This is a genomic window from Pseudomonas sp. UBA7500, assembly GCF_002478435.1.
Classification (GTDB): Bacteria; Pseudomonadota; Gammaproteobacteria; order Pseudomonadales; family Pseudomonadaceae; genus Aquipseudomonas; species Aquipseudomonas palmensis.
Genome location: NZ_DLNW01000027.1, coordinates 111,684 through 167,430 on the forward strand (window position 1 = coordinate 111,684; position 55,747 = coordinate 167,430).

The window sequence follows — 55,747 nt, forward strand, 5'->3', positions numbered from 1 at the left end:
CACATAGGCACCGAAACTCACGGTGGCGAACTGCTCGGGGTTGGGGCCAGGCTGGTACTCGTAGTGAAACGGCTTGCCCTCGCCCACCCACAGCACATCGTCCAGGGTCAGCTCCTTGCCCGACTCCACCGCCAGGTTGAGCGGCGCATCGGTGGGCAGCATCGGCGTGCCGTCGCAGCTGTAGTCCTGCACGATGCTGACACTGAGCAGCGCATTGCTCATGAACCGCGGCGTCACCGTCTGCCGGTAGTACCCGCCAGGGCGCCCCAGCAGCATGCACTGGTGGTAGGCCACCACATCACTGGACAGGCGCGCGCGCAGCAACTGGTTGAGGCGTGTGAGCTGCTGCGCAGGGTAACCGTCCTCGATCACGAACAGGCTTATCCCCGAGGACGGCTCGCTCAGCCAGCGCAGCGGGTAGCCTTGAAAGTGTTCAAGCTCGCCCGGCTTCAACGGCAGTTGCATCAGCCTCAGGTATTCATAGGGTGAGTCGGTGTACTGGCGGGCCAGGAACGGATCGGCACCCGACGGTACCTGCGGCAGTCGTGCCGGCAGCAGCGTGATCGGCAGGCGTTTGCCCTGGGCGCTTTGCCACTCACCTTGCAGGCCGCCTTGGGCAGCCGGCCACAGCGCGAGTGTTGGCAGCGAGTCGATGCCTGCCTCCGGAGCCGGCTCATGCCCCTCCACCAGTTGAATCCGCGTGCCCTGGATGCTGCCGGTGAGCTGCAGGTCGTGGTGATGCTTTACGTAGAAGTAACGCCCACTGACATCCTCGGGCACGGCGCGGTCGAGCTCCAGCACGATCGACTGGGTACCCAGGGTACCGGTGAACACGTCGCTGTCCAAGCCCGCCTGGGCGGGCATGGCTGCGGTCAAGGCCTGCGCGGCCAGCAGTGCGACGCAACATCCATGTTTCATGGGAAAAACGTCCGCTATTCAAGAGGGGTGAATTATGCCGACAAAGCCTGCGGCACTAGGCAACTAATTGAACGGCGGCGGATCTTTACTCAGAGCCCACCACGGAAGCCTCCCCCATGAACGAGCAGAAAAGCGGCAAGACCCCGGGCCTGTCAGCGGACGAAGAGCAGGAGGTCAGCCACAACCAGCCGCCACGTGCCGCTGTGCTCCACGAGATCATCCGCGCCCAGGGCGACAAGGAACTGCAGCGCACCATCGCGGCGCTGTGGTGGTCGGCACTGGCGGCCGGCTTGAGCATGGGCCTGTCGCTGATGGCGATGGGGCTGTTCTATTCCCGCCTGCCCGAGGGCGACAGCAGCCAGGTGATCGCCAGCCTGGGCTATTCGGCGGGCTTTCTGGCGGTGATTCTCGCGCGCCAGCAACTGTTTACCGAAAATACCCTGACCGCCGTGCTGCCGGTGATGACCAAACCCACGTTCAACAATGTGGGGCGCCTGTTGCGCCTGTGGGGCGTGGTGCTGTTCGGCAACCTAGTGGGCACCGTGCTGGTGTCATACGTGATGCTGCACCTGCCGATCTTCGACACCAAGACCGATCTCGCCTTTCTCGAAGTGGGGCGCAAGGTCATGGAAAACGAGGTGGGCCAGATGTTTGCCAAAGGCATCATCTCGGGCTGGATGATCGCCACCATGGTGTGGATGATCCCGTCGATGGAGAACGCCAAGATCTGGATCATCCTGCTGATCACCTATCTAATGGCGCTGGGTGACTTCACCCATATCGTGGTTGGCTCGGTCGAGGTGTCGTACCTGGTGTGGGCCGGGGAAGTGAGCTGGCAGCAGTTCTGGCTGCACTTTGCCGCGCCGACCCTGGCGGGCAACATCGTGGGTGGCAGCTTCATCTTCGCGCTGATCAGCCATGCGCAGATTCGAAGCGACGCCGGCCTGCCCGATGAAACCCTGAGCAAGGGCCGCGAGCGCCCCTTGCCCGGCCGGCGCGACCCTAGCGACGCACCTTAGCGCTGCCCGGTGGCCAACACGCCCGCCTGAGCCTGCTGTTGCTCCAGTGGAAGCCACCACGCGGTACCCCGCTGCGGTTGCACCAGGCTGACCCGCTCCCCCATCTGCGGGGTGCTCAGCGGTACCCGTGCGTTGGCCGCCAGGGCCATGATGCGGTCGAAGGGTTCATGCCAGGCGTGGGTGGAAAGGTCGAAGGTGCCGTTGTGGATCGGCAGCAACCAGCGCCCGCGCAGGTCCAGGTGCGCCTGCAGGCTCTGCTCGGGCTGCATGTGCACATTGGGCCAGTTGACGTTGTAGGCGCCGGTTTCCATCAGGGTCACGTCGAATGGCCCATAACGTTCGCCGATCTGCCTGAAGCCCTCGAAATAGCCCGTATCGCCGCTGAAGAACAGGCGCAGGTCCTCATCGAGCACCACCCATGACGCCCACAGGGTGCGGTTGCTGTCGAACAGCCCGCGCCCGGAGAAGTGCTGCGCCGGGGTGGCGACGAACTGGATGCCCGCAACCTCCGTGGCCTGCCACCAGTCGAGCTGGCGCACCTTGGCCGCAGGCACGCCCCACCCGACCAGGGTGTCGCCCACCCCAAGCGGGGCAAGAAACACCTCGGTGCGCTCGGCCAGGGCCAGCACCGCCCGTTCATCCAGATGGTCGTAATGGTCGTGGGACAGTATCACCGCCGTGATCGGCGGCAGTTGCTCCAGCGCCAGCGGCGGCTGGTGAAAGCGCTGCGGGCCGGCCCACTGCACCGGCGAGGCGCGCTCGGCGAACACCGGGTCGGTGATGAAGAAACGATCGCGCAGCTTGAGCAGCACCGTGGAATGGCCCAGGCGCCACAGGCTGCGGTCCGGCGCGGCCAGCACCTGGGCCTGGCTCAGGGGGTGCACCGGTATCGGCAGGGTTGGCCGGGTGTCGGCCGGCTTGCTCAGAAACAGGAACTTGAAACCGATGCGCAGTTTTTTCAGCACCCCGTCGCGGGGCAACTGGGCCTGGTTGCGGTACCGCCCGTCCTGCTGCAGCGACGGCTGCGCGGGGGTTTCGGTGGCTTGTGCTGCAAGGGAAGCCATGAATGCAAATACTCCGACTAACCGTTTCAGGTGCATGCCCATTGCCCGTACCAACTGTGAAATGGCCTGCAAGGCCATTCTTGAACAGCCCGGCTTGTTCAACAATATTCACGCAAATTATGCGATGAACGGCGTCAGGCAGATCGGCAAATCATGACTCAAATCAGCAACGGCAAGGGACTATCATTTGTCAGAAGAATTTACCTGCCGCGTATCATCGGCTCAGGTATCGGCCTGTTCAGCGTGCTCTCCGGCGTGCTGCCCCTGCAGCTGCCGTACTGGGTCGTAGCGCTGCTGGTGTTCAACGGGCTGGGCTGGCCGCACCTGGCCTACCAGCTCGGCCTGCGCTCGCAAGCCCCCTATCGCGCCGAACAGCGCAACCTGATGGTCGACTCGCTGATGGGTGGCTTCTGGGCCGGCACCGTGCAGTTCAACCCGCTGATCAGCGTCACCATCCTGGCCATGATGGGCATGAACAACGTCGCCGCCGGTGGTCAGCGCCTGTTTGTGCAAGGTCTTTTGGCCATGGGGCTGGGCATGGTGGCGGCGGTGGTGCTGTTCGGGCCGAGCCTGCAACTGGAGGTCAGCACCCTGCAGGTGTACGCCTGCCTGCCGATGCTGACCCTCTATCCGCTGGCGCTGGGCTGGGTGTGCTACCGCCTGGCGATCAAGCTGGCCGAGCACAAGCGCAGCCTCAGTGCGCTGAGCCGCACCGACAGCCTCACCGGCCTGTTCAACCACGGCTCATGGAAAGACCTGCTGCAACTGCGTTTTCAGCTGTGCCAGCAGGCCCCGGCCCAGGCCGTGATCGCGATCATCGACATCGACCACTTCAAGACCATCAACGATGTGTATGGCCATGTGGTGGGTGACTGCGTGCTGCGCCAGCTGAGCGTCGAGCTCAAGCGCAACCTGCGCGAGGACGACGTGCCGGGGCGCTACGGCGGGGATGAATTCGGCGTGATCCTGCCCGGGTGCAGCCTGGAGCATGCCAGCCAGGTCATGGAGCGCCTGCGCCAGCGGGTCAACGAGTACCGCAACGAGCAGCTCCCGCAATTGCGCATCAGCCTGAGCATCGGCCTGGCCAGCTTCCAGCCAGGCTTCGCAGACTCCATGGTGTGGCTGAACGAGGCGGACAAGGCGCTGTATGCGGCCAAGCAGAGTGGCCGCAACAAGGTCAATGTGGCCCGCGGCGAGGTGGTGCCGCTGCGCCTGGCCTACCCGGACTGAAATGCAGGCACCACGTTCCGGCGCCTTCGCCGGCATGGCCGGCTCCTGCAGCTAGGGCTTGCGGCCCTGTGTCACGCCCGCAAGCGGCGCTGGGCCGCGATCTCCGGCAGGTCGTTGCGACGCAGGTACACCCGCAACGGCTCGGTGATGTTCAACCGCTCGTCGACATTCTGCGCCAGCAGCACCTCGATCAGTTCGCGGCGCAAGGTCATCACCTCGCCGCCACTCGCCTGCCACACGAATTCATGGCTGGGGATGATGCTGTCGTCGGCCACGTCCATGCCGAACGAGTCTTCGCTGAAGCGCACGATATGCCGGCCCAGCTTGTGGTTGAAGCCTACGAAGCCCTTGAGCTGGTCGGCCGCGGCGCAGATATCCTGGGAAGTGATGTGCATGTCAAACCTCACTGAAGCATCGTCGAAGATGCGGGGTGAATGGAATTGGCACGCGGGGCGGGTCGTCTGCGGCCCTCTCTGACGGAGAAGCTCGACAGGCAGAGGTTACTAAAAACCCGCCTGCGCCTGACACCCTTTTTTTCGCTAAACTGCCAGACATCCTCACCTTGCCGCCAGCCACGTGGACGTTCCATGAGTACTGCCATCACCGCCGACCTTGCCACGATTGCGCGGATCAACGCCGTGCCGGCCATCCTCCAGGTGATCTGCGAAACCACTGGCATGCGCTTTGCGGCCGTGGCCCGTGTCACCGAGAACAACTGGACCGCCTGCGCCGTGCTCGACAACCTGGGCTTTGGCCTGGGAGTGGGCGGCGAGCTGGACGTGGCCACCACGCTATGCCACGAGATTCGCGGCAGCCACCAGACCATCGTGATCGACAAGGCCAGCGAGGACGCCCGCTACTGCCACCACCCCACCCCGCGCCTGTACCGCTTCGAAAGCTATATCTCGGTGCCGGTGTTCCGTACCAACGGCAGCTTTTTCGGCACCATCTGCGCGCTCGATCCGGCCCCGGCCGCCCTCACCGGCAGTGCCATCCAGCCGATGATGGAGTCCTTCGCGCGGCTGTTGACGATCCAGATCGAGAGCGAGGAAGCCGCCCAGCAGACCGAGGCGGCGCTGAAGAAGGAGCTGGCCATCGCCGAGCTGCGCGAACAGTTCATCGCGGTGCTCGGCCACGACCTGCGCAACCCGCTGTTCGCCATCACCGCCGGCGCCGAGCTGCTGGTCAAGCGCCTGGGCGATGCACGCTCGCGAACCATCGCCGAGCACATCCTCGCCTCCGGGCGCCGTGCCACCGAACTGGTGCGCGATGTGCTGGATTTCGCCCGCGGGCGCCTGGGCAACGGCATCATGGTGAACATCCAGCCCTGCCCCGACCTGGACACCGCCCTGCGTCAGGTGGCCTCCGAGCTGCAACGGGTCTACCCGCAGCGGGTGATACGCCTGCATATCGATGACCTCAGCGGCATGTGCTGCGACCGCGAGCGGATCACCCAGCTGCTCTCCAACCTGCTGGCCAACGCCCTGAACCATGGCGACGCCAACAGCCCGGTAGATGTATCGGCGCGTATCGAGCAGCAGGTGTTCACCCTGGGCGTGCACAACCAGGGCGCGCCGATTGCCCCGGCGGTGATGGCGCAACTGTTCCAGCCGTTTTCGCGCCCGCTCGACGGCACCCCGCAAAGCGGCCTGGGGCTGGGCCTGTACATCGCCAACCAGATTGCCCTGGCCCATGGCGGGCGCATGGAAGTGGTGTCCAGCCGCGAGGCCGGCACGCTGTTCAGCCTGCGTCTGCCACTGGATCGAGTTGCCCCGCCAGAACCTGCTCCAGCCACCCCATGAACGCCGCCACCCGCAATGGCAGGTGCACCTGCCGAGCGAACAGCAATGACACCGGCATCGGCTCGGGCACCTGCTGGTCCAGCACGCTGACCAGTTGCCCGCTCTCCAGGTACTCGCGCACACCGGCAAAGGGCGCCTGGATGATGCCCAACCCGGCCAGGCAGGCGCTTTCGTAGGCATCGGTATTGTTCACCGTGACTGCACCGCCCATGGGCTGATACCGCGTCGTGGCGCCCTGTCGGTACTCGAACCCCGGGCAGCGCGCCCCCAGGTTCTGTACGTAGTGGATCAACTGGTGGTCGCGCAGGGCCTCCAGCCGTGTCGGCACCCCCATGCGCTGCAGGTAGGCAGGGCTGGCGCAGTTGACCATGCGCAGGCTGCCCAGGGGCCGGGCGACCAGCGCAAGGTCACTGAGCGCACCAATGCGCAGCACGCAGTCGAAGCCCTCGCGCACCAGATCGACCTGGCGATCGGTGCAACTGATCTCCAGCGCCAGCCCCGGGTGCTGCTGCATGAACGCCGGCAAGGCCGGCAGAATGATGCGCCGTGCCATCAGCGTCGGCAGGTCGATGCGCAGGCGACCGTGCAACTGGGCCGGGTCGGGCCGAAACAGCCCTTCGAGCTCGTCCATTCGCGACAGCAGGTCTTTGCTACGCTCGTACAGTTGCAGGCCATCCTGGGTGGCCTGTACACGCCGCGTGGTGCGGTTGAGCAGGCGCGTGCCCAGGTGCCTCTCAAGCAGGCGCACCTGTTCCGAGACGGTAGAACGCGGCAGCCCCAGGCTCTCACCGGCCAGGGTGAAGCTCGACAGTTCGGCAACCCGCACAAAGGTGCGCAACAGCTCCAGCGTGTTCATCCAGCCCCTCCATTGTTCGACCCTGCCGAACAGTATTTCCGAATCCAGCGGATTTATCAGTACCGGAGCGACCAATAGACTGTGCTCGACTTCAGCCACCCCGAGGAACCGACCATGACCCGCAAGATCGCACTGATTACCGGCGCCAGCCGTGGCCTGGGCAGGAACACCGCGTTGCACCTGGCAGCCCAGGGCATCGACATCATCGGCACCTACCACAGCAAGGCCGACGAGGCCCACGCGCTGGTGGCCGAGCTTGAGCAAAAAGGCGTGCGCGCCACCATGCTGCAACTGGACGTGAGCAACAGCGCCAGCTTCGAAGCGTTCGCCGCCACCCTCGATGACACCTTGCTGCGTACCTTCGGCCGTCGGCAGTTCGACTTTCTGGTGAACAACGCCGGCATCGGCATCAACGCAAGCTTCAGCGAAACCACCGAAGCGCAGTTCGATACCCTGCTCAACATCCAGCTCAAGGGCCCGTTCTTTCTCACCCAGCGGCTGCTGCCGCTGCTTGCCGACCAGGGCCGCATCGTCAACATCTCCACCGGGCTGACCCGCTTTGCCCTGCCCGGCTTTGCCGCCTACGCGGCGATGAAGGGGGCGATGGAGGTGCTGACCCGCTACCAGGCCAAGGAGCTCGGTGCGCGTGGCATTCGCGTGAACATCCTGGCCCCCGGTGCCATCGAGACCGACTTTGGTGGCGGTGTGGTGCGCGACAATGACCAGGTGAACGGCTTTATCGCCAGCAACACCGCCCTGGGCCGCGTGGGCCTGCCGGATGATATCGGCGCGGCGGTGGCTGTGCTGCTCGGCGACGGTGGCAGCTGGATCAACGGCCAGCGGGTGGAGGTGTCGGGCGGGATGTTCCTCTGAAACCTCAGAGGTGCCTGTACAGCTCGGTGAGGCGGTCCAGTGCGGCCTGCACGAAGTCCTCGGGCAGGTCCTGGATCAATCGCGACGGGGCCTCGAACAGGTCCTCGCCGTGCGCTGCCTCAAGCGCCTCGAGCACCTCCATGCGCGCGTCACGACGCTCGGGGTAGTGCGGGCCGAACAGCGCCAGGGCATCACCGAACGCCTTGGCAGTGACCGGCATATGCAGGGCATGCAGGCCGCGCAAGGCGATCAGGGCCTGGTCGCCGGCACTGTTCCAGAAATACTGGTCCAGCCGCCCGTTCATGGTTTCGGCCTCCAGCCACCACAGCGCGATGGCTTCCTGCTCCTGCGCCAGCAAGGTGTCGAAACCGTGACCCCAGCGTGCTTCGAGTTGCGCCCAGGTGGGGCTGTTGGTGATGCTCATGTACTTCCCTCGCCCACGTGCCGAATCGATGGGCGCGATTATAGGCGCCGCCTCAGTCCTCGCGCACCTGCACGCTGGCGGTCATGCCTGCACTGAGGTTGACCCCCGCCGGCACCTCGTCGAGCCGGATGCGCACCGGAATGCGCTGGGCCAGGCGCACCCAGTTGAAGGTCGGCTCCACTTCGGCCAGCAACTGGCTGTCGGGGGTGGCGTTGCGATCGGTGATGCCGCGGCTGATGCTCTGCACATGGCCCTGCATCGGCTCGCCGGCGCTCATCAGCCACACCTTGACCGGCGCACCGACCTTGATGCGCGGCAGCTTGGTTTCTTCGAAATAAGCCTGCACATAGAAGGTCGAGTCGTCCACCAGCGCCATCACCGGCTGCCCGGCATTCACATAATTGCCCTCGGCCAGGCGCAGGTTGGTGATGTGCCCGTCCCGCGGTGCCTTGACCTGGCTGCGCGCCAGGTTGAGCGCGGCCACCTTGACCTCGGCCAATGCCTGGCGCAGCTCGCCACGGGCCACGGCGGCGTTGATCTGGGCATTTTCGCGCAGCTCGGCGCTGATCGCCTGCGGGCCCAGTGCAGCGCGGCGCGAGGCCTCGTGTTCGCGCAGGCGCAGTTGCTGCTGGCGGGTCTCGGCCACGGCATTGGCTTTATCCAGCGCGGCCTCGAAGCGGTCCTTGTCGATGGACATCAGCAAGTCCCCCGCCTTGACCTCCTGGTTGTCGTGCACCTTGAGCTCGCGCACCCAGCCCGACACATCCGGGGCGACGATCACCACGTCGGCGCGGATCTTCGCGTCGCGGGTCCAGGGGGTGAGCATGTAGTAGCGCCACAGTTCGAGGCCGGCGAACACCGCCACCACCACCAGGCACAGGGTTACGGCAACACGCACATAGGTACGCATGGTCAAACTCCTTACAGGGGCCCCAGTACGCGGGTGACCAGGGCCAGAATACAAACGAACAGTGCAGTGTCGAACAGGGCTTCATGCCACACCCAGCGCCCCAGCGGGGTCAGACGCAGCAGCAGCCGCACCGCGAAAGTCAGCAGCAGCGCCAGCACCGCATAGATCAGAAACGGGCTGAGCAGTACCCCGCCCATTGCCCACTCACGCAACCCCATGGAGTTCCTCCTGTCGCCGGCACCATTTGGCCCAGCTGTGTCGAAGTTGCAGTACCGCGCCCACGGCAAGACGCAGCGGGTCGCTGTCGGGGCGTTGCTGCAACGCCGCGATGAAGGCTTCACTGGCAGCATCCAGGCGCTGCCCGCGCCCGGCACCCGGGCCCTGTGCCAGCACGTTTTCCAGCTGCTGGAAATACGCACGCTGCGCCGCGTCCGGTGGCACCTGGGCGACCGCCAGGCACATGCGCAGGTGCAGCAGTTCGTCGCCGATGTCCAGCCCGTGCAGGCCATCGTCCCAGTGGCCGCGCTCCTGCTCGGGCAGCGCGGTGTAATGGCGCGCCAGCTGCAGCAGGCGGTCGGCCATGCGCCCGCCAAACCAGGTTTCGGCGCCGCGCAGGTCGCGCCGGGTCAGGCGTACCAGGTCGTTCTGGGTGGCGGCGCGCAGGCGCCGGCCGTGCCATGCGGGGTTGCGCAACACCAGCAGCTTGAACGCCAGCACCGCTGCGCCCACCCCCAGCAGCATGGCCTGGGCACTGTTGAGAAAGTTGGCCACATCGAACGTCATGGTATTGAGCGGTGCCACCAGCACGATGAAGTGCAGGCAGTACGAAGTGGCTGTGGCGCCGATTTTCGGGTTGGCCATGCCCAGCGCGCCCAGGAACAGCGGCACCCCCATGCCCATGCACAGCAAGGCGAAACCGCTCCACTGCGGCAGCAGGATCTGCCCGACGAAGAACGCCACGGGCACCGCCAGCAGGATGCCGCGCAAAAAACTCATGCCGATCTGCGCGCCGTTCTCGCGACTGGCGAACAGGCTGCACACCACGCAGGTGAGCACCAGGCCGCCGGGCGCCGCCGACCAGGCGGTGGCCAGCCAGAAGCTGGCCATGGCCAGGAACGCCAGCGCACTGCGCGAGCCGAACAGCAGTGCCAGCGGCACGTCGCGGTGCACCGCCAGGCTGTCGGGCAGGTCGGCCGGTGCCTTGCCCTCCTCCACCGCACGCAGGGCCAGGGTCGCCGCCATGGCGTTGTCCAGCAGCAGGGTCAGACGCGCCAGGCAGTAATGCTGCGCGGGGCTGTTGTGCTCGTCATGGGCGGCATCCCACACGCGCTGGCGCAGCACCAGCAGTGCGGCCTGATCGGGCTCGGCCAGGGCGGCCTGCACCTCGCTCAGCCACGGGGCCATGTGCTGCGCCTGTTCGTCGTCGAGCTGGCGCCACTGACGGCGTACAGAACGGGCGATGCGCAACAGGATCAGCAGCTTCTGGCTGAGCCCGCGAATCGCCCGGGCACGCTGGCGACCCAGGCTGCCTTCGAACCAGGCGTGTTCGCGCTGGGCATCCACCGCAACGATGCGCCCCAGAATCTCCAGAAGGCCCTTGCGCCCCTGCTCCTCGCCGGTCAGGGTCGCACTGGCCGCCTGCAGGCCGCTTTGCCAGGCCTGGCGAGCCTGCCCGCTGAGCTGCTGCTCGACCCGCATCGGCCAGAGCAAGGCGCTGACCAAGGTGGCGCAGATGATGCCCAGGCTGATCTCGGTGCAGCGTGCCACCGCCTGGTCGAACACCAGCAGCGGGTGATTGATGGCCGGCAAGGCGATGATCGCCACGGTATAGCCGGCCAGCACGAAGGAATACGCCCAGGCGCTGCGCAGCAGGGTCGAGCAGGCCGTGCACAGCGCCAGCCACAGGGCCAGCGCCAGCAGAAACAGCCACGGCGTCTGGGCGAACAGGCCCATGAATACCACTGACATGATCGTCCCGACCAGCGTGCCGAACAGGCGTGCCAGGCCCTTCTGCAGCACCATGCCCGACAGCGGCTGGGCCACGATGAAGGCCGTCATCAACGCCCAGGCCGGTTGCTCCAGCCCCCAGCGCAACGCCAGCCACAGCGCCAACCCGCCGCCAAGCAGGGTTTTCACGGCAAATTGCACAGCGAGTCGGTTGGGCGCCAGCAGGGCCTGCAGAGTGATGGGCACGGATCGAACCTTGGGAAGCGATGAAGTAAAGATAGACACAGATACGCGGGAAAGGTCAGATGCGAATTATTAGCTAGCTAACTACTTATAGTCCAGAATTTTTCTGCCTTCCCGCGCCGGCAAGGCCGTGCCTACAGGGCCCATCCCGGCAGGCCCCGTTACTGCCACCCCAAATTTCAGGCAAAAAAAATGGGCAACCGAAGTTGCCCTAAATGCCTTGCGTGCTCGTGTATCGGAAAGGATCAGCCCTGCTTGCGCTTGTTCGAGTCCTTCCAGATGAAAATACCCAGGCCTGCGAAAAACAGCAGCATCAGGCCGACTGTCACAACGCCAGCGATAACCACATTATCGAAGAACATATCGGCCTCCATTCGCCTGCACCTGTCTGATGGGGTAACAGTAGCGAATGGGGCGGGAGAGGAAATTGACCGAGGTCAATGGCGCCCATCAACGGACGCGCGAGGCGGGTGCAGGGTTGACCTGCATCAAGAATCAGCGCTTCTTCGGCTTGCCCTTGGGCTTTTTCTTGCCCTTGCCCAGGGGCATTGCCTGCTCGAACGCCTGACGCACTTCGTTCAGGCGCTTTTCCTTGAGGTCGTGCACGCGACGGGCGCGCTCGGCGCCGAAATCGATCAGGTTGTCGTCTTGGCTCATGTTCAGGCTCGTGGAACGGACTGCGGAAGTCGCCATGATGAGGGCTCGCGCCCGCACTGAACAGCCCCGCTCAGACTTCGATGTCCACCAGCAGGCCCTGGCGCGGCTGTTCGCCCATCAACGGCGCCACCGGCACGGTGTTGTCGGCGTTGACCTCGTCGCCCGGCAGGGCCTGGTACAGCTCTTCGTCCGGGGCCTTGCGGCGTTTGCCCTGGCGGCGGCGCTGCTCGTCACGCAGCAGTACCCCCGACTCCTGCGGGTCGCGCTTCTTGAAATCGATATTGCTGTCGGTGGCGCTGGGCTGGGCCGGCACCACGGGGGCGATGGTCGGCGGCTGCTTGACCGGGTCGTGTTGCGTGGTGACCGGGGCGGCACTGAGGGGAATGATGGGCGGCAGCATGGTTGTTGTTCTCCTGTCGCCAATGTGTCGGCTGCCAAACGGCAGCCTTGAGCGCCGATGGCAAAAGTGTGGCACCCGTCACAGCCAGGGGTGTGCCTGAGTATAGTACGCTGCGCTTCCCGTTTTTCGCCCTATAAGGCAGGAGCCTACGATGCGTATCCCCTATCGCCTCCTGGCGAGTATCGGCCTGGCCACGGCCGGCCTTGCGGCCATGGCCGACCCGGCCCCGGTGCTGTTCGGTGGCTGGCGCAACCTCGCCACGGCGGCCGATGCCGGGTATATCGAAGAGAACATGGCATTTGCCATGCTGCCGGCAGTGGTTGCCCGCGGCACGCGCATGGCCGTGCTGGACGAGCAGCGCAAGCAGACCGTGTGTTGCCTGGAGGTGGTCAGCGTGCCGCTTGAAGACAGCCTGCTGCGCCACCGTTTCGACCTGCCGGGCGTCTGGGTGAGCGACCTGCGCAATGACTGGAACATCGACCACCGGCCCTACCTGCCCGAGGTGTTCGCCCTGCAACGACGCGACGCCCTGGTCGACTATCACTTCGATGAAAATGGCTACGGCCACCTGGGGGGCCTGCTCGTCCCGGCCGATGCGCGAATCACACCCCAGGGCACGCTGCACACCGGTGGCCAGACGTTCACCGTCGACATCGATACCCAGCCGATGGCCAACGACAACGGCTCGATGAGCCGGTACACCCTGACTGACACACGCAACCCGCAGCACCGCTATACGGTGGAAGTCCCCGTCGCCACCTACTGACGTGCCCTACTGATCGGGGTCGTCATCGTCCGGTTCGGGCGCCGCTTCGCTCCACGGGCGCTTGAGCACGCTGTTCCAGACCTTCTCCAGGTGTTCGCGCAGCACCGGCGGTGCGTCCTTGAGGGTGGGGCCGTCTTCGCGTTCACCACCAAAGGCATCCTCGCCTTCCGGGGCGATCAACGACTGGCCGTTGATCACGTAGCTGGCGGCCCCTTCGCGCAGTTCCACATGCAGGTCCTGCGGGTCGACACCGCCGCCGCAAAAGGAATGGCTGGCAACGGTCAGTTCGGCCACACCATCGTTGTTCAGGTCGCTGGCGCCGCTGACGTCGGTATAGAAGCCCACGTCCAGGTCCAGCCCCGGGCAGGTGGTTTCATTCTCGATGGTCCAGCGCGCCTTGTAGGTTTGGGCGTCGTGGCTGCGGCCATACAGGGTGGCGGTGAGCACCACCCGGTCGACCTCCTGCTGGGTTTCCTCGTCGCTGACCTGGTCGTCCAGACGGCTGAGCACCAGCACCGCCTCGCCGTCGCGGTCGCGAAAGTGCACGTTCTGCACCGGCACCTGCACGCCCAGCGCCGCCAGCGCCGGGGGCTCCAGTGGTGGCAGCAGTTCGAAACCCTGCTGGTCGCAGGCGCCGAGCGAGGCCAGGCTGGCCAGTACGATGCAGTGGCGTAACGGGAGGGACAGCAGAGGGTGTCGGAGCATGGGTCGAGGCCTGTGGTGGCAAAGACGGCTTTCGTCGATGAAATCGCCAGACGCTTTGGTCTGTGCAGCCCTATCCGTTAAGATAGTCGCCTTTTGAATGGCGGGAGTCAGGCAGTATGGCGCAGCAGTATCAACCGGGGCAACGCTGGATCAGCGACAGCGAAGCCGAGCTGGGTCTAGGGACCGTTCTGGCACAGGACGGCCGCTTGTTGACCGTGCTCTACCCGGCCACTGGCGACACCCGCCAGTACTCCCTGCGCAATGCGCCCCTGACCCGCGTGCGTTTCTCGCCGGGCGACCAGATCACCCACTTCGAAGGCTGGAAGCTGACCGTGCGCGAAGTCGAGGTCATCGACGGCCTGATGGTCTACCACGGCCTCGATGCCCAGAACCAGGCCTGCACCCTGCCTGAAACCCAGCTGTCGAACTTCATCCAGTTCCGCCTGGCCAGCGACCGCCTGTTCGCCGGGCAGATCGACCCGCTGGCGTGGTTCTCGCTGCGCTACAACACCCTGGAACACACCAGCCGCCAGTTGCAGTCGTCGCTGTGGGGCCTGGGCGGCACCCGTGCCCAGCCTATCGCCCACCAGTTGCACATTGCCCGCGAAGTGGCCGACCGTATCGCCCCGCGCGTACTGCTGGCCGACGAAGTGGGCCTGGGCAAGACCATCGAAGCCGGCCTGGTGATCCATCGCCAGCTGCTCACGGGTCGCGCCAGCCGCGTGCTGATCCTGGTGCCGGAGAACCTGCAGCACCAGTGGCTGGTGGAAATGCGCCGCCGTTTCAACCTGCAGGTGGCTCTGTTCGACGCCGAGCGCTTCATCGAAAGCGATGCCAGCAACCCGTTCGAGGATGCGCAACTGGCGCTGGTGGCGCTGGAGTGGCTGACCGAGGATGAAAAGGCCCAGGACGCGCTGTTCGCCGCCGGCTGGGACCTGCTGGTGGTCGACGAGGCGCACCACCTGGTGTGGCACGAAGACCAGGTCAGCCCGGAGTACGCGCTGGTCGAGCAACTGGCCGAGGTCATCCCCGGCGTACTGCTGCTGACCGCCACCCCCGAGCAACTGGGCCAGGACAGCCACTTCGCACGCCTGCGCCTGCTCGACCCCAACCGTTTCCACGACCTGGCCGCGTTCCGCGCCGAGAGCGACAACTATCGCCCGGTGGCCGAGGCGGTGCAGGAGCTGCTCGATGAAGGCCGCCTGTCGCCCAAGGCCCACGCCACCATCCAGGGCTTCCTGGGTGCCGAAGGCGAGGCGCTGCTGGCCGCAGTCAACGATGGCGACACCCAGGCCAGCGCACGCCTGATCCGCGAGCTGCTGGACCGCCACGGCACCGGCCGCGTGCTGTTTCGCAACACCCGCGCTGCGGTGCAGGGCTTCCCGCAGCGCCAGCTGCACGCCTACCCGCTGCCGTGCCCCGACGAGTACATGGAACTGCCGGTGGGCGAGCATGCCGACCTGTACCCGGAAGTCAGCTTCCAGGCCCAGGGCGACAGCGACGAAGAGAGCCGCTGGTGGCGCTTCGACCCACGGGTCGAATGGCTGATCGACACCCTCAAGATGCTCAAGCGGGTCAAGGTGCTGGTGATCTGCGCCCACGCCGAAACCGCGATGGACCTGGAAGACGCCCTGCGCGTGCGCTCGGGCATTCCGGCCACGGTGTTCCATGAGGGCATGAGCATCCTGGAGCGCGACCGCGCCGCCGCCTACTTTGCCGACGAAGAGTTCGGCGCGCAGGTGCTGATCTGCTCGGAAATCGGCAGCGAAGGCCGCAACTTCCAGTTCGCCCACCACCTGGTGCTGTTCGACCTGCCGGCCCACCCCGACCTGCTGGAACAGCGCATCGGCCGCCTGGACCGTATCGGGCAGAAACACACCATCGAGCTGCATGTGCCGCACCTGCAGAACAGCCCGCAGGAGCGCCTGTTCCAGTGGTATCACCAGGCACTCAATGCCTTCCTCAATACCTGCCCTACCGGCAACGCCCTGCAGCACCAGTTCGGCCCGCGCCTGCTGCCGCTGCTGGAAAGCGGCGACGACGGCGAATGGGAAGCGCTGGTCAACGAAGCCTGCGCCGAGCGCCAGCGCCTGGAGTCGGAGCTGCACAGCGGCCGCGACCGCCTGCTGGAGCTCAACTCCGGTGGTGCCGGCGAAGGCCAGGCGCTGGTGGAGGCGATCCTCGAGCAGGACGACCAGTTCGCCCTGCCGATCTACATGGAAACCCTGTTCGACGCCTTCGGTATCGACAGCGAGGACCACTCGGAAAACGCCCTGATCCTCAAGCCGAGCGAGAAGATGCTCGACGCCAGCTTCCCGCTGGGCGACGACGAAGGCGTGACCATCACCTACGACCGCAACCAGGCGCTGTCGCGCGAGGACATGCAGTTCATCACCTGGGAACACCCCATGGTGCAGGGCGGCATGGACCTGGTGCTCAGCGGCTCGATGGGCAATACCGCGGTGGCGCTGATCAAGAACAAGGCGCTCAAGCCGGGCACCGTGCTGCTCGAACTGCTGTACGTCAGCGAAGTGGTAGCCCCGCGCGCCCTGCAACTGGGCCGCTACCTGCCGCCGGCAGCGCTGCGCTGCCTGCTCGACACCAACGGCAACGACCTGGCGGCGCGGGTGTCGTTCGAGACCCTCAACGACCAGCTCGAAAGCGTGCCCAAGGCCAGCGCCAACAAGTTCATCCAGGCCCAGCGCGATGTCCTGACCCCGCGCATCAATGCCGGCGAGGCCAAGATCATGCCGCGCCACGCCGAGCGTGTGGCCGAGGCGCAGCGCCGCCTGGCAGCCGAAACCGATGAAGAACTGGCGCGCCTGACCGCGTTGCAGGCGGTCAACCCGACCGTGCGCGACACCGAAATCCAGGCCTTGCGTGCGCAACGCGAGCAGGGCCTGGCGATGCTGGAGAAGGCCGCACTGCGCCTTGAGGCAATTCGGGTACTGGTCGCCGGCTGACCCACTGCCCGGCTCCTGCATGATCGATGCAGGAGCCGGCCTTGCCGGCCAAGGGCGCGACTCGGTTTTAGAACCAAACGCTATCGCCCCAATCTCCAATCCATACAAGTCAATCTGCCATTAATCCCGATGGGTTAATGCTCTCTTCCTATACTCAGCCAAAACCGTCTCCACTCCGCTGGAGGCCGCGTGCACACCGGACCAAGAGGCATGCTATGGAGTGGCAGGGGCTGCATGTACTCGCCGAACTTCCCGCAACCGGACAATTGCTTCTCGATTGCCGGCACAACCCTTACCTGGTGGCACTTGCCTACCTGGTCGCCTGCGCGGGCAGTTTCGCCACCCTCGACATCATCGAACGCGTGGGCAATGCCGAGCACAGCGCCGCCCAACGTCAATGGCGCCTGCTCGGCACCTTCTGCCTGGCCTGCAGCGTGTGGGGCATGCACTTCATCGGCATGCTCGCCTTCCAGGCCCCCCTCGAGGTGCACTACGACCTGGCCCTGACGGCCGTATCGCTGCTGCTGATGCTGCTCGCCGCCTGGAGTGCGATGAACCTGCTCGGCACACCCCAGCCGCGCCTGCACCAGCATGTGCTGGCGGCCATCGCCATCGGCCTGGGCATTGGCGCCATGCATTACACCGGCATGGCAGCCATGCGCTCCAACGCCTCGCAGTTCTACCGCGCCGACCTGCTGGCAAGTTCGGTGGTGGTCGCCTTCGGCGTCAGCCTGCTGGCGTTGCTGCTGACCCGCTACCGCCCGGCCCAGAGCAACTGGCCCAAGTACGTCGCCAGCCTGGTGATGGCCACCGGCATCATTGCTACCCATTTCACCGGCATGTGGGCCTTGACCCTGGTGCTGCCCGTGGACGCGCCGCTGCAGTTGCCGATCACCGACAACAGCCTGCACCTGAGCCTGGCCATCGCCTTCGTCGCCCTGCTGATCAGCGCCAGTTGCATCAGCGCCGCCCTGTCGGACAAGAAGCTGCAGAGCAAGGAGCACGACCTGCGCCGGGTCAACATGCTGCTCAGCCAGCTGGACCAGGCACGGGTCTCGCTGCAACAGGCGGCGCACTACGATGCACTGACCAACCTGGTCAACCGTCGCGGTTTCAACCAGCTGTTCGCCGAGCGCCTGGCCGAACAGGCGGCCAGCGGCGGCATGCTGGCGGTGATGTTCCTGGACATCGACCACTTCAAGCGCATCAACGACAGCCTGGGCCATGACGCGGGGGATCAGCTGCTGCAGGTGATCGCCGCGCAGATCAAGAGCGCCACCCGCAGCCACGACGTGGTGGCCCGCTTCGGCGGCGACGAGTTCTGCATTCTGATCGGCCTGCACAACCGCGACGAGGCCCGCCACCTGGCGCAGCGCATCATGCACAAGGTCAAGGAACCGATCGACCTGAGCGGCCGGCGCATGGTGATGACCACCAGCATCGGCATCAGCGTGTTCCCCGACGATGGCGAAAGCTGCGACGAGCTGCTCAAGCACGCGGACCTGGCGCTGTATCAGTCCAAGGGCTGCGGGCGCAACAACCTGAACTTCTTCAGCAGCAACCTGAAAACCCGCGCCACCCTGGAGCTGCAACTGGAGGAGGAGCTGCGCGTGGCCCTGCTCGAAGAACGCGGGCTGCGCATCCACTACCAGCCGATCTTCGACCTGGCCAGCGGCCAGGTGGCCAAGCTCGAAGCGCTGATCCGCTGGCAGCACCCGCAGCACGGCCTGCTCAGCCCCGACCGCTTCATCGGCATTGCCGAAGCCAACGGCCTGATCGGCGAGCTCGACCTGTGGGTGTTGCGCCGCGCCTGCCAGGACCTGGCGCAGTTGAGCCGCCATGGCTTCGACCAACTCAAGGTCACCGTCAACTGCTCGGCGCTGACCCTGGGCCGCGAAGAACTCGTCAGCGAAGTGGAAGATGCGCTGTTCAGCGCGGGGCTGCCGGCCTGGCGCCTGGAAATGGAGGTGACCGAAAACGCGCTGATGGGCAACATCCACAACACCATCGCCCTGCTCAAGCGTATCCGGGCCAAGGGCGTTTCACTCTCGATCGACGACTTCGGCACCGGCTACTCATCGCTGGCCTACCTCAAGCGCCTGCCGCTGGACACGCTGAAGATCGACCGCTCGTTCATCCAGGACATCCCCCACTCCGAGCAGGACATGGACATCGTGCAGGCCATCATCATCATGGCCCACACTCTGCACCTGAAGGTGGTGACCGAGGGAGTGGAAACCGTCGAGCAGTACCAGTTCCTGCGCCAGCAGGGCTGCGACTTTCTGCAGGGCTACCTGTTCAGCCGCCCGGTACCGATGGGCGAGCTGCACGCGGTGCTCGGCAGCCTCAACCAGTGCAGCGACCTGCCTATGGCTTGCGGCGAAACAGCTCGACCAGGGTTGCGGGATCCTTTTCCAGGTAACCCTGGCTGCCGTGCAAGCGCATCAGCTGCGCCGCCAGGCCGCTGATCGGGGTGGCCGAGCCCTGCTCGCGGGAAAACTTGACCGCCGTATCCAGGTCCTTGAGCAAGGTGCGCACGTGCCACTTCACCGGCTCGTAACGCTGCTCGGCCATTTGCGGGGCCAGGATCTGCAGCGGCCTGGAATCGGCGAAACCGCCCGCCAGGGCTTCGGCGATCAGGCTGGCATCCACCCCTGACTGTTCGGCCAGGGCCACCACCTCGGCAATCACCAGTGCGTTGCAGGCCACGATCATCTGGTTGCAGGCCTTGGTCACCTGCCCTGCCCCCACCGCCCCCATGTGCGTGACCCGCTGCCCCAGCACCTGGAGCACCGGGCGCACCCGCTCAAGATCGGCCGCCTCGCCGCCGACCATGATCGCCAGGCTACCGGCCTCGGCGCCCGGGGTGCCGCCCGACACCGGTGCATCCAGCCAGTGCATGCCGCAGGCCTGCCTCAGCTGTGCGGCCATTTGCCGCGTGGCGCCGGGCTCCAGGCTGGAAAAATCCACCAGCAGCTGCCCGGCCGCGCCGCCTGCGGCGATACCGTCGTCACCGAACACCACCTCGTGCACCACCTGGGTGTCGGCCAGGCACAGCATCACCACGTCCGCCGCCGCGCAGAGCTCTGCCGGGCTGTTCGCCTGGCTTGCCCCGGCGGCCACCAGTGGCGCGCACTTGTCCGATGAACGGTTCCACACGGTCAACGGAAAACCGGCCGCCAGCAGCCGCCGACACATGGGCAACCCCATCAGACCGATACCGGCGAACCCCAGCGAAGGTAGTGCAATGCTCATGACAGCTCCTGGCAAATTAAAGAAGTTGGCGATGCGGACGATTCAGTTCTCAGACGTGACAGGAAAACCCTTAGAGGGTTATAGGGCAGGACCCTATCGCTCACGCCAAAGGCGCACTGATACAGTCGCGAAACTTATCCCGTGATGGCTCGATGATATCGACTTTTACCAGCCGTCCACCCAGGCAAATGGCGCAAAATGACCTCAAAGAATACTTCTGCCACCGCGGTTTCCGAGCTGATGTCATCCTCCACCGCGCTCACCGCCCCGGCGCCTCGAGAATACTACAGCCCGCGCGCGGCTACGCCGCAGCAGTACCTGTATTACACCGAGACCGATATCCAGCGCATCCTGGACAACCTCGACGGCCTGCGCGACCTGGTGTTCCCGCCCAGTGTGCATGTCGAAGATGATACCCAGTTGCGCCTGGACCAGCAGTTCCCTTCGGTGTGCCTGATCGGCCTGGGTCGTTGCGGTTCGAACATTGCCCTGGATGTGGCGGAGCTGGTGTACAACGCCCGCACCTTCTACCTCAACGAATTCAACAACGAAGACCGCCACGCCGGCGAGCAGCCCTACAGCCCGGGCCGCTGGATCCGCAACAACCTGCGCCTGGTGCAGAATAAGGGCGCCAAGCCGGTGTTCCTGGTGGAACCGCTGGTGATGCTGGGCGACCTGGACAAGGACATCGCCGGGCGCATCCGTTTTTCGCGCAAGGGCGAGAAGAGCGGCTTTCTGCGCGACTACAGCAAGATGAAGATCATGGACCTGTCCGAGGTGCATGCGGGCGGCGCCGGCAACGCGCCGATCCTGGGCCAGTACCTGGCCAAGATCATCCTCAACAAGGAAACCCAGCGCTTCTCCAGTGCCGACTGGAAGCTGATCCACTCGTACCTGATCGACTCGTGCGGCATCAAGGCCAACCAGTCGCGCCTGTACTTCTACATCTTCAGCGCCGGTGGCGGTACCGGCTCGGGCATGGCTTCGGAGTTCGGCCTGGCCCAGCAGTTCTCGTACATGAACAAGACGTTCGACACCAAGCCGGCCGACGAGAACGACACCAAGAGCGGGCACTCCTTCGTCTTCGAGCCGATCTTCACCAGCGGCATCTGCGTGCTGCCGAACATCTCCGACCACCGCAGCGAGATGTCCGAGGCACTGCACATCAACGCCGGCCGCCTGCTGTGCAAGTACCTGTCGGAGGAATGGGACTTCTCGTACAACTTCGACAACGAGGACAGCAGCGAAGCCAGCGTGATGGGGCGTATCCGTCCGTGGAACGCGATGATGCTGATCTCCAACGACATCATGCGCTATGCCGAGGAGAACGATGACGGCAACATCCAGGACATTGACGTCAATGCCATGGAGAAGCACGCCAACCAGTACATCTCGCAGCAGATCTTCAACATCCTCACCGCCCAGGCGGTGACCACCGACTACGACCAGAACTACTTCCGGCGCGCCGGCATCGACATCGGCGAGACCATCCGCCTGGATGCCAACGACCTGTTCATGAGCCTGGCCGGCCCGGTGGCCATCGCCTACGCCGAATCGGTAGTGCCCGAGCAGCCGACGCCAGGCAACGACAAGTTCAAGGTGTTCGAGAAAGAGAAGCCGCAGCTCAACATCGACGACCTGTTCTTCCGCTCCATCGACCTGCCGCACTTCAACAAGGTGACCCAGGCGATCGAGGGCATCAGCCTGCTGCCGATCGAGTCCAAGCGCTATCGCGCGGCCCTGGAGCAGTACAAGACCTCCGGCTACGACGCCGCGGCGCTGCATGACCTGCACTTCTTCAAGAACTGCTCGTCGGTGGTGTCGATCGTGTCCCTGCCCAAGGACTACAAGCTCTCGTACATGGACCTGAACCGGCTCAAGACCCACCTCAACAGCCTGTTCCCCAACACCACGCTCAAGCGCTACGCGCTGGTGATCGGCGCCTCGGCCAACCTTTCGCTGACCACCCTGATCGCCAAGAGCCCGTGCCTGTCGGACGACTTCCTGACCCTGATCGTGGCGTTCATCAAGCGCTGTTTCGCGCGCACCCCGTACCGTTTCGACGACACGCTGGACAACGCCATCCTCGACTTCATCACCCGTGAGGAATTCGACGAGGACCGTATCGACGACCTGCTCAACGAGTTCGAGAACCCGGCCAAGATCCTCGATACCAACTGGTACGCGATCAAGCCGATGTACGAGAAGAAGTACCGCGAGCTGATCAACGACAAGAGCAAGTTCGTGTCGATCAACGATATCCGCCTGTCACGCGAGTGCGTGAAGAAGGCGGTGAAGTACCTGCGCGAGATCTACCGTCACCGCATCGGCAAGACGCGGGTGATTTCGCTCAACAGCCATACGGGCAAGACAGACTACGAGTAATCTGCGCGGCGGCTTTGCGGCCATCGCGGGTCAAGCCCGCTCCCACAAGGTCTCCACCAACCTGTGGGAGCGGGCTTGACCCGCGATGAGGCAAGAACTGTTACCGCGTTTTTTGAACCCCTGCCCCACTGTTACCAACAACCACCCCGCCTGAACGCCCTCGCGCACCAAAATCTTCCGGCTGTTCGTTTTTGCGCACCAGATCAGGGCGCGGGCTTTTTCTGAATCACGATAAACGGCGAAACCACCACTGCCCAGATCGGCGCAATCGTGTGCGAAAGGTCTAGCGCCTGCTCGGCAGTCACCGGCACGACCGTGCCATCATTTCGCCATTTTTCCACGGTTTCACTGCGGTTTTCGGCCATTGCCGACGCCACCTCGATCAGGTCCAGCGACGGTTCGACCCAAATCAGGTCACCCTTGGCCCAAAAACGCTCCAGCGCTTTCCACTCGATGATTGCAGTCTCGCCGAGCAATTTGGCATAGAGGGTGCTTGGTTGATCTGTCATGGGTTCCTACCAGAAATAATTCGACCACTGAAAGGTCGCTATTTTTGCAGAAAAACCCAGTTTCAAATAAGTAATTGATCGACAAGGCCATGAAGATCACGCCCCGCCGCAGCATGCTGGCAAATTGGCGGCGCCTTTATGTAACTTTCTGTCGATTAGGCGACACCCCCGGATTTTGCCCCGAAAAGCCCGCTTTTCAATCGATCAAGCGGCGCTCTACACTGTACCGGTACAGTTGCCAGGGCATTTTGCGGGGGAACACGGGAAAGGCGGGACGGCGTGGCCGTCACGGTATCCCGGTCCGTAGCCCTGGGCACCAGGACTATAAAAATTACAACAGAATGAGTGGAGCACTATGAGTAAGCAGATTTCCAAGCTGTTCGCCGCAATGGTTCTGGCCGGGGTTGCCAGCCATGCAGTTGCCGCCGATACCATCAAGATCGGCATCGCCGGCCCGAAGACCGGTCCGGTTACTCAATACGGTGACATGCAGTTCATCGGTGCAAAACAGGCCATCAAGGACATCAACGCCAAGGGCGGCGTTGACGGCAAGATGCTCGAAGCCAAGGAATACGACGACGCCTGCGACCCTAAACAGGCCGTGGCAGTCGCCAACAAAGTGGTCAACGATGGCGTCAAGTTCGTGGTCGGCCACCTGTGCTCCAGCTCCACTCAACCAGCGTCCGACATCTATGAAGATGAAGGCGTGATCATGATCACCCCGGCTGCCACCAGCCCGGAAATCACCTCCCGCGGCTACAAGCTGATCTTCCGCACCATCGGCCTGGACAGCGCCCAGGGCCCGGCCGCCGGCAACTACATCGCCGACCACGTCAAGCCCAAGGTGGTTGCGGTACTGCACGACAAGCAGCAGTACGGTGAAGGCATCGCCACCGCGGTCAAGCAGACCCTGGAAGGCAAAGGCACCAAGGTTGCCGTGTTCGAAGGCCTGAACGCCGGCGACAAGGACTTCTCCTCGATCATCCAGAAGCTCAAGCAAGCCAACGTCGACTTCGTGTACTACGGCGGCTACCACCCAGAGCTGGGCCTGATCCTGCGCCAGGCTCAGGAAAAAGGCCTGAAGGCCAAGTTCATGGGCCCAGAGGGCGTTGGCAACGACTCGATCTCGCAGATCGCCCAGGGCGCTTCCGAAGGCCTGCTGGTAACCCTGCCCAAGTCGTTCGACGCCGACCCTGCGAACAAGGCCATCGTCGACGCCATCAAGGCTGACGGCAAGGACCCGAGCGGTCCGTTCGTGTTCCCGGCCTACTCGGCGGTGGAACTGATCGCCGAAGGCATCAAGGCGGCCAAGAGCGAAGACACCGACAAGGTCGCACAGGCCCTGCACACCGGCACCTTCAAGACCCCTACCGGCGACTTGTCCTATGACAAGAACGGCGACCTGAAGGACTTCAAGTTCGTCGTCTACGAATGGCATTTCGGCAAACCTAAAACCGAAGTTTCCCCTCAGTAATCCCGTCACTCCATGACTACAAGCCCACTGTGCGAGCAGTGGGCTTTGTTTTACGAGGTTCATGGGCCTGATTCCCGCGATCCGGGAGCAGGTTCACCTGAAAATCTTAAAACCGTCACCAGCGGTTCGCTGGCAGTGCCCGTGCGAAGTGGCCTCAGACCACAAGCCGGGACGGGCGCAAGCCCACCAGTGAAATGCGTATCGGGTTTTTAGGAGCGCTGTAATGCCTGAGATCTATCACTTCTTCCAACAGCTGGTTAATGGCCTGACCATTGGCAGCACCTATGCCTTGATAGCCATTGGCTACACAATGGTTTACGGCATCATTGGAATGATCAACTTCGCCCACGGCGAGGTGTACATGATCGGTTCCTACGTGGCCTTCATCGCCCTTGCCGGGCTGGCCATGATGGGCATCGACTCACTGCCGATACTGATGACCGCCGCGTTCATCGCGACCATCGTGGTCACCAGCGCCTATGGCTACAGCATCGAACGGGTCGCCTACCGCCCCTTGCGCAACAGCAACCGGCTGATCCCGCTGATCTCTGCCATCGGCATGTCGATTTTCCTGCAGAACACTGTCTTGCTTGCCCAGGATTCCAAGGACAAGTCGATCCCCAACCTGATTCCGGGGAGCATCTCCTTCGGGCCGGGCGGCGCCGAGGAAGTCCTGATTTCCTACATGCAGATCCTGGTCTTCGTCGTCACCCTGGTGGCCATGACCGGGCTGACCCTGTTCATCTCGCGTTCACGCCTGGGCCGCGCCTGTCGCGCCTGTGCCGAAGACATCAAGATGGCCAACCTGCTGGGTATCAACACCAACAACATCATCGCCCTGACCTTCGTGATCGGTGCGGCCCTGGCGGCCGTGGCAGCGGTACTGCTGAGCATGCAGTACGGCGTGATCAACCCCAACGCCGGCTTCCTGGTAGGCCTGAAGGCCTTTACCGCGGCGGTACTGGGCGGCATCGGCAGCATTCCGGGCGCCATGCTCGGCGGGCTGGTGCTGGGCGTGGCCGAGGCCTTTGGCGCCGATATCTTCGGTGACCAGTACAAGGACGTGGTGGCATTCGGTCTTCTGGTTCTGGTGTTGTTGTTCCGTCCGACCGGCATCCTGGGCCGTCCGGAGGTCGAGAAAGTATGAGCAGAAATCTCAAATCGGCGTTTTTCAGCGCCTTGCTGGTCTGGGCCGTGGCATTCCCGGTACTGGGCCTGAAACTCAGCATCGTCGGTATCAGCCTGCAGGTGCATGGCCAGGGGCCCCTGGCCCTGAGCGTGATTGTGGTGTGCTCGGTGCTGATGTTCCTGCGCGTGCTGTTCGACAAGCAATGGAGCGCGATGATGCGGTCCGCCCCCCGGGGTGCACTGATATCGCCCAAGGTCAGCAACTTCCTGACCCTGCCGCGCACCCAGCGCTACATCATCCTGGGCCTGATCGCGGTTGCCCTGGTGTGGCCGTTCTTCGGTTCGCGCGGTGCGGTCGACATCGCCACGCTCATCCTGATCTACGTGATGCTGGGCCTTGGCCTGAACATCGTGGTCGGCCTGGCGGGCCTGCTCGACCTGGGCTACGTGGGCTTCTACGCCGTGGGCGCCTACAGCTATGCGCTGCTGTCGCACTACTTCGGCCTGAGCTTCTGGGTGTGCCTGCCGATCGCGGGGATGATGGCGGCCACGTTCGGCTTCCTGCTGGGCTTCCCGGTGCTGCGCCTGCGCGGTGACTACCTGGCCATCGTGACCCTGGGTTTCGGCGAGATCATCCGGCTGTTCCTGCGTAACCTGACCGACCTCACCGGCGGCCCGAACGGCATCAGCAACATTCCCAAGCCGTCGTTCTTCGGCCTGAGCTTCGAGCGCAGGGCGGCTGAAGGCATGCAGACCTTCCACGAGTTCTTCGGGGTGGAATACAACTCGATCAACAAGGTGATCTTCCTGTACCTGGTGGCACTGCTGCTGGCCCTGCTCGCGCTGTTCGTGATCAACCGCCTGCTGCGCATGCCGATCGGGCGTGCCTGGGAAGCGCTGCGCGAAGACGAGATCGCCTGCCGTGCGCTGGGCCTGAACCCGACCATCATCAAGCTCTCGGCCTTCACCCTCGGTGCCTGCTTCGCCGGTTTTGCCGGCAGCTTCTTCGCCGCGCGCCAGGGCCTGGTGACGCCGGAGTCGTTCACCTTCATCGAGTCGGCGATCATCCTCGCCATTGTCGTGCTCGGCGGCATGGGCTCTCAGCTGGGCGTGATCCTCGCGGCCATCGTGATGATCCTGCTGCCCGAACTGATGCGCGACTTCAGTGAATACCGGATGCTGATGTTCGGTGCCCTGATGGTATTGATGATGATCTGGCGTCCGCAGGGCCTGCTGCCTATGCAACGTCCACACATGGAGCTGCGTCGATGAGCCGCGAAATTCTGCAAGTGAGCGGCCTGAGCATGCGCTTCGGCGGCCTGTTGGCGGTCAACGGCGTGGCCCTGTCCGTCAAGGAAAAACAAGTGGTGGCACTGATCGGCCCCAACGGCGCCGGCAAGACCACCGTGTTCAACTGCCTGACCGGCTTCTACAAGCCCAGTGGCGGCAGCATCCTGCTCGACGGCCAGCCCATCCAGGGCCTGGCCGGCCACGAGATCGCCCGCAAGGGCGTGGTGCGTACCTTCCAGAACGTGCGCCTGTTCAAGGAAATGACCGCGCTGGAAAACCTGCTGATCGCCCAGCACCGTCACCTGAACACCAACTTCTTCGCCGGCCTGTTCAAGACCCCGGGCTTTCGTCGCAGCGAGCACGAGGCGATGGAGTACGCGCAGTACTGGCTGGAAAAGGTCGACCTGGTCGAGTTCGCCAACCGTAACGCCGGCACCCTGGCCTATGGTCAGCAACGCCGGCTGGAAATCGCCCGCTGCATGATGACCCGCCCGCGGATCCTCATGCTCGACGAGCCGGCGGCAGGCCTGAACCCGAAAGAGACCGAAGACCTCAAGGCGCTGATCGGCACCTTGCGTGAGGAACACGGGGTGACCGTGCTGCTGATCGAGCACGACATGAAGCTGGTCATGAGCATTTCCGACCATATCGTGGTGATCAACCAGGGCACGCCGCTGGCCGATGGCACCCCGCAACAGATCCGGGACAACCCTGAAGTGATCAAAGCCTACCTGGGGGAAGCGTAAATGCTGCAGTTCGAAAACGTTTCCACCTTCTACGGCAAGATCCAGGCGCTTCACAGCGTCAACGTGGAGATTCGCCAGGGCGAGATCGTCACCCTGATCGGCGCCAACGGCGCAGGCAAGTCGACCCTGCTGATGACCCTGTGCGGGTCGCCGCAGGCCCACAGCGGCAGCATCCGCTACATGGGCGAGGAGCTGGTGGGGCAAAGTTCGGCGCAGATCATGCGCAAGAGCATTGCCGTGGTGCCCGAGGGTCGGCGCGTGTTCGCACGCCTGACCGTGGAGGAGAACCTGGCCATGGGCGGGTTCTTCACCGACAAGGGCGACTACCAAGAGCAGATGGACAAGGTGCTGCACCTGTTCCCGCGGCTCAAGGAGCGCTTCAGCCAGCGTGGCGGCACCATGTCCGGGGGCGAGCAGCAGATGCTCGCCATCGGCCGTGCGCTGATGAGCAAGCCCAAGCTGTTGCTGCTCGACGAACCGTCACTGGGGCTGGCGCCGATCATCATCCAGCAGATCTTCGACATCATCGAACAGCTGCGCAAGGATGGTGTAACGGTGTTCCTGGTGGAGCAGAACGCCAACCAGGCCCTGAAGATCGCCGACCGTGCCTATGTGCTGGAGAACGGCCGGGTGGTGATGCAGGGCACCGGTGAAGCGCTGCTGACCGACCCGAAAGTACGCGACGCGTACCTGGGGGGCTGAACCAGACGGCCCCTTCGCCGGCAACGCCGGCTCCTACAGTGCAGGAGCCGGCGTTGTCGGTGAAGGGGCCGGTACCGGCAACGCACCCAGCGCCTGGCTGCCACGCTTGAACCAGCGCACCAGGTAATCGGCCACCACCTGCACGCGTTTGGGCATCCCGCCCTGATACGGGTGCACCAGGAACAACGGCGTACTGCGTGTCTGGTAATCGCGCAGCAACCAGCACAAGCGCCCGTCCGCCAGCTCGGCATGCAACATGTAGGACGGCAGCCGCGCCACCCCCGCCCCCACCAGCACCGCCTTCTTCAACAGGCTGTAGTGATTGCTGGCAAAATTCCCCGCCACCTGCACCCGCAGCAATTCATGCTGCTGGTGGTACAGCCATTCCTCGCGTCCGCTGTAATGACTGTTGAGCAGGCAGCGATGCTCGGCCAGCGCCTGCGGCGTGGTCGGCGTGCCGTGGCGCTCCAGGTACGCCGGGCTGGCGCAGGTCAGCTCCTGCATGGCCAGCAGCGGCCGCGCCACCAGGCGCTCGTCATTGCCCGGGATCTGTCGGATGGCCAGGTCGAAGCCGTCGCGCAGCAGGTCGCGGTAGGCATTGTCCAGTTCCAGTTCGATCTGCAACTGCGGGTACTGGTTGCCCAGCTCCAGCAGCAGGCCTTCGAAGAAGGTTTCACCCAGCGACACCGGCACCGTCACCCGCACCGGGCCCGACAGGTCATCCTTGAGCCGCGACAGCGCCTGGCGCGCCTGGGTCACCTGGCGCACCAGCGCCTGGGCCTGGGGCAGCAGCGCTGCGCCCGCGGCGGTCAGGCTCAGGCGCCGCGTGGTGCGGTGCAGCAGCTTGACCGAATGGCTGCTCTCCAGCTGGCTGATGCGCTTGGACAACTGCCCCTTGCTCCAGCCCAGCTGCTCCGCGGCCAGGGTAAAACTGCCCGCATCCATCAACACCGCAAAGGCCGCCAGATCGTCCAGCTCGCTCATGGATTGTTTCCGCATGAAAACCAAAGGTTGCCTATTAGCAGGCTTATTCACGCAAAAATCCACCCTAGACTGAAACCTCACCCCACACGCGAGGAACAGCCCCATGAAAATCATTCTGATCGGCGCCGGCGGTACCATCGGTTCGGCCGTGGCCCGTGAACTGGAACAGCGCCACGAGGTGATCCGGGTCGGTCGCAACAGCGGCGACCTGCAGGCCGATATCAGCGACAGTGCCTCGATTCGCCGCCTGTTCGAGCAGACCGGGCGCTTCGATGCCCTGGTGTGCGCCGCCGGCAACGTGGTGTTCGCGCCCCTGGACGAACTGGACGAACAGGGGTTTGCCCTGGGCCTGAACGACAAGCTGATGGGCCAGGTCAACCTGCTGCTGATCGGTCGCGAGTTCATCAATGACGGCGGCTCGTTCACCTTCACCACCGGCGTCACCAGCCACGACCCGATCCGTACCGGCACTTCGGCCAGCCTGGTCAACGGTGCCATCGACGCCTTCGTGCGCGCCGCCGCCATCGAGCTGCCACGCGGGCTGCGGGTCAACGCCATCAGTCCGACCGTGCTGCTCGAGGCCATGCCCGACTATGCCCCCTACTTTCGCGGCTTCAAGCCGGTACCGGCGGCCGACGTGGCGCTGGCCTACGCCAAGAGCGTGGAGGGGCTGCAGACCGGGCAGACCTATCACGTGGGCTAGGGCCTTGTGATTGCGCCCCAGGCTGCGTAACGTGACGGCACTTTTCTGGACCCGATGCTGGAGCCCCCCGATGCGTGCCGCCCCTTCGCTGCTGTTAGCCGCCCTGCTGCCCCTGTTCGCCGGTTGCCAGATGCTGGCAGACAAACCCGAGACGGTGTCCACCGTCGGCATGACTCGCCTGCAGGGCGAGCTGTCCGCCGCTGGCGGCCAGTTGCTGTTCAAGCCGTGCGAGGAGAGCCGCCGCTTCGTGGTCCGCGACACCGGCAACACCGGCCTGCTGCAGGAAGCTTCGGCACTGGCGGCAACCCCCGGCACCCTGTTCGCCGACGTGCGCGGCAAGCTGGCCGGCAGCCAGCAGGCCGGCAACGATGGCCAGCTCGACGTGCAACAGCTGTACCGCGTCGAGCACTCCTCCAGCGCCTGCAGCGACCCGAACTTCAAGCGCCTGATCCTGCGCGCCAGCGGCCATGAGCCAGACTGGAACATCAAGGCCAGCGGCCAGGGCATGGTGCTCGACCGCCCTGGCAAGCCCTCGTTGGCGGTGCCGTACCTGGAAGAACAGATGCCCGACGGGCGCCTGTCACTGAGCACCGAAGCCAATGGCCAGCGCATCGACCTGTGGGTCGCCCCGCAGCGCTGCGTGGACATCGCCACCGGCGCGGTCAGCCACCTGAGCGCCGAACTGCGCATCGACGGCCAGACCCTGCGTGGCTGCGGCTACTACGGCGGCTCGCGCAACGACTGACCGGCCGCACGCGTTTAAGCTGCCTTAAGCGCCTGCGAACAGCTTATACTTGGCGGTTTGTGCAAAGCCGCCGGCCCTTTGATGGCCGGGATACTGGACCCTGTCATGCTACGAATCACTGAACTGAAGTTGCCGCTGGATCACCCGGACGAAGCCCTGCGCGAAGCCATCGTGCAGCGCCTGGGGATCAGCGACGACCAGCTGCTGGACTTCACGCTGTTCAAGCGCAGCTACGATGCGCGCAAGAAGAACACCGAACTGCTGTTCATCTACACCATCGACCTGACAGCCAGCAACGAAGCTGAGCTGCTGCAGAAGTTCGCCGACGATCACAACATCACCCCGGCCCCGGACGTCAGCTACAAGCCGGTCGGCCAGGCGCCGGCCGAGCTTGCCGAACGCCCGATCGTGGTCGGCTTCGGCCCGTGCGGGATCTTCGCCGGCCTGCTGCTGGCACAGATGGGCTTCAAGCCGATCATCCTCGAACGCGGCAAGGAGGTGCGCCAACGCACCAAGGACACCTGGGGCCTGTGGCGCAAGAGCTTGCTCAACCCCGAGTCCAACGTGCAGTTTGGCGAAGGCGGTGCCGGCACCTTCTCCGACGGCAAGCTGTACAGCCAGATCAAGGACCCGAAGCATCACGGCCGCAAGGTGCTGCACGAGTTCGTCAAGGCCGGTGCGCCGGACGAGATCCTGTACGTCAACAAGCCGCACATCGGTACCTTCCGCCTGACCGGCATGGTCGAGAACATGCGCCAGCAGATCGAAGCCATGGGCGGCGAGGTGCGTTTCGAGCAGAAGGTCACCGACCTGATCAGCGAGGGCGAGCAACTGACCGGCGTGGTACTCGAAAGTGGCGAACAGCTGCATTCGCGCCACGTGATCCTGGCCCTGGGGCACAGCGCCCGCGACACCTTCCGCATGCTGCATGCGCGGGGCGTGTTCATGGAAGCCAAGCCGTTCTCCATCGGCTTTCGCATCGAGCACCCGCAGACCCTGATCGACAAGGCCCGCCTGGGCAAGTATGCCGGACACCCGAAACTCGGCGCGGCCGACTACAAGCTGGTGTACCACGCCAAGAACGGACGTTCGGTGTACAGCTTCTGCATGTGTCCGGGCGGCACGGTGGTAGCTGCCACCAGCGAACCGGGCCGCGTGGTCACCAACGGCATGAGCCAGTACTCGCGCAACGAGCGCAATGCCAACTCTGGCATCGTGGTCGGCATCACCCCCGAGCAGGACTACCCGGGCGGCCCGCTGGCCGGCATCGAACTGCAGGAACGCCTGGAGAGCCTGGCCTATGAGCTGGGTGGCAGCAACTACCAGGCACCGGCGCAACTGGTGGGCGACTTTGTCGCCGGCAAGCCATCCACCGCCCTGGGCAGCGTGGAACCCTCGTACAAGCCGGGCGTGAGCCTGGGCGACCTGGCGCTGAGCCTGCCGGCCTTCGCCATCGAGGCGATCCGTGAGGCACTGCCGGCGTTCGACCGGCAGATCAAGGGTTACAACCTGCCCGATGCGGTGTTGACCGGCATCGAGACGCGTACCTCCTCGCCGCTGCGCATCACCCGTGATGCCAGCTTGCAGAGCCTGAACCTGAAGGGACTGTTCCCCGCCGGTGAGGGGGCTGGGTATGCAGGCGGGATTCTGTCGGCGGGCGTGGACGGAATTCGTGTGGCCGAGGCGGTGGCGCGCAACATGCTGGGGCTGGACCTGGAAGCGTGAGGTAGGGCTTGCGGGCCGTTTCGCCGGCAAGATCGGCCCCTGCAGGGGTTGGCCTTGCTGGCGGAAAAGCCGCAATAGCATATAACAAAAAAGAATATAGTTTTTGTTCTAAAGCATATCCCCACAGGGTAGGGTGTTCCTCTTCGAATTTCAGGATGGAGGAGCACCCTTGCCTCTACGCAGCACATTCACGCGTTTCTTCCAGCTCGAATCAGCCAGCGGCCTGCTGCTGATTGCCGCGGCTGCCCTTGCGCTGATCATCAACAACTCCCCCCTCTCCTACCTCTACAACGGCCTGCTCGACGTGCCCGTGGTGGCCCAGGTGGGCGCGCTGCAAATCGCCAAGCCCCTGCTGCTGTGGATCAACGACGGCCTGATGGCACTGTTCTTTCTGCTCATCGGCCTGGAGGTCAAGCGCGAGATCATCGACGGCCACCTGTCCAGGCCCTCGCAGATCGTGCTGCCCGGCGCAGCCGCCATCGGCGGCATGGTGGTTCCGGCACTGATCTACTACTTCCTCAACAAGGACAACCCCGCCGCCGTGGCCGGCTGGGCGATCCCCACCGCCACCGATATCGCCTTCGCCCTCGGCGTGCTGGCCCTGCTCGGCAAGCGTGTACCGGTGTCGCTCAAGCTGTTCCTGATGACCCTGGCGATCATCGACGACCTGGGCGCGATCATCGTCATCGCCCTGTTCTACTCCGGCGCCCTGTCCACCCTGTCGCTGATGCTGGCCGCCGCCTGCCTGGTAGCGCTGGTGGCGATGAACCGGATGGGTGTGGTGAAGCTGGGGCCGTACATGGTGATCGGGTTGATCCTGTGGGTGTGCGTACTCAAGAGCGGCGTGCATGCCACGCTGGCCGGTGTCACCCTGGCGCTGACCATCCCGCTGCGCACTCGCAACGCCGAGCCGTCACCCCTGCTGGCGCTGGAGCACGCCCTTCACCCCTGGGTGGCGTTCGGTATCCTGCCTCTGTTCGCCTTCGCCAATGCCGGCGTGTCGCTGGCTGGCGTCACCGCCGAGAGCTTTACCCACCATGTGCCGATGGGCATCGCGGTCGGCCTGCTGCTGGGCAAGACCGTCGGGGTGTTCGGCCTGACCTGGCTGGCGATCAAGCTGGGCCTGGCCGCCCTGCCCAGTGGCGCCAACTGGGGCCAGGTGCTGGGGGTGGCGATCCTGTGCGGCATCGGCTTCACCATGAGCCTGTTCGTCGGCTCGCTGGCCTTCGTGCCGGGCAGCAGCGAGTACGCCGGCATGGACCGCATGGGCATTCTCACCGGTTCCATCCTGGCAGCGGTGATCGGCTACGCGGTAACCGCCATGGCCAGCCGCAAGGCCGTCGGCAGTTGATGCCGAACCGGCAATGAAAAACCCCGACCGGCGGTGCCGAGTCGGGGTTTTGTTTGCACGCCCTCATAGCCAGAGGGCTGCAGGACAAGGTTCAGTGAGAAACCCGGCTGGTGCCATCCACGGTCATGATGCGAACGCGCTCGCCCACCCGGAAGATTTCGTTCTGCTGAACCTGCTGGACATAGGCGCGCATGCTGCCATCGTCTTCACGCACGGTGATTTCCACACCCTGGGTGCGGGTCAGGCCTTCCTCGGCTGCAGAACCTGCCAGGCCGCCGGCTACCGCACCGATGACTGCCGCGACGATACTGCCACGACCGCCGCCTACCGCGCTGCCGGCCACGCCACCCACGATGGCACCGGCGCCGCCGCCGATCGGGGTCTTGGTGCCTTCGATCTTGACCGGACGCAGCGACTCGATGGTACCCATGCGCACTTGTTGCACGCGACGGGCTTCATCGCGGGAATAGGAATCGCCGGTCAGGTTGGAGGTACAGCCGCCAAGCAGCAGCGACATCGTGGTGAACGACGCCACCAACAAAACTGATTTACGCATAGGATCATCTCCAGAAGACAGGTAGTCATTAGACTCCGCGCGTTGACCACTGTCACGACACACGGTGTATAAAATTGCTTCCATTCAGCGTCGGTACAGGCACTTGATCCCCGCCATGACCCCAACACTCAACAGGCAAGGATAGACATGGATTACTTCATCATCGCCGTAACCACCCTGGCGGGTCTGTATTTTCACGGGTGGCTGTATGTACGCATCAAGCGCTGGATGGACCGCGACCTGGCCCTGTCGCTGGCCGGGGACGACGAGCACAAACGCGTCTTCATGCTACAACGTCTGGACAGCGCCAGGGCGCAAAAGGTCAAACGCAAGGAATTGGCGGCCTGGCTGGAACGCGCGGCCGCCGAATACCGCGCCGGTTAAGGGGCCAGGCGCTCGCGCAGCCACAGGCCCTGTTTGAGCCGGTAGTTGAGACGATCATGCAGGCGGCTCGGGCGGCCCTGCCAGAACTCGATGCGTTCCGGCAGCAGGCGGTAGCCACCCCAGTGCTCGGGGCAGTGCGGCTGGGTATCGCTGAAGCGCTGCTCGGTGGCCTTGACCAGATCCTGCAGCTCTTCACGGTTGGCGATCACCCGGCTCTGCGGCGATGCCCAGGCGCCCAGGCGGCTACCCAGCGGGCGTACCTGGTAATACGCATCGGATTCCTGCGCCGTGACCTTCACCACCTTGCCTTCGATGCGCACCTGGCGTTCCAGGGTGGGCCAGAAGAAGGTCATGGCGGCGAACGGGTTGGCGCGCAGGTGATGGCCCTTGGCACTTTCGTAGTTGGTGAAGAAGGTGAAGCCCTGCTCATCCAGCCCCTTGAGCAGCAGGATACGGCAATGCGGACGCCCCTCGCCGTCCACCGTTGCCAACGTCATGGCGTTGGCTTCGACGGGCGGCTGCTCGGTCTTGACGGCATCCTCGAACCATTGGTGAAACAACGCGAACGGCTCTGCCGGCGCCTGGGTTTCGGTCAGGCCGTCGCGAGTGTAGTCGCGGCGCATATCGGCCAGGGTCTGGGTCATGCTGCGTTTCCTTGACGATCAGTTGGTCTTCGCAGGGCTGGTGCTGCTGGCAACGACTTTCTTCGCGGCCGGGGCGGCTTTCTTGGCGGCCGGCTTGGCAGCGGCTGCAGCCGGCTTCTTCTTGGCCACCGGCTTGGCGGCCGGGGCTTTTTTCGCAGTGGCTTTCGCCGCTGGTTTGGTGGCGGGCTTGGCAGCGGCCTTGACCGGTGCCTTGACGTCCTGCACGGCAACCAGTTCGGCCGGGCTAGGGGTCGGCTGTTGGTACTTGGCCACCAGCGCCAGCATGGTGTTCTGTGGCGTCAACAGCAGCTCGACGCGGCGGTTCAGGGCTCGGCCCTGCACACTGTCGTTGGCGGCGCGCGGCGCCACCGACCCCATGCCACGCAGCATCAGGCGATCACGCTGCAGGCCGCTGAGGCGGAAAATCGCCGATACCGACTGGGCGCGCTCCTGGCTCAGCTTCTGGTTGGCAGCAGCTGCGCCGCTGCTGTCGGCATGGCCGAGTACCAGCACGGCGGTCTTGGAGTCGGTCTCGATCACCTTGGCCACGCGCGTGATCGGGCCGAGGGTGGCCGGCAACAGCATGGCGGGGCGGTCAGGGTTATACGAAGAGTCGACCGGTACGGTCACCACCAGCACGTCTTCGCGGCGCTCGAGCTCGAACTTGCTGTCCTTGATCGCTTCGCGCAGCTTGGGCTCGTAGTCGTCGAGCCAGGCCTGGGTGGCCTTGACGTCGATCTTGGGTACCGCCTGGGCCTGGCTCTGGGCCTTGTCGCTGTTTCCGAACGGCCACCACCAGCGGCTGCTGCTTTCAGACTTGGCATCAGCCTGGGCGACCTTCTCGGTGACCACATCCTTCACGTCCTTTTCGGCCACCTTGTCGGAGCCGAAGGGCCACCAACCATGGCCGCCATCGGCCGAGCCGTTCTGAGGGTGCTGTGCGCAACCGGTCACGGCCAGGCACAGGGCGAGAGCTAAGGTTTTATGTGAAGACATCAGCGATACACCATGAAAATGAAAGAAATTTGACCCGACAGCGCAGGCTGTTGGAATCCAGAATAGACAATGGGTTCCGGTTGCAGGGACTTACCCGATCAAAGGCAGCCGGCCAGCACCCGAACCAGTTTCTGTGCCCGCGGGTCCATCAGGACATACGGGCCCAGGGTATTGGTGACAAAGCCAAAGGCCACGTCGTGCTCCGGATCGGCAAAACCGACCGAGCCGCCGGCCCCCGGGTGCCCGAAAGCCTTGGCGCCCAGCCCGAACGTGGCGTTGGGCACCTGTGGCTGATCAAGCATGCAGCCCAGGCCGAAGCGGGTCTGGGTCAGCAGGGTCATGTCCTGGCCCAGGCTGTGTTCGCGGGTCAGTTCGTCGAGCAGTTCCGATTCCAGCAGGCTGCCGTCAAGCAGCCCGGCATAGAACCCGGCCAGGCTGCGTGCGTTGCCGTGGCCGTTGGCCGCCGGTTGCTGCATGCGTCGCCACTCAGGCTTGTTGGTACTGGTCAGGATGGCTGGCGGGTTGGTGAAGGCGCGGGTGGACAACGCCTCGGGCTCACGCATCGTCACCTGCAGCAGCCGCTTGGCTGCCTCGTCACCCGGGTTGCCTTTGCCCCGGGCGATGTGCGCGACACGGTAGAACTCTTCATCGTCCAGTCCCACATGGAAATCCAGCCCCAGGGGCCTGGCGGTGCGCGCCACGATCGACTCGCCCGGGCCGCGGCCGTCGGCGCGGCGAATCAGCTCGCCCAGCAGCCAGCCGTAGGTGATCGCGGCGTAGCCGTGGGCGGTGCCGGGGGTCCACCAGGGGGATTCGGCGGCCAGGGTGTCGACCATGGTCTGCCAGTCGTACAGGGCTTCGGCGGGCAGCAACTGGCGGATCGCCGGCAGGCCGGCCTGGTGGCACAGCAGTTGGCGCAGGGTTACCGAGCTCTTGCCGGCCTGGGCAAATTCTGGCCAGTAGCGAGCGACCGGTGCATCCAGCGCCAGCTTGCCTTCGGCCACCAGTTGCAGGGCGGTGACGGCGGTGAAGGTTTTTGTGCAGGAGAACAGGTTGGCGATGGTATCGCTGTGCCAGACTTGCTGGCCGTCCTTGTCGGCGGTGCCGGCCCACAGGTCGAGGACCGTTTCGCCACCGACCTGGATGCACAGTGCGGCGCCGCGTTCCTGGGGATCATCGAAAAGTGCTGCGAAGGCTTCGCGTACCGCCTCGAACTGGAGTTCGTAATGACCTTGAATCTGCACCCGTAATTACCCCGCCGTACTGCACCACAAAATGGCTGGCATTGTTCCAGCACTGGAGGTTTTTGGGAACACCGCAAAGCCAGGCGGTCCCCTTGCGCTCTCAGGCGCTTACCGTGCCGGCATCACCAGCGGCTTGTTCAGTTGCTCCACCACCTCAAGATTGCTCTTGCGCACACTCTCCACAAACCCCTGAAACGGCACGTCGGTAATCCCCACCAAGCCGAAATGCCCATTCTCGCCATCGAGCAAACGCCCGCTGGCCGGCTGATCCAGGTACTGGAACCAGTGCACCCCCACAATCGAAGGCTCCTTCAAGGCCGCCTTGACGAAGTTCGCATAGGCCGGCCCACGGTCCTCCTCACGCGCCACTTCCATCGGCCCCGGCCCGAACGGCCCACGATCACGCGAGCCAAACTGGAACTCCGACACCAGCACCGGCTTGTCCAGCGCATTGAGCTGGGCAAAGTCGTAGCCATCCTGCGGCGTGGGTGCATACACATTGAAGCTCACCACATCACAGTACTTGGCACACGCCGCCACCGCTTCAGGCGTACTGACCGCAAACCGCCCACCCAGCAGCAGGTGATTGGGCGCATGCCATTTCAGCGAGTCGGAGATGGTCTTGAAGTAGGTCTCGGCAAACACCCGCTGGAAATACTTGAAGTCGGCCTCGATTTCCGGGTGCGCGGGGTCGGGCAGCGGCGGCTCGAAACCCGGGTCCTCCATCAGTTCCCACGCCGTCAGTTCGATGCCCCACGCCTTGGACAGGCCTTCCTGGTTGCGGTACTTGTCGCGCAGCTGCTTGAGAAAGGCACGCTTGGCCGGCGAGTCGGTGGTCAGGCGCAAGGTGCCATAGGCCAGCGCATAACGCTGCTTCGGTTCATTACCCGGCACCGCCCAGGCCAGCTCGTTGTCGGCAAAATAGCCAATCAGCCACGGATCGTCGCGATGGTCGCGCGCGGCAATCGCCACAGCACGTTCGGTGGCCATGGCAAAGCGCGGGTCGAACGGGTCGGGCATCGCACCCCACCAGTCCACCCCCGTGCTGATGCTGGTGTAGTCGCCGCCGATGGACAACGGCAGGGTGTAGGCCAGGCGTTGGCTCTGCAGGCCGTTGTCGCTCCAGTTGCCCAGGGTGTTGAAACCCCAGGCCTGCAGGCGATCCAGGCTCTGGCCCTGCCAGCGCGCCTGGTCGAACGTCGGCGTGGCGTGGCCACGGCCCAGGTTGGCGGCGTAGAAGTCGAACCAGCGCCCCTTGCCGAAACCGCGCCCCTGGGAAGAACCGTTGCCGTCCAGGTTGTCGCCCTGGCCGTAGTACTGCGCCAGCGGGGTCTGCGCCTCGGGCAAGGCGGTGAACATCGACTCGCGCCCTTCCACGTAGGTGCGACCGCCATCGGCCGCCACGGCATTGACCCCCAGCGAGTAGAACGGATGCCCCAGCGGCGTGACCAGAAACCAGCGACCCTCACGCTTTTCGGTGCGAAAGAACCCCTTGGCCTCGAATGCCTCAGCGCCAAGCAGGCCGCCGAACGTGTCCAGCTTGAGCTTGCTGCGCTCGTCCAGCCAGCCCTTGAGCTGCTGCTGCTCGCGCTGGGCAGCCGCCTTGAGCTGGTCGTCACTGCTGATCTTTTCGGGCCAGCGACCACGGGTGGACTGCCCATAACCGTCGATGAGGCCGGCATAGGCGGCCTTTTGCAGCACGTCGTCGTCCTGCACGCCAAAGCGCTCGATCAGCAGGCTCTGCGCCACCTTGGGCCTGGGCATCGACAGCGTGACCGATACCACCTGCTTGAGGTCGGCCTTGCCCTCGCTGCTGGTCAGCAGCACCCGCTGGCCCTGATGACGGAACGGCATCGGCGGGCCGACGCGCATGCCCTGGGTGAGCGGCGAGCTGGCGGTCAGCGGTACCATCACGGTCTGTGCCGGGCCGGCCGGCAGGTCGATGCGGCTGGTGAGGGTGCTGCCGTCGCTGCTGAGCACCGTCACGTCGACGCTCAGCGCCCAGTCCATGGCGCTCTGCATGCGCAAGGTCAGCGCGGTAGCGCCCGTCCAGTCCCACACCCCGGTCTGCGGGCTAAGGCGCAGGCTCGGGCGCTCCACGGGGTTGAACACCACGCGCCGCAGTACCTCGCCCTCGGCTGTCTGCTCCGCGTTGTACTGCGGCAGGCTGGCATCTTCGGTCACCACATTGACCACCGCGGCCGGGCGAACGAAGTTGAACAGCGTCTGTTGCCCGGCCAGCAGCGGCGAGCTGAACAACAGTGCAATCACGGCAGGCAGGGTACGGCGCAACATAGGGCTGGAGTTCTCCTTGATGGCCCTTGCGGGCCTTGATCTGTGCAATAGACAACGGGGCACTGCAAAGCGCTGTGCCGCTCAGGAAATTTCCCGGCGAAACGGCGGCAGCGCATTGAGGATAGCCTTGCCGTAGCGCTGGGTGACCACGCGCCGGTCAAGCAGGGTGATGGTGCCGCGGTCCTGTTCGGTACGCAGCAGGCGCCCGCAGGCCTGGATCAGGCGCAGCGAGGCATCCGGCACGGCGATCTCCATGAACGGGTTGCCGCCACGGGCCTCGATCCACTCGGCCAGGGCCGCCTCGACCGGGTCGTCCGGCACCGCGAAGGGAATCTTGGCGATGACCACGTGCTCGCAATACGCACCCGGCAGGTCGACCCCTTCGGCAAAGCTGGCCAGGCCGAACAGCACGCTGGAGTCCCCGCCGTCGACGCGCGCCTTGTGCTTGTTGAGGGTTTCCTGCTTGGACAGGTTGCCCTGGATGAACACCTGCTTGCGCCAGTCGCGGTCCAGGCCGTCGAACACGTCCTGCATCTGCTTGCGCGACGAGAACAGCACCAGCGAGCCACGCGAGCCTTCCACCAGCTCGGGCAGGTCACGGATGATCGCGGCGGTATGCGCCGGAGCATCGCGCGGGTCGGCGCGCAGGTCCGGCACGCGCAGCACGCCCGCATCCACGTGGTGGAACGGGCTGGGCACCACCGCCGTGACGGCCAGCTTGGGCAGCCCGGCGCGCATGCGAAAGCGATCGAACTTGCCCAGCGCGGTCAGGGTGGCCGAGGTCACCAGGGCGCCATGGGCGACGTTCCACAGGTTGCGGCGCAGCATCTCGGCCGCCAGGATCGGGCTGGCGTTGACCTCGATATCGAACAGCGCACCGCTTTCGGCCAGGGTCAGCCAGCGCGCCATCGGCGGGCTGTCTTCCGGGTCTTCGGCGGTAAAGGCGGTCCACAGCTCCCAGTTGCCCTGGGCACGGGTCTGCAGGCTGCCGAACAACGGGTACCACTCCTCGGCCTGGTGGCTGGGGATGCCGATGCTGACTTCGGCGTCCATGCCTTCCTTGAGCAGGTCGGTGAGTCGGGTGAACAGGTCGGTCAGGCGCGAAAAGCCCTTTTTCAGTTCGATGCCCATCTCGCGCATGTGCTCGGGCACCACGCCGCCGACGAAGCGATAGCGCGGGCGTTCGCGGCCTTCCATGTCTTCGCCCGGGCGAAACTCCGCCACCTGCTCGCAGGCGCTGAACATGAACTGCTGCTGGGCCTTGATCTCGCGGGCCAGTTCCGGCACCTGCTCGATGTACTTGCCCAGGTCGCCCGGCAGCGGGTTCTGCGCCAGCAGCTTGGCCAGGTTCTTGGCGGTCTGCTCGAGCCAGTCGGCGGTCGAGCGCAGGCGGGTGTAATGGGCGAAATGGCCGATGGCCTTGTCGGGCAGGTGATGGCCTTCGTCGAACACGTAGATGGTGTCGCGCGGGTCGGGCAGCACAGCGCCGCCGCCCAGGGCCAGGTCGGCCAGCACCATGTCGTGGTTGGTGACGATCACGTCGACCTTGCCCATGCCCTCGCGGGCCTTGTAGAAGGTGCACTGCCCGAAGTTGGGGCAGTGGCGGCCGGTGCACTGGCTGTGGTCGGTGGTCAGGCGCGACCAGTCCTGGTCTTCCAGGGCCTGTGGCCAGCTGTCGCGGTCGCCGTCCCATTTGTTGCCGGCCAGCTTCTCGATCATGCTGGTGAACAGCTTCTGACTGGCCTCGTCCACCTCGATGCGAAAGCCCTCCTCCTCGAACAGCTGCGCGGTGGCGGTCTGGGCGTGGCCTTCCTGCAGCAGCAGGTCGAGCTTGGACAGGCACAGGTAGCGACCACGCCCCTTGGCCAGGGCGAAGCTGAAGTTCAGGCCGCTGTTGCGCATCAGGTCCGGCAGGTCCTTGAACACGATCTGTTCCTGCAGGGCCACGGTGGCGGTGGCGATCACCAGGCGCTTGCCAGCAGCCTTGGCCGCGGGAATCGAGGCCAGGCTGTAGGCCACCGTCTTGCCGGTACCGGTGCCGGCCTCGACCGCGACCACGGCGGGCTCGCCGCTGCGGCGGCCTTCGTCGTCCACGGCGATGTCGCCCAGCACCTTGGCCACTTCGGCGATCATCAGACGCTGGCCGTAGCGGGGCTTGAGGCTCTTGGCTTCGAGAAAACGCGAATAGGCGCCCTGAATCTGGGATTTGAGTTCGTTGCTGATCATGGTGTCGGGGCGCCCGGAGGGCTGGATAAATTTTCAGTGTTTCGAATGGGTCGCTATCATACCCCGCTATTGCCCCTTGCGCCGAATGGAGTTCCCGATGACCGCCTTTGCCATCCCCTACAGCCTGCATTTGCTGGCCGCCCTGATCTGGGTGGGCGGCATGTTCTTCGCCTGGCTGATCCTGCGCCCGGCCATGGTGGCCGCGCTTGACGGCCCTTCACGGCTGACGCTGTGGGTAGAAGTGTTTCAACGTTTTTTCGTGTGGGTCTGGGTGGCGGTCGCGGTGCTGGCGATCACCGGCGTGGGCATGATGCACATGCGCTTCTCGGGGTTCGAGACTGCGCCACGTTATGTGCAGGTGATGATTGGCGCAGGGATTGCGATGTTTGCGCTGTTTCTGAGAATCCAGGCGCTGCTGCTGCCAGAGTTGCGCAAGGCAGTGAAGGCGCAGGACTGGCCCGCCGGGGCCGCAGTGCTCGGGCGCATTCGGCGCCTGGTGGGGATCAACCTGCTGCTGGGTATTGCGGTGGTGCTGGTGGCGTCGAGCCGGCTGCTGGTGTGAGGTGATCGCTTCGCCAGCAAGGCGGGCTCCTGCAAAGGCCACGTTTGCCTGTAGGAGCCGACCTGGCCGGCGAAGCGGCCCTGAAGATCAGAGGCGCTGAAGAATCAGCTCCCCGTCAGCCCCGGCCGCCCCCGGTTGCCCGGGCTGCCCGGGTCTTCCCGTCGCCCCTGCATCGGTGCGGTACACCAGGCAACCCTTGCTGGCCCCGCCTGCGCCCGGCTTGCCCGGCGCACCTGCCAGCCCCGGCGCACCGCCGTCGAGCCTGACCTTGATCTGCTCGGCCGGGAAGCTGGCCGGCAGTGCCAGGCGCACCCGGCCTCCGGGCGCCCCGTCATGGCCATCGCCACCGTTGTCGCCATTGGCGCCACGGCTGGCCTGGCCCCAGGTGCAACCACCCGCCTTGCCGTTGCCGCCATCGAGCCCCACATACCCCGGTGCCCCCGCGCCGCCACGGGCGTCGATGGCCAGTTCTGAAGCCTCCAGCGCCTGAATGCGCAAGCTCAGGTCACGTCCGGGCCTGGCGACCCGCTCATAGGTACCCGGCGCACCGTGGGCAGCAATCTCACTGCCCTGGCCCAATTGCGCCTGGGCCACTTCCATGCTCAGCGCATGCTCGGCCGGCACGATGGCAATGCGCGCCTGGTTGCCCAGGTGCAGCTCATCCACCTTCAATTCCACCAGGCTCGCCGGTAGCACCAGGGTGGCCGAATCCGCCACCTCCAGGCGCTGCAGGTGCACCACGCTGGCCTTGTTCGGCAGGCGCAGCACCGAGTGCGCCGCCACGCTGATTGCATCGGCCAGGGCCAACGGGCTGAACAGTGCTGCCAACAACACGACCTTACGCATGACCAGCCTCCTGGCGCGGGGCCGGTATCGATTGGATATGAAAGATGCCGACCAGCAGAATCTGCAAACGGTCGAACCAGCGATGGCTGCGCTCACGCAACCGTCCGTTGAACATCAGCACCTCGAGCACGTGCAGCACCAGCAGCATGGCCCCCGCGAGGTTGATCAGCTGGTGGAACGGCTTGTCTGCCGGCATCAGCAGATTCACCAGTACCACCCACCAGAACACTACCGTCAGGGCCTTGCCCAGCCCCCACAACGCCTTCATACCCGCGCCCCTTGTTGTTGCGTTTTCTTGTTTGGCGGCCCGCTTACGCGACACAGGCACTGCACGCCACATTACCGGCTGGCACCCTCCGGATGCCAGCCCCGCTGTCGATCAATTGAGGTGCAATTCGACCCGGCGATTCTGCGCGCGGCCCGCATCGGTTTCGTTGTCGGCAATCGGCTCGCGCTCGCCACGCCCCTGGCTGGTGATTTTCTGCGGTGCCAGGCCCTGGCTGATCAGGTACTCGGCCACGCTGCTGGCACGCCGCTCGGACAACGCCTGGTTGTAGGTATCGCTGCCACGGCTGTCGGTGTGTCCGATCACCTTGATGCTGGCCACGCTCGGGTCATTGAGCTTGCCGGTCAGGGTACGCAACTGCTGCTGGGCGGCCGGGGTGAGTTCGGCCGAGTCGTAGGCGAACATCACGCTGCCCTGGTCGTTGAGGGTGATCACCTCGGGCTCAGGCGCCGGGGCCTTCTCGCTCGGCGGGTATTGGGGCAACGGGCAACCGTTGTGGCTCACCGGGGTGTTGGGCGGGGTATCGGGGCACCGGTCGCGGCGGTCGAACACGCCATCGCCGTCTTCGTCACCGTCCTGGGCAAAGCAGATCAGGCCACCGGCGATGGCACCCAGCGCCGCGCCGCCACCGGCCCAGGCAGAGCTTTCGATGGCGCCCAGGCCGCCACCCACGGCGCCGCCCAGCAGGCTGCATAGGGGCCAGGTTCTTTGGTTCAACGGGGCGCTGCCATCGCTGTGGGTGGCGCAACCGGACAGCAGGCTGGCGACCACGAGCACGGGCAGCGCAGCCTTGGTGATTACATTCATGGGGAATGCTCCTGTGTCACCGGCCAGTACCGGTCACACAGGAGTAAAGACGCGCCCGCGACACTTCACAAGCCGCGGGGCGCAAGGGCTTCAGCGATCGATGCGAATTTCCACGCGGCGGTTCATCGCGCGTCCGTCGGCGGTGTTGTTGTCTGCCACCGGCTGGGTTTCACCGGCGCCCTGCACCGAAACGAAACTGCTGCGCGCAATGCCGCTCTCGACCAGGTAGTCGGTCACCGAATGGGCGCGGCGCTCCGAGAGTTTCTGGTTGTAGGCATCGCTGCCGCGGCTGTCGGTGTGCCCGGTGACGCTCAGGCGTGCGCTCGGGGCTTCGGCCTTGAGGCGCGTGGCGATCTTGTCCAGGCGCAGTTTGTCGGCCGTGGTGAGCCTGGCCGAGTCGAACTCGAACAGCACATCGCGGATCACGATGACCTCTTCCTTGACCACCACGACTTCCTCGACCACCGCGACCGGCTCCGGCGGGCAGCCGTTGGCATCGACCTGAACGCCACGCGGGGTGCCCGGGCACTTGTCGCGGCTGTCCGGTACGCCATCACCGTCTTCGTCGCCGTCGCCATGGGCCCAGCAGTAACCGGCCGCCAGACCGCCGCCGAGCAGCGCGCCCCAGCCGGCCCAGCTGGAGCTTTCGATGGCGCCCAGGGCGGCACCGCCAACGCCCCCGACGGCGGCACACTTCGGCCAGTCGGTTTTTTGCAAACCTGCACAACCAGTCAATACGCTGGTTAGCAGAACCAGAGGCAATGCTGTGCGAACTATGCTCATTTTGTCGCGTCTCCTAGGGGGAATCGGTGCAAAACCGATGCTCTGGGAGTAAAGACCGGTGATTCCATCTGCGCCAGCAATAAGCCATGGCGCTTTGCGCGTGCCTCTATGCCTTGCGTCGCGGGCCGGCTAGTCTTGACGCATTAACGAGGAGCTTCGATGACTGACCGTTTTTCTTCGCGCACGCCCCAGCAGGCCCTCGCCGCCCTGCTGGAGCACCATGCCCCGCAACGCCTGTTGCTGGTGGGCACGTCGTTTCCGGCACTGGAGGCCTTCGCCGCCGCGCACCCGCAGGCGCAGATCGCCGTGGCCCGCCCCGGCGCGCTGCCGGCCGAGCTTGCCGCGCAGCGTTTCGACCTGGCGGTGCTGGTGGACTGCCTGGAACACCTGAGCAACCAGCAGGGCCTGCAACTGCTCGGCGGCATTCGCAACCTCAACGCCAGCCGCGTGGCGGTGCTGGTCGACCTTGCGGCCAGCGGCTGGCGCGACACCGACTTCTACGCACTGGCGCTGCAGGACAGCGAGCGTTTTCAACGTGACGAGCAGGTATTGAACCTGTTCACCTATGATCTACGTGACTACAAACAGGTACCCGACTGGCTCAACGCCAAGTTCTGGGCCAACCCGCAAAATTTTGGAAAGTACTGGTGGTGATGCAATGAGTGTCTCGGTTTGCCCGTGCGGCAGCGGTAACCTGCTCGATGCCTGCTGCGGGCATTATCATGCCGGCCACCCGGCGCCCGATGCACAGACGCTGATGCGCTCGCGCTACAGCGCCTATGTGCTGGGGCTGGTGGATTACCTGATCAAGACCACCCTGCCGGTGCAGCAGGCCGGGCTGGATCGCGCCGGCATTGCCGCCTGGAGCGCGCAAAGCACCTGGCTGGGCCTGGAGGTCGAGAGCGCCGAGGTGTTCGGCGGCCAGCCCGATCACGCGTTCGTCACCTTCACGGCGCGCTGGCACGACAACGACGGCGAGCACAGCCACCGCGAGCGCTCGGCCTTCGTGCACAACGGCGGGCACTGGTACTTCATCGACCCCACGGTGGGCCTCAAGGCCGGGCGCAACGACGCCTGCCCATGCGCCAGCGGGCAGAAGTTCAAGAAGTGCTGCGCCAGCTACATGAGCCATTAGTCATGACCACCTGCGCCCGTCGGCTGCTCATCGGCCTGCTGCTGATGAATCTGGCGGGCTGCGCCAGCTGGTGGGGCGGCAGCTACCAGGACCCCGGCGTGCACCTGGTGCGGGTCGAGACAGTAAAGGCGCGGCTGATGCAGCAGGAGTTCATCCTGCACTTTCGCATCGACAATCCCAACGACAGCACCCTGCAGGTGCGCAACCTGCATTACGCGGTGTACCTGGCCGACCTGTTGCTGGTCGAAGGCGACCACGGCCAGTGGTTTCGGGTGGACGCGCACAGTCGGCGCACCATCCAGGTACCGGTGCGTACCAACCTGTGGCGCCAGCTCAAGCCCATCGCCAAGCTGCTCAAGCGCCCCGATCAGGCCATCCCCTATCGCCTGGAGGGTGAGCTGAGCACCGGATTATTCTTTGCCCACGACCTGCACTTGTTGCGCAAGGGTGAGATAATTCCCGCCGATCTCATTCCGGAGTAACCCTCGATGACCCAGCAACCCCACGTTCATGGCCCCGACTGCAATCACGATCATGACCATCACGCGCATGATCATGACCACGGCCATGTGCATGGCCCGCACTGCAACCATGCCCCTCAGGAACCTGCGCGCAATGCCCTGAAGGACGTTGGCCGCAACGACCCTTGCCCATGCGGCAACGGCAAGAAGTTCAAGAAGTGCCACGGGGCCTGATGCCTCCCCTGTGGGAGCGGGCCTGACCCGCTCCCACACACGTTGCGCCTCGACATCAAGCACAGTTCCAGCAGACGACCATCAAACGGAGCGTGACCATGATCGACCTGTATTACTGGACCACCCCCAACGGCCACAAGATCACCCTGTTTCTCGAAGAGACCGGCCTGCCCTACACCCTTCACCCGATCAACATCGGCAAGGGCGAGCAATTTGCCGAAGACTTTCTGAAAATCGCCCCCAACAACCGCATCCCGGCCATCGTCGACCACGACACCGCCGACGGCCAGCCGCTGTCGCTGTTCGAGTCCGGGGCCATCCTGCTCTACCTTGCCGAAAAAACCGGGCAGTTCATCCCCAAGGAGCTGCGCGGCCGCCAGGAGGCCCTGCAATGGCTGTTCTGGCAAATGGGCGGCCTGGGCCCGATGGCCGGGCAGAACCACCACTTCAACCGCTTCGCCCCCGAGAAGATCCCCTACGCCATCAAGCGCTACGTGGACGAAACCGCGCGCCTGTACGGGGTACTGAACAAGCGCCTGGCCGACCGACCATTCGTCGCCGGCAACGACTACAGCATCGCCGACATGGCGATCTACCCGTGGATCGTTTCGCACACCTGGCAGCAGCAGAACCTGGACGACTTCCCGGCCCTCAAAGGCTGGTTCCAGCGCATCCAGGCACGCCCCGCCACACAGCGCGCCTACGCCCTGGTCGAGCAGATCAACCCGCCGCCAGCCTGAACCACGACAAGGCCGCGCGGTACTTTGAAAATAAAGCCCGCGCCCCCGCTTGCATGGCGTGATCGCGCTCACTAACGTAGCGCCTTTTAGCGCCATCCCCTGCAGGAGCCTTGCCCATGGCCTCGCCAGCCCTTTCCCCCGTTCTACCCCGGTTCGGCGTCGCCGCGACCCTGCTCGGGCTGCTCAGCCTGGGCGGTTGCCAACTGGGCAACCATCAGGACAGCGTCATCCCCACCAGCGGCGTGCAACCGCTCAAGGGGCTGGCACAGAACGTCTCGGTGCGGCGCAACGCCCTGGGCATGCCGCTGATCGAGAGCAGCAGCTTCCACGATGCGCTGTTCACCCTGGGCTATGTGCACGCGGGCGATCGCATCGGGCAGATGGTCGGCATGCGTCTGCTGGCCCAGGGGCGCCTGGCCGAGATGGCCGGCCCGGATGCGCTGGAGGTCGACCGCTTCATGCGCGCGGTCAACCTGAAAAAGAACGCCAGCGACCTCTACGCCGACGCCTCGCCGCGCCTCAAGCGCTTCTTCGAGGTGTACGCACGCGGGGTCAACGCCTACCTGTTCCGCTACCGCGACCGCCTGCCGGCCCCGTTGGCCCAGAGCGGCTACCGCCCCGAGTACTGGAAGCCTGAAGATTCGGCGCTGATCTTCAGCCTGTACAGCTTCAGCCAGTCGGTGAACCTGCAGGAAGAAATCGCCGCACTGACCCTGGCGCAGAAAGTCGGTGCCGACACACTGCCGTGGCTGCTGCCCAGCTACCCGGACGAACCGCTGGCCATGGCCGAAGCCGACAAGCTCAAGGGTTTGAACCCGGGCAGCCTGCTGCCGGGCCTGGCCACACTGAACAAGGTCAGCGAGCAACTGGCCGCGCTCAACCTGCTGGGCACCCCGGCGTCGAGCAACTGGGCCATCGCCCCGCAGCGCAGCCGCAGCGGCCGCAGCCTGCTGGCCAGCGACAGCCAGGGCGCCTGGGCCTTGAGCCCGGTGCAGGTTCGCACCACCAAATACCAGGCCGCCGGCTTCAGCCTGGCCGGCCTGCCGTTCGTGCTGTCCGGCTTCAACGGCAAGCTGGCCTGGAGCAGCAGCGCGGCAATGGGCGACAACCAGGACCTGTACCTGGAAAAACTCAAGCGCGAAGGCAACCGCGTGCTCTATGAAGCCGACGGCCGCTGGCAGCCGGTGCAGGCGCGCAACGAGACCTACTTCGTCAAGGGCCAGCGCCCGCAACGCGAAACCCTGTACGAAACCCGCCACGGCGCCCTGCTGACCGGCACCCAGGGCAGCCTCGGCCTGGCTCTGAAGATGCCCGAACTCAAGGGCGACAAGAGCCTCGATGCGTTCTTCGACCTGTCGCGGGCACAGAGCGTCGAACGTGCCTTCGACGCCAGCCGCGAAATCGGCGCCGCCGCGCTGAACCTGGTGTTCGCCGACGCCGCCAACGTGGGCTGGCAGGTTACCGGCCGCTACCCCAACCGCCGCGAAGGCCAGGGCCTGCTGCCCTCCCCAGGTGCCGACGGGCGCTATGACTGGGATGGCTACGCCGACGCCATGCTCCACCCCTACGATCAGGACCCGCCGCAAGGCTGGCTGGGCAATGCCAACCAGCGCAGCATTCCCAAGGGCTATGGCCTGCAACTGTCCAACAGCTGGTACTACCCCGAGCGTGCCGAACGCCTGGCGCAGCTGGCCGGCAACGGCAAGCACGACAGCCGCAGCCTGATCGCCATGCAGTACGACCAGACCACCCTGTTCGCCGCCAAGCTCAAGGCCATGTTCGAAGCACCCGGCATGGCCCAGCCGCTCAAGCAGGCCATCGACGCCCTGCCCGCCGAGCAGAAGGCCCGCGCCCGCGAGGCCTACACCCGGCTGATGGCGTTCGACGGGCGCCTGAGCCCGCAATCGGCGGATGCCGCGGTGTACGAGCTGTTCCTGCAGCAAAGCGCCCGGCAGATCTTCCTCGATGAGCTGGGGCCCGAAACCAGCCCGAGCTGGCAGGCCTTCGTCGCCAATGCGCGGCTGTCGTACTCGGCCCAGGCCGATCACCTGCTGGGCCGCGACGACAGCCCGTTCTGGGACGACCGCAACAGCCCGGGCAAGCAGGACAAGCCGACGATCCTGGCCCGGAGCCTGGCCGCGGCCATCAGCGCCGGCGAAGCGCAGATGGGCACCGACCGCCGGGCCTGGCAATGGGGCAAGCTGCACCAGTACCACTGGCCCGTCAGCGCACCCTATGGCCTGGGCGACACGCTCAAGCGCGGCCCGCTGGCCACCGGCGGCGACCACACCACACTCAACGCCTCGGCCTATGCCTGGGGCCAGGACTTCGATGCCCGCCTGATGCCGTCGATGCGCATGGTGGTCGACTTCGGCCTGGCCGAGCCGCTGCAGGGGGTGAGCAGCAGCGGGCAGTCGGGCAACCCGGCCAGCGCGCATTTCGCCGACGGGCTGGATGCCTGGTTCAAGGGCAGCTACGTGACCTTCCCGATGCAGCCGCAGAACTTCGAACGCGCCTACGGCAGCAAGCGCCTGACCCTGGTGCCCGGCAAGTAAACCCTTCGGCTCGCCGTCGCCCTGGCGGCGAGCCCCTTTCTCACCCCGCGCTGATCCATATCAAAGTGCCACCCTCGTCCATCGGCTATAACCGGGTTTGTCTGATGACCCTATAAAAACGATTGCGGATACGTGCCTACAGGACCACCTGCGGCCGCATCCAAAGGACGATTGCGATGGCTTCTCTTGTATCGCGTCTGGCCATGCTTGGCTCGACGCTGCTGTTTGCGTACCCCGCCTCTGCCAGTGAGCCGCCCCCGGCAACGGCAGCCGAACGCGGCGCCTACATTGCCCGTCTGGGCGACTGCGTGGCCTGCCACACTGCCAAGGGCGGCGAGTTGATGGCCGGCGGCCTCGAACTGACCACGCCGATGGGCACCATCTACTCCAGCAACATCACCCCCGACAAGGTCACCGGCATCGGCCGCTACACCTTCGAGCAGTTCGACCGCGCCATGCGCGAAGGGGTGAACGCGGCCGGCACCAACCTGTACCCGGCCATGCCCTACCCCTCCTACGCGAAAATGACCGAAGGCGACATGCGCGACCTGTACGCCTACCTGATGGAGGACGTGAAGCCGGTCAACCAGCCCAACCTGGAAGCGGACATGAAGTTTCCGTTCAGCCAGCGCTGGGGCCTGTCGCTGTGGAACCTGGTGTTTCTCGACAAGCAGCCCTTCGTGGCCGACCCGGCCCGCAGCGACGAGCTCAACCGCGGCGCCTACCTGGTACAGGGCCTGGGCCACTGCGGCGCCTGCCATACCCCGCGCGGCGTGGCCTTCCAGGAAAAGGCCATGGACGACGCCGGCAGCGGCGGCCAGCACTTCCTGGCAGGCGAGACCGTGGAGCACTGGCGCGCCCTGAGCCTGCGCAACCTGTGGACGGTGGAAGACACCGTGCAGTTGCTCAAGACCGGACAGAACCGCTTTGCCACGGTGTCGGGCAACATGGCCGAGGTGATCTCCCACAGTACCCAGCACTTCACCGACGCCGACCTCACCGCCATCGCGCGCTACCTCAAGTCGTTGCCGCCGGGCAAGGACGACCTGCCGATGCCGATGGTGGAACGAACTCCTGCCCCAGCGCCGGACAACCTGTTCACCAGCCGCGGCGGGCTGGGCTACACGCAGTTCTGCAGCGACTGCCACCGCCCGGACGGCGCCGGCGTGGCGGGCATGTTCCCGCCACTGGCGCACAACCCCAGCGTGGCCTCGGCCAACCCGACCTCGCTGCTGCACATCACGCTGACCGGCTGGCAGACCGCCGAAACCGTCGCCCACCCGCGGGTGTACACCATGCCCGGGTTCTCGCGCCTGACCGACACCGAGATCGCCGAGATCCTCACGTTCGTGCGCAGCAGCTGGGGCAACGACGGCTCGGCGATCAGCGCAGCGCAGGTGGCCAAGTTGCGCCAGCAGCTCAAGCCCCAGGATCGCGACGCCTCGACCTTCGAGACCCCGCGCCTGGCCGACCTGCTGGCGGCCAGCAATGCCGATCAGGTGGTGCGCGGCATGCGCCTGCACCTGCAGACCCGTGACCTGCTGCCCGACAACGTCGGCAACGCGCTCAACTGCACCAGTTGCCACCTGAACGCCGGCACCGTGGCCGACGGTTCGCCGTTCGTCGGGGTATCGGCCTTCTTCCCCGGCTATGCGCCACGGGCGGGCAAGGTGATCACCCTGGAGGAGCGCATCAACGGCTGCTTCCGGCGCTCGATGAGCGGCTCGCCGCTGCCACCGCAAGGGGCCGACATGCAGGCGATGGTGGCGTACTTCGAGTGGATGAAGAACAACACCAAGCCCGAGGACAAGGTACCAGGGCGCGGCGTAGGCAAGGTCGACCCGTCGATCAAGCCCGACCTGGACAACGGCAAGCAGGTGTATGCCCAGCAGTGCGCGGTGTGCCATGGCAACGACGGCGAAGGCCTGACCCGCGCCGACGGCACCTGGATCTTCCCGCCGCTGTGGGGCGAGCAGTCGTTCAACATCGGTGCCGGCATGGCGCGCACCTACACTGCGGCCGCCTTCGTCAAACGCAACATGCCGATCGGCATGCACGAGAAGTTCCCGCTCGGCCAGGGCGGCTTGTCCGACCAGGACGCGGTGGACGTGGCGGCCTGGTTCTCCAGCCAGCCACGCCCGGACTTCCCCGACAAGGTCAAGGACTGGCCCAACGGCGGGCGCCCGGTAGACGCGCGCTATTGAAGCAGCCCCCCCTGCAACGTCGCCGGCAGCACGCCGGCGACGCTTTCGGATCGAACTTCACCGGCCCGGCCGCGCTCCTAGGTTAAACCCCCAGCGCAGCGGCCTTGGCATGGACCTGGTGATTGCACGACCCGAAGGATTGTACTGCCCACCCGGGGATTTCTACATCGACCCGTGGCGCCCCGTTGAACGTGCGGTGATCACCCACGGCCATGGCGACCACGCCCGCAACGGCAACCGCCACTACCTCACCGCCAGCCCCGGCGCGGGCATCCTGCGCAGCCGCCTGGGCGCCGACATCAACCTGCAGACCCTCGACTACGGCCAGCGCCTGGACCACGGCGGGGTGACCCTGAGCTTGCACCCGGCCGGCCATGTGCTGGGCTCGGCCCAGGTGCGCCTGGAGTATCGCGGCGAGGTGTGGGTGGCATCCGGCGACTACAAGGTCGAACCCGATGGCACCTGCGCACCGTTCGAACCGGTGCGCTGCCACACCTTCATCACCGAGTCGACCTTCGGCCTGCCGATCTACCGCTGGGAGCCCCAGCAGCAGATCTTCGACCAGATCAATGCGTGGTGGCGCGAGAACATCACACTGGGCAAGGCCAGCGTGCTGTTCTGCTATTCGTTCGGCAAGGCGCAGCGCATCCTGCATGGCCTGGACCCGAGCCTGGGGCCGATCCTGGTGCATGGCGCGGTCGAGCCGCTGAACCGGGTATACCGCGAAGCGGGTGTCGCCCTGCCCGCCACGCTGCATGCCAGCGAGATGGACAAGCACGACCCACGCATGCGCCAGGCGCTGATCCTGGCCCCGCCCTCGGCGGCCGGCAGCAGCTGGATGCGCCGCTTCGGCGACTACAGCGACGCCTTCGCCAGCGGCTGGATGCGCCTGCGCGGCACCCGGCGCCGGCGCGGGGTGGACCGCGGCTTCGTGCTCTCCGACCACGCCGACTGGCCCGGCCTGCTACGGGCCATCGAACAGACCGGGGCGCAGCGGGTGATGGTGACCCACGGCTCGGTGGCCGTGCTGGTGCGCTACCTGTGCGAGCGCGGGCTGGATGCCCAGGCGTTCGTCACCGAATACGGTGACGAGGATGAAGGCGCCCCGACCGAGGCCAGCGCATGAAGGCCTTCGCCGAACTCTACGGCCAGCTCGACGCCACCACCTCGAGCAACGCTAAGCGCGATGCACTGGTGCGCTACTTCGCAAGCGCCAGCCCCGCAGACGCCGCCTGGGCGGTGTACTTCCTGGCCGGCGGGCGGCCGCGCCAGCTGGTACCCACACGGCTGCTGCGCGAGCTGGCAATCAGCCTGTCGGGTTTGCCCGACTGGTTGTTCGAGGAGAGCTACCAGGCCGTGGGCGACCTGGCCGAGACCTTTTCGCTGCTGCTGCCCGAAGCCGCCCACAGCAGCGACGCGGGCCTGGCCTACTGGGTCGAGGATTGCCTGCTGCCGCTGCGCGGACTGCCGCCCGAAACCCTGGCGCAGCGCCTGCCGCTCCTGTGGGCACAGCTCGACCGGCAGAGCCTGCTGGTGTGCCTGAAGCTGGTCACCGGCAGCTTTCGCGTCGGCGTGTCGAAGCTGCTGGTCACCCGCGCCCTGGCGCAACTGGCCGACATAGACAGCAAGCGCGTGGCTCAGCGCCTGGTGGGCTACACCGACCTGTCGCACCGCCCCACGGCCCAGGGCTACCTCAAGCTGATCGCGGCCGAGTCCGAAGACGAACATGCCCAGCGCGGCGGCCAGCCGTACCCGTTCTTTCTGGCCCATGCGCTGCAACAGCCGGTGGACCAGTTCGAGGCCCTGCTCGGCCCGCCCCAGGCCTGGCAGGCGGAATGGAAGTGGGACGGCATCCGTGCGCAGGTGGTCAAGCGCGAGGGCCAGCTGTGGGTGTGGTCACGCGGCGAGGAGCTGCTGACCGAGCGCTTCCCCGAACTGCAGGCGCTGGCCGCCGTGCTGCCCGATGGCTGCGTGGTGGACGGCGAGATCGTGGTGTGGCGCGACGGCGTGCAACCCTTCGCCCTGCTGCAGCAGCGCATCGGGCGCAAGACCCTGGGCAAGAAGATACTGGCCGATGCGCCAGTGGTGCTGTTGGGCTACGACCTGCTCGAATGGCAGGGGGCCGACTGGCGCAGCCGCCCGCAGGCCGAGCGCCGGGCGCAGCTGGAGGCGCTGGTGCAGACCACTGCGCACCCGGCGCTGCGCCTGTCGCCGGTGCTGCAGGGCGACACCTGGGCCGAGCTTGCCGCCCAGCGCGAGGCATCGCGCAGCCTGGGGGTCGAGGGCCTGATGCTCAAGGCCCGCGACGCCCTGTACGGGGTGGGCCGCACCAAGGACATGGGGGTGTGGTGGAAGTGGAAAATCGACCCGTTCAGCGTGGACGCGGTGCTGATCTATGCCCAGCGCGGACATGGCCGGCGCGCCAGCCTGTACAGCGACTACACCTTTGCGGTGTGGGACGCCCCAGCCGGCAGCCCGCAGCGTAGCCTTGTGCCCTTCGCCAAGGCGTATTCAGGGCTCAGCGACGAAGAGATGCGCAAGGTTGATGCAATCATCCGCAAGACCACCGTGGAAACCTTCGGGCCGGTACGCAGCGTGACCCCGACGCTGGTGTTCGAACTCGGCTTCGAAGGCATCGCACTGTCCAAGCGCCACAAGAGCGGGATTGCGGTGCGCTTCCCGCGGATGCTGCGCTGGCGCCTGGACAAACCGGTGGACGAAGCAGACGACCTGGCCACGTTGCAGTCGCTGCTGGGGTAAGCGAAACGCAGCAATTGGGACTATGGTGCGGAAATTGCTGTGAGCTTGATGTCGAGCGGCCAGCGGTAACGCTGCGCAGCCACCCATCACTTGCGCTTGAAGGACCACACCATGAAAAAAGCTCTGCTGACGCTGTCTGCTCTGGCGCTGTGCCTGGCTGCGGGCAACACCCTGGCCAAGGACTACAAGGAACTGCGCTTCGGCGTCGATCCCTCCTACGCCCCTTTCGAGTCCAAGGCCGCCGACGGCAGCCTG

At 65.2% G+C, this 55,747-nt stretch carries 54 protein-coding genes (2 of these 54 only partly in view); 29 read left to right on the plus strand and 25 right to left on the minus strand.

Going from position 1 to position 55,747, the window contains the following annotated elements; all coding sequences use genetic code 11:
* Nucleotides 1-918, minus strand: partial view of a hypothetical protein gene (locus B4I46_RS12355; RefSeq protein ID WP_286900415.1) — the 5' portion only. Its footprint begins 276 nt before the window's first position; 918 of the gene's 1,194 nt are visible here — the first part of the coding sequence; its start codon is at nt 916-918; its stop codon lies off the left edge, out of view.
* Nucleotides 919-1,034: 116 nt separating this feature from the next.
* Between B4I46_RS12355 and B4I46_RS12360 the strand changes: the two genes are divergently transcribed.
* Complete coding sequence (locus B4I46_RS12360) at nt 1,035-1,937, plus strand: formate/nitrite transporter family protein (RefSeq protein WP_043862589.1); 903 nt, start codon at nt 1,035-1,037, stop codon at nt 1,935-1,937.
* Here the strand turns inward: B4I46_RS12360 and B4I46_RS12365 are convergent.
* Complete coding sequence (locus B4I46_RS12365) at nt 1,934-3,001, minus strand: MBL fold metallo-hydrolase (protein WP_274096750.1); 1,068 nt, start codon at nt 2,999-3,001, stop codon at nt 1,934-1,936. The two genes, B4I46_RS12360 and B4I46_RS12365, sit on opposite strands and share 4 nt — an antisense overlap.
* 153 nt (nt 3,002-3,154) lie before the next feature.
* On the opposite strand from B4I46_RS12365, the gene B4I46_RS12370 reads away from it, so the two are divergent.
* Nucleotides 3,155-4,231, plus strand: coding sequence for a diguanylate cyclase (locus B4I46_RS12370; RefSeq protein ID WP_286900417.1), 1,077 nt, complete (start codon nt 3,155-3,157; stop codon nt 4,229-4,231).
* 71 nt (nt 4,232-4,302) lie between these two features.
* Here the strand turns inward: B4I46_RS12370 and B4I46_RS12375 are convergent, their stop codons facing one another.
* Nucleotides 4,303-4,626, minus strand: coding sequence for a DUF2025 family protein (locus B4I46_RS12375; RefSeq protein ID WP_043862592.1), 324 nt, complete (start codon nt 4,624-4,626; stop codon nt 4,303-4,305).
* 192 nt (nt 4,627-4,818) lie between these two features.
* On the opposite strand from B4I46_RS12375, the gene B4I46_RS12380 reads away from it, so the two are divergent.
* Complete coding sequence (locus B4I46_RS12380; RefSeq protein WP_043862593.1) at nt 4,819-6,033, plus strand: GAF domain-containing sensor histidine kinase; 1,215 nt, start codon at nt 4,819-4,821, stop codon at nt 6,031-6,033.
* On the opposite strand, the gene B4I46_RS12385 is transcribed toward B4I46_RS12380, so the two are convergent.
* Entirely contained in the window at nt 5,972-6,889 is a 918-nt protein-coding gene (locus tag B4I46_RS12385; RefSeq protein ID WP_100633625.1) for a LysR family transcriptional regulator, read from the minus strand. The genes B4I46_RS12380 and B4I46_RS12385 overlap by 62 nt on opposite strands.
* A 114-nt stretch (nt 6,890-7,003) precedes the next feature.
* On the opposite strand from B4I46_RS12385, the gene B4I46_RS12390 reads away from it, so the two are divergent.
* Nucleotides 7,004-7,762, plus strand: coding sequence for an SDR family NAD(P)-dependent oxidoreductase (locus tag B4I46_RS12390; protein WP_043862595.1), 759 nt, complete (start codon nt 7,004-7,006; stop codon nt 7,760-7,762).
* Between the two features lie 4 nt (nt 7,763-7,766).
* Here B4I46_RS12390 and B4I46_RS12395 read toward each other — a convergent pair whose 3' ends face one another.
* The 7 genes from B4I46_RS12395 to B4I46_RS12425 form a co-directional block, all read right to left on the minus strand.
* Nucleotides 7,767-8,186, minus strand: coding sequence for a DMP19 family protein (locus B4I46_RS12395; RefSeq protein ID WP_058540986.1), 420 nt, complete (start codon nt 8,184-8,186; stop codon nt 7,767-7,769).
* A 52-nt stretch (nt 8,187-8,238) separates the two neighbouring features.
* Nucleotides 8,239-9,096, minus strand: a complete 858-nt coding sequence (locus B4I46_RS12400) for an HlyD family secretion protein (RefSeq protein ID WP_054914719.1) — start codon at nt 9,094-9,096, stop codon at nt 8,239-8,241.
* A gap of 11 nt (nt 9,097-9,107) precedes the next feature.
* Entirely contained in the window at nt 9,108-9,314 is a 207-nt protein-coding gene (locus B4I46_RS12405) for a DUF1656 domain-containing protein (protein ID WP_043862598.1), read from the minus strand.
* A complete protein-coding gene (locus tag B4I46_RS12410) occupies nt 9,301-11,289 on the minus strand; it encodes an FUSC family protein (protein WP_043862599.1) in 1,989 nt (662 codons plus the stop codon). Before B4I46_RS12410 ends, B4I46_RS12405 begins: the two co-directional genes overlap by 14 nt.
* A gap of 242 nt (nt 11,290-11,531) precedes the next feature.
* Complete coding sequence (ccoM, locus tag B4I46_RS12415) at nt 11,532-11,648, minus strand: cytochrome c oxidase subunit CcoM (protein WP_043862641.1); 117 nt, start codon at nt 11,646-11,648, stop codon at nt 11,532-11,534.
* Nucleotides 11,649-11,781: 133 nt separating this feature from the next.
* Nucleotides 11,782-11,943, minus strand: coding sequence for a hypothetical protein (locus B4I46_RS12420; protein WP_088513942.1), 162 nt, complete (start codon nt 11,941-11,943; stop codon nt 11,782-11,784).
* A gap of 70 nt (nt 11,944-12,013) precedes the next feature.
* A complete protein-coding gene (locus B4I46_RS12425; RefSeq protein ID WP_043862600.1) occupies nt 12,014-12,343 on the minus strand; it encodes a hypothetical protein in 330 nt (109 codons plus the stop codon).
* A gap of 151 nt (nt 12,344-12,494) precedes the next feature.
* Here B4I46_RS12425 and B4I46_RS12430 point away from each other — a divergent pair, with 151 nt between their 5' ends.
* Nucleotides 12,495-13,109, plus strand: a complete 615-nt coding sequence (locus B4I46_RS12430) for a decarboxylase (RefSeq protein WP_100633623.1) — start codon at nt 12,495-12,497, stop codon at nt 13,107-13,109.
* Between the two features lie 6 nt (nt 13,110-13,115).
* Here the strand turns inward: B4I46_RS12430 and B4I46_RS12435 are convergent, their stop codons facing one another.
* On the minus strand, nt 13,116-13,814 hold the full coding sequence (locus B4I46_RS12435; protein WP_058540983.1) for a M949_RS01915 family surface polysaccharide biosynthesis protein: 699 nt from the start codon (nt 13,812-13,814) through the stop codon (nt 13,116-13,118).
* Nucleotides 13,815-13,930: 116 nt separating this feature from the next.
* On the opposite strand from B4I46_RS12435, the gene rapA reads away from it, so the two are divergent.
* Together rapA and B4I46_RS12445 are read left to right on the plus strand one after the other, a co-directional pair.
* Nucleotides 13,931-16,777 carry an RNA polymerase-associated protein RapA gene (gene rapA / locus B4I46_RS12440; RefSeq protein ID WP_054914722.1) on the plus strand — a complete coding sequence of 949 codons (2,847 nt, stop codon included), beginning with the start codon at nt 13,931-13,933 and terminating at the stop codon, nt 16,775-16,777.
* A 215-nt stretch (nt 16,778-16,992) separates the two neighbouring features.
* A complete protein-coding gene (locus B4I46_RS12445; protein ID WP_286900426.1) occupies nt 16,993-19,245 on the plus strand; it encodes a putative bifunctional diguanylate cyclase/phosphodiesterase in 2,253 nt (750 codons plus the stop codon).
* Here the strand turns inward: B4I46_RS12445 and B4I46_RS12450 are convergent.
* Nucleotides 19,145-20,032, minus strand: a complete 888-nt coding sequence (locus B4I46_RS12450; protein ID WP_043862605.1) for an NAD(P)-dependent oxidoreductase — start codon at nt 20,030-20,032, stop codon at nt 19,145-19,147. The two genes, B4I46_RS12445 and B4I46_RS12450, sit on opposite strands and share 101 nt — an antisense overlap.
* A gap of 198 nt (nt 20,033-20,230) precedes the next feature.
* Here B4I46_RS12450 and B4I46_RS12455 point away from each other — a divergent pair, with 198 nt between their 5' ends.
* Nucleotides 20,231-22,417, plus strand: coding sequence for a hypothetical protein (locus B4I46_RS12455; protein WP_054914724.1), 2,187 nt, complete (start codon nt 20,231-20,233; stop codon nt 22,415-22,417).
* A gap of 203 nt (nt 22,418-22,620) precedes the next feature.
* On the opposite strand, the gene B4I46_RS12460 is transcribed toward B4I46_RS12455, so the two are convergent.
* Entirely contained in the window at nt 22,621-22,926 is a 306-nt protein-coding gene (locus B4I46_RS12460) for a DUF2288 domain-containing protein (RefSeq protein WP_123752783.1), read from the minus strand.
* Between the two features lie 355 nt (nt 22,927-23,281).
* Between B4I46_RS12460 and B4I46_RS12465 the strand changes: the two genes are divergently transcribed.
* The 5 genes from B4I46_RS12465 to B4I46_RS12485 all read left to right on the plus strand — a co-directional run bounded on the left by B4I46_RS12465 (nt 23,282) and on the right by B4I46_RS12485 (nt 28,266).
* Nucleotides 23,282-24,400, plus strand: coding sequence for a branched-chain amino acid ABC transporter substrate-binding protein (locus B4I46_RS12465; protein ID WP_043862608.1), 1,119 nt, complete (start codon nt 23,282-23,284; stop codon nt 24,398-24,400).
* Nucleotides 24,401-24,623: 223 nt separating this feature from the next.
* Nucleotides 24,624-25,547 (plus strand): high-affinity branched-chain amino acid ABC transporter permease LivH, encoded by a 924-nt coding sequence (gene livH, locus B4I46_RS12470; protein WP_043862609.1) that lies wholly within the window; start codon nt 24,624-24,626, stop codon nt 25,545-25,547.
* Nucleotides 25,544-26,800 (plus strand): high-affinity branched-chain amino acid ABC transporter permease LivM, encoded by a 1,257-nt coding sequence (locus B4I46_RS12475; RefSeq protein WP_043862610.1) that lies wholly within the window; start codon nt 25,544-25,546, stop codon nt 26,798-26,800. The genes livH and B4I46_RS12475 overlap by 4 nt, the downstream gene beginning before the upstream one ends.
* Nucleotides 26,797-27,564 carry a high-affinity branched-chain amino acid ABC transporter ATP-binding protein LivG gene (gene livG / locus B4I46_RS12480; RefSeq protein WP_054914726.1) on the plus strand — a complete coding sequence of 256 codons (768 nt, stop codon included), beginning with the start codon at nt 26,797-26,799 and terminating at the stop codon, nt 27,562-27,564. The genes B4I46_RS12475 and livG overlap by 4 nt, the downstream gene beginning before the upstream one ends.
* Nucleotides 27,565-28,266, plus strand: a complete 702-nt coding sequence (locus B4I46_RS12485; protein ID WP_043862612.1) for an ABC transporter ATP-binding protein — start codon at nt 27,565-27,567, stop codon at nt 28,264-28,266.
* Between the two features lie 33 nt (nt 28,267-28,299).
* Here the strand turns inward: B4I46_RS12485 and B4I46_RS12490 are convergent, their stop codons facing one another.
* Nucleotides 28,300-29,250: a LysR family transcriptional regulator gene (locus B4I46_RS12490; protein WP_043862613.1), complete on the minus strand. Its 951-nt coding sequence runs from the start codon at nt 29,248-29,250 to the stop codon at nt 28,300-28,302.
* A 103-nt stretch (nt 29,251-29,353) separates the two neighbouring features.
* Between B4I46_RS12490 and B4I46_RS12495 the strand changes: the two genes are divergently transcribed.
* The 4 genes from B4I46_RS12495 to nhaA all read left to right on the plus strand — a co-directional run bounded on the left by B4I46_RS12495 (nt 29,354) and on the right by nhaA (nt 33,774).
* Nucleotides 29,354-29,953, plus strand: coding sequence for a short chain dehydrogenase (locus B4I46_RS12495; protein ID WP_043862614.1), 600 nt, complete (start codon nt 29,354-29,356; stop codon nt 29,951-29,953).
* Nucleotides 29,954-30,023: 70 nt separating this feature from the next.
* Entirely contained in the window at nt 30,024-30,698 is a 675-nt protein-coding gene (locus B4I46_RS12500) for a COG3650 family protein (protein ID WP_286900436.1), read from the plus strand.
* Nucleotides 30,699-30,803: 105 nt separating this feature from the next.
* The gene (locus B4I46_RS12505) at nt 30,804-32,423 is read left to right on the plus strand and encodes an NAD(P)/FAD-dependent oxidoreductase (protein ID WP_286900438.1); all 1,620 of its coding nucleotides are present in this window, start codon (nt 30,804-30,806) and stop codon (nt 32,421-32,423) included.
* Between the two features lie 169 nt (nt 32,424-32,592).
* Nucleotides 32,593-33,774 (plus strand): Na+/H+ antiporter NhaA, encoded by a 1,182-nt coding sequence (gene nhaA, locus B4I46_RS12510; RefSeq protein ID WP_054914728.1) that lies wholly within the window; start codon nt 32,593-32,595, stop codon nt 33,772-33,774.
* Nucleotides 33,775-33,865: 91 nt separating this feature from the next.
* Here the strand turns inward: nhaA and B4I46_RS12515 are convergent, their stop codons facing one another.
* On the minus strand, nt 33,866-34,330 hold the full coding sequence (locus B4I46_RS12515) for a glycine zipper 2TM domain-containing protein (protein ID WP_043862618.1): 465 nt from the start codon (nt 34,328-34,330) through the stop codon (nt 33,866-33,868).
* Between the two features lie 147 nt (nt 34,331-34,477).
* Between B4I46_RS12515 and B4I46_RS12520 the strand changes: the two genes are divergently transcribed.
* Nucleotides 34,478-34,714, plus strand: a complete 237-nt coding sequence (locus tag B4I46_RS12520) for a hypothetical protein (protein ID WP_043862619.1) — start codon at nt 34,478-34,480, stop codon at nt 34,712-34,714.
* Here the strand turns inward: B4I46_RS12520 and pdxH are convergent.
* The 5 genes from pdxH to dinG all read right to left on the minus strand — a co-directional run bounded on the left by pdxH (nt 34,711) and on the right by dinG (nt 42,119).
* Nucleotides 34,711-35,358 (minus strand): pyridoxamine 5'-phosphate oxidase, encoded by a 648-nt coding sequence (gene pdxH, locus B4I46_RS12525; RefSeq protein WP_043862620.1) that lies wholly within the window; start codon nt 35,356-35,358, stop codon nt 34,711-34,713. The genes B4I46_RS12520 and pdxH overlap by 4 nt on opposite strands.
* A gap of 18 nt (nt 35,359-35,376) precedes the next feature.
* Entirely contained in the window at nt 35,377-36,354 is a 978-nt protein-coding gene (locus B4I46_RS12530; protein WP_054914729.1) for an OmpA family protein, read from the minus strand.
* Nucleotides 36,355-36,452: 98 nt separating this feature from the next.
* The gene (locus tag B4I46_RS12535) at nt 36,453-37,598 is read right to left on the minus strand and encodes a serine hydrolase domain-containing protein (RefSeq protein WP_286900447.1); all 1,146 of its coding nucleotides are present in this window, start codon (nt 37,596-37,598) and stop codon (nt 36,453-36,455) included.
* 108 nt (nt 37,599-37,706) lie between these two features.
* A complete protein-coding gene (locus B4I46_RS12540) occupies nt 37,707-39,893 on the minus strand; it encodes a beta-galactosidase (protein WP_286900449.1) in 2,187 nt (728 codons plus the stop codon).
* Nucleotides 39,894-39,974: 81 nt separating this feature from the next.
* A complete protein-coding gene (dinG, locus tag B4I46_RS12545; RefSeq protein WP_043862624.1) occupies nt 39,975-42,119 on the minus strand; it encodes an ATP-dependent DNA helicase DinG in 2,145 nt (714 codons plus the stop codon).
* Between the two features lie 97 nt (nt 42,120-42,216).
* Here dinG and B4I46_RS12550 point away from each other — a divergent pair, with 97 nt between their 5' ends.
* A complete protein-coding gene (locus B4I46_RS12550) occupies nt 42,217-42,681 on the plus strand; it encodes a CopD family protein (protein WP_043862625.1) in 465 nt (154 codons plus the stop codon).
* 87 nt (nt 42,682-42,768) lie between these two features.
* On the opposite strand, the gene B4I46_RS12555 is transcribed toward B4I46_RS12550, so the two are convergent.
* The 4 genes from B4I46_RS12555 to B4I46_RS12570 all read right to left on the minus strand — a co-directional run bounded on the left by B4I46_RS12555 (nt 42,769) and on the right by B4I46_RS12570 (nt 45,403).
* A complete protein-coding gene (locus B4I46_RS12555) occupies nt 42,769-43,527 on the minus strand; it encodes a hypothetical protein (protein WP_043862626.1) in 759 nt (252 codons plus the stop codon).
* On the minus strand, nt 43,520-43,795 hold the full coding sequence (locus tag B4I46_RS12560) for a DUF1145 domain-containing protein (RefSeq protein WP_043862627.1): 276 nt from the start codon (nt 43,793-43,795) through the stop codon (nt 43,520-43,522). The genes B4I46_RS12555 and B4I46_RS12560 overlap by 8 nt, the downstream gene beginning before the upstream one ends.
* 111 nt (nt 43,796-43,906) lie before the next feature.
* Complete coding sequence (locus tag B4I46_RS12565) at nt 43,907-44,620, minus strand: OmpA family protein (RefSeq protein WP_286900453.1); 714 nt, start codon at nt 44,618-44,620, stop codon at nt 43,907-43,909.
* Between the two features lie 90 nt (nt 44,621-44,710).
* Complete coding sequence (locus tag B4I46_RS12570) at nt 44,711-45,403, minus strand: OmpA family protein (protein ID WP_043862629.1); 693 nt, start codon at nt 45,401-45,403, stop codon at nt 44,711-44,713.
* A gap of 159 nt (nt 45,404-45,562) precedes the next feature.
* Here B4I46_RS12570 and B4I46_RS12575 point away from each other — a divergent pair, with 159 nt between their 5' ends.
* The 10 genes from B4I46_RS12575 to B4I46_RS12620 form a co-directional block, all read left to right on the plus strand.
* On the plus strand, nt 45,563-46,057 hold the full coding sequence (locus B4I46_RS12575) for a DUF6231 family protein (RefSeq protein WP_043862630.1): 495 nt from the start codon (nt 45,563-45,565) through the stop codon (nt 46,055-46,057).
* A gap of 4 nt (nt 46,058-46,061) precedes the next feature.
* Nucleotides 46,062-46,538, plus strand: a complete 477-nt coding sequence (locus B4I46_RS12580; protein ID WP_043862631.1) for a YchJ family protein — start codon at nt 46,062-46,064, stop codon at nt 46,536-46,538.
* Between the two features lie 2 nt (nt 46,539-46,540).
* Nucleotides 46,541-47,020: an LEA type 2 family protein gene (locus tag B4I46_RS12585; RefSeq protein ID WP_043862632.1), complete on the plus strand. Its 480-nt coding sequence runs from the start codon at nt 46,541-46,543 to the stop codon at nt 47,018-47,020.
* A gap of 6 nt (nt 47,021-47,026) precedes the next feature.
* Nucleotides 47,027-47,233: an SEC-C metal-binding domain-containing protein gene (locus B4I46_RS12590; RefSeq protein WP_078480560.1), complete on the plus strand. Its 207-nt coding sequence runs from the start codon at nt 47,027-47,029 to the stop codon at nt 47,231-47,233.
* A 98-nt stretch (nt 47,234-47,331) separates the two neighbouring features.
* Entirely contained in the window at nt 47,332-47,973 is a 642-nt protein-coding gene (locus tag B4I46_RS12595) for a glutathione binding-like protein (RefSeq protein ID WP_286900459.1), read from the plus strand.
* A 116-nt stretch (nt 47,974-48,089) separates the two neighbouring features.
* Nucleotides 48,090-50,528 (plus strand): penicillin acylase family protein, encoded by a 2,439-nt coding sequence (locus tag B4I46_RS12600; protein WP_286900462.1) that lies wholly within the window; start codon nt 48,090-48,092, stop codon nt 50,526-50,528.
* Nucleotides 50,529-50,704: 176 nt separating this feature from the next.
* On the plus strand, nt 50,705-52,732 hold the full coding sequence (locus B4I46_RS12605; protein WP_286900464.1) for a c-type cytochrome: 2,028 nt from the start codon (nt 50,705-50,707) through the stop codon (nt 52,730-52,732).
* Nucleotides 52,733-52,841: 109 nt separating this feature from the next.
* Complete coding sequence (locus B4I46_RS12610) at nt 52,842-53,858, plus strand: ligase-associated DNA damage response exonuclease (RefSeq protein ID WP_286900466.1); 1,017 nt, start codon at nt 52,842-52,844, stop codon at nt 53,856-53,858.
* Nucleotides 53,855-55,492, plus strand: coding sequence for an ATP-dependent DNA ligase (locus B4I46_RS12615; protein ID WP_286900469.1), 1,638 nt, complete (start codon nt 53,855-53,857; stop codon nt 55,490-55,492). The genes B4I46_RS12610 and B4I46_RS12615 overlap by 4 nt, the downstream gene beginning before the upstream one ends.
* Before the next feature lie 111 nt (nt 55,493-55,603).
* A protein-coding gene (locus B4I46_RS12620; protein WP_043861953.1) for a transporter substrate-binding domain-containing protein crosses the window boundary here: on the plus strand, nt 55,604-55,747 show its beginning. It continues 639 nt past the right edge of the window; 144 of the gene's 783 nt are visible here — the first part of the coding sequence; it begins with the start codon at nt 55,604-55,606; the stop codon falls past the right edge of the window.

Coding starts and splice junctions, on each gene's coding strand:
- B4I46_RS12365 (WP_274096750.1), bottom strand. CDS start 3,001: ATGGCTTCCCTTGCAGCACAAGCCACCGAAACCCCCGCGCAGCCGTCG.
- rapA (WP_054914722.1), top strand. CDS start 13,931: ATGGCGCAGCAGTATCAACCGGGGCAACGCTGGATCAGCGACAGCGAA.
- B4I46_RS12595 (WP_286900459.1), top strand. CDS start 47,332: ATGATCGACCTGTATTACTGGACCACCCCCAACGGCCACAAGATCACC.
- B4I46_RS12465 (WP_043862608.1), top strand. CDS start 23,282: ATGAGTAAGCAGATTTCCAAGCTGTTCGCCGCAATGGTTCTGGCCGGG.
- B4I46_RS12585 (WP_043862632.1), top strand. CDS start 46,541: ATGACCACCTGCGCCCGTCGGCTGCTCATCGGCCTGCTGCTGATGAAT.
- B4I46_RS12520 (WP_043862619.1), top strand. CDS start 34,478: ATGGATTACTTCATCATCGCCGTAACCACCCTGGCGGGTCTGTATTTT.
- B4I46_RS12550 (WP_043862625.1), top strand. CDS start 42,217: ATGACCGCCTTTGCCATCCCCTACAGCCTGCATTTGCTGGCCGCCCTG.
- B4I46_RS12425 (WP_043862600.1), bottom strand. CDS start 12,343: ATGCTGCCGCCCATCATTCCCCTCAGTGCCGCCCCGGTCACCACGCAA.
- B4I46_RS12455 (WP_054914724.1), top strand. CDS start 20,231: ATGACCTCAAAGAATACTTCTGCCACCGCGGTTTCCGAGCTGATGTCA.
- B4I46_RS12385 (WP_100633625.1), bottom strand. CDS start 6,889: ATGAACACGCTGGAGCTGTTGCGCACCTTTGTGCGGGTTGCCGAACTG.
- ccoM (WP_043862641.1), bottom strand. CDS start 11,648: ATGTTCTTCGATAATGTGGTTATCGCTGGCGTTGTGACAGTCGGCCTG.
- B4I46_RS12390 (WP_043862595.1), top strand. CDS start 7,004: ATGACCCGCAAGATCGCACTGATTACCGGCGCCAGCCGTGGCCTGGGC.
- B4I46_RS12505 (WP_286900438.1), top strand. CDS start 30,804: ATGCTACGAATCACTGAACTGAAGTTGCCGCTGGATCACCCGGACGAA.
- B4I46_RS12575 (WP_043862630.1), top strand. CDS start 45,563: ATGACTGACCGTTTTTCTTCGCGCACGCCCCAGCAGGCCCTCGCCGCC.
- B4I46_RS12590 (WP_078480560.1), top strand. CDS start 47,027: ATGACCCAGCAACCCCACGTTCATGGCCCCGACTGCAATCACGATCAT.
- B4I46_RS12500 (WP_286900436.1), top strand. CDS start 30,024: ATGCGTGCCGCCCCTTCGCTGCTGTTAGCCGCCCTGCTGCCCCTGTTC.
- B4I46_RS12445 (WP_286900426.1), top strand. CDS start 16,993: ATGGAGTGGCAGGGGCTGCATGTACTCGCCGAACTTCCCGCAACCGGA.
- B4I46_RS12610 (WP_286900466.1), top strand. CDS start 52,842: ATGGACCTGGTGATTGCACGACCCGAAGGATTGTACTGCCCACCCGGG.
- B4I46_RS12435 (WP_058540983.1), bottom strand. CDS start 13,814: ATGCTCCGACACCCTCTGCTGTCCCTCCCGTTACGCCACTGCATCGTA.
- B4I46_RS12530 (WP_054914729.1), bottom strand. CDS start 36,354: ATGTCTTCACATAAAACCTTAGCTCTCGCCCTGTGCCTGGCCGTGACC.
- B4I46_RS12490 (WP_043862613.1), bottom strand. CDS start 29,250: ATGAGCGAGCTGGACGATCTGGCGGCCTTTGCGGTGTTGATGGATGCG.
- B4I46_RS12560 (WP_043862627.1), bottom strand. CDS start 43,795: ATGAAGGCGTTGTGGGGGCTGGGCAAGGCCCTGACGGTAGTGTTCTGG.
- B4I46_RS12600 (WP_286900462.1), top strand. CDS start 48,090: ATGGCCTCGCCAGCCCTTTCCCCCGTTCTACCCCGGTTCGGCGTCGCC.
- B4I46_RS12460 (WP_123752783.1), bottom strand. CDS start 22,926: ATGACAGATCAACCAAGCACCCTCTATGCCAAATTGCTCGGCGAGACT.
- B4I46_RS12375 (WP_043862592.1), bottom strand. CDS start 4,626: ATGCACATCACTTCCCAGGATATCTGCGCCGCGGCCGACCAGCTCAAG.
- B4I46_RS12570 (WP_043862629.1), bottom strand. CDS start 45,403: ATGAGCATAGTTCGCACAGCATTGCCTCTGGTTCTGCTAACCAGCGTA.
- B4I46_RS12370 (WP_286900417.1), top strand. CDS start 3,155: ATGACTCAAATCAGCAACGGCAAGGGACTATCATTTGTCAGAAGAATT.
- livH (WP_043862609.1), top strand. CDS start 24,624: ATGCCTGAGATCTATCACTTCTTCCAACAGCTGGTTAATGGCCTGACC.
- B4I46_RS12580 (WP_043862631.1), top strand. CDS start 46,062: ATGAGTGTCTCGGTTTGCCCGTGCGGCAGCGGTAACCTGCTCGATGCC.
- B4I46_RS12395 (WP_058540986.1), bottom strand. CDS start 8,186: ATGAGCATCACCAACAGCCCCACCTGGGCGCAACTCGAAGCACGCTGG.
- dinG (WP_043862624.1), bottom strand. CDS start 42,119: ATGATCAGCAACGAACTCAAATCCCAGATTCAGGGCGCCTATTCGCGT.
- B4I46_RS12555 (WP_043862626.1), bottom strand. CDS start 43,527: ATGCGTAAGGTCGTGTTGTTGGCAGCACTGTTCAGCCCGTTGGCCCTG.
- B4I46_RS12405 (WP_043862598.1), bottom strand. CDS start 9,314: ATGGGGTTGCGTGAGTGGGCAATGGGCGGGGTACTGCTCAGCCCGTTT.
- B4I46_RS12565 (WP_286900453.1), bottom strand. CDS start 44,620: ATGAATGTAATCACCAAGGCTGCGCTGCCCGTGCTCGTGGTCGCCAGC.
- B4I46_RS12380 (WP_043862593.1), top strand. CDS start 4,819: ATGAGTACTGCCATCACCGCCGACCTTGCCACGATTGCGCGGATCAAC.
- B4I46_RS12540 (WP_286900449.1), bottom strand. CDS start 39,893: ATGTTGCGCCGTACCCTGCCTGCCGTGATTGCACTGTTGTTCAGCTCG.
- B4I46_RS12495 (WP_043862614.1), top strand. CDS start 29,354: ATGAAAATCATTCTGATCGGCGCCGGCGGTACCATCGGTTCGGCCGTG.
- B4I46_RS12400 (WP_054914719.1), bottom strand. CDS start 9,096: ATGCGTACCTATGTGCGTGTTGCCGTAACCCTGTGCCTGGTGGTGGTG.
- pdxH (WP_043862620.1), bottom strand. CDS start 35,358: ATGACCCAGACCCTGGCCGATATGCGCCGCGACTACACTCGCGACGGC.
- B4I46_RS12485 (WP_043862612.1), top strand. CDS start 27,565: ATGCTGCAGTTCGAAAACGTTTCCACCTTCTACGGCAAGATCCAGGCG.
- B4I46_RS12360 (WP_043862589.1), top strand. CDS start 1,035: ATGAACGAGCAGAAAAGCGGCAAGACCCCGGGCCTGTCAGCGGACGAA.
- B4I46_RS12615 (WP_286900469.1), top strand. CDS start 53,855: ATGAAGGCCTTCGCCGAACTCTACGGCCAGCTCGACGCCACCACCTCG.
- B4I46_RS12605 (WP_286900464.1), top strand. CDS start 50,705: ATGGCTTCTCTTGTATCGCGTCTGGCCATGCTTGGCTCGACGCTGCTG.
- B4I46_RS12515 (WP_043862618.1), bottom strand. CDS start 34,330: ATGCGTAAATCAGTTTTGTTGGTGGCGTCGTTCACCACGATGTCGCTG.
- livG (WP_054914726.1), top strand. CDS start 26,797: ATGAGCCGCGAAATTCTGCAAGTGAGCGGCCTGAGCATGCGCTTCGGC.
- B4I46_RS12450 (WP_043862605.1), bottom strand. CDS start 20,032: ATGAGCATTGCACTACCTTCGCTGGGGTTCGCCGGTATCGGTCTGATG.
- B4I46_RS12420 (WP_088513942.1), bottom strand. CDS start 11,943: ATGAGCCAAGACGACAACCTGATCGATTTCGGCGCCGAGCGCGCCCGT.
- B4I46_RS12430 (WP_100633623.1), top strand. CDS start 12,495: ATGCGTATCCCCTATCGCCTCCTGGCGAGTATCGGCCTGGCCACGGCC.
- B4I46_RS12475 (WP_043862610.1), top strand. CDS start 25,544: ATGAGCAGAAATCTCAAATCGGCGTTTTTCAGCGCCTTGCTGGTCTGG.